Source organism: Lysobacter sp. Root604 (genome assembly GCF_001427505.1).
Taxonomy (GTDB): domain Bacteria; phylum Pseudomonadota; class Gammaproteobacteria; order Xanthomonadales; family Xanthomonadaceae; genus Lysobacter.
Window position 1 is genome coordinate 1421247 of sequence record NZ_LMGS01000001.1, and the last position, 56858, is coordinate 1478104.

Sequence of the window (56858 nt, forward strand, 5' to 3'; positions counted from 1 at the left end):
GCCGGCGTCGCCGCGCGGACCACGATCTGGCCGTTCTCGACCGTCACCGACACGCCCTGGGCGGAATACGCCGAGCTCAGCTGGGCGACCGCGTCCTGGACGCTGGTGGTGTGGATCTGGGCCACGGCCTGATGCAGGGTGAAATCGGACGGATGCAGGTAGGACAGCGGCATCTGCGAATCCTGCGACCAGCGCTCGAGCATCGTCTTCAGCGTGCCGTCCATCGGCGACGGGTAGTAGACGTAGGTCTTTTGCAGGGGGATTTCGTCAGGAACCGCGGCGAAATGGTTGACCGGCTTCCAGCGACCGCCGAAATCCGGAGCCGGGCGCGACGCGCAGCCGACCAAAGCGACGGCCAACAACGCCGCGACCCAAACACGATGACTGGTTGCAGTAGAGATACTCACGCTTTCCCCAATAGTCTTGAATTGACGCGCGCACCGATCGTTGAAGGTGGCGGACGCGGCCGGCATCGCCGGTGCGCTCGCGCCACCATCGTCTAGATCAGTGAAATTGAGATGACCGGACGCAGCTCGGTCGGTATGCGGTTCCGGGCGCCGTCTCCCCGACGGCGCGGGCCGCGCGTGCTCTCGTCGCACCGGACGGCGACGACGTCGCATCCGATGAACGACTAGAGAAAATCGTTCTGTCCATGAACTCCCCCCTTACACCACGGCCACATTGTTAACGAGCTATGCGACGCTCGTCACTGAAGGTTAGCCCGAACTTAAACCGATGAGCAATAGGTTGGCGCAACTTAAGTGTGCATTTGTGCCGCACGGCGTCTGTTACAAGCCAATTAGACGCTCGATCGCCGCATCCAAGGTCGTTTCGTTCTTGGCGAAACAGAGCCGAGCTAGGCGTTGATTGGCCGGTGCGGACTCGTAAAACGGCGACAATGGGATCGCGGTCACACCTTTTTCTATCGTCAGCCAATGACAGAACGCGACGTCGTCGAGATCGCTGATCGCCGAATAATCGACCAGTTGGAAGTAGCCGCCGGCCACCGGCAGCGCCTGCAGACGCGTCGCGGATAGTTGCGCGCGAAACCGATCGCGCTTGGCCTCGTAGAAGGCGCCGAGCTGCTCGTAGTGTTCCGGCTCGGCCTCGATCATCTCGGCGAACGCCCACTGGGCCGGGGCGAAACTGCAGAAGCTGTTGTACTGGTGGACCTTGCGGAATTCGGCCGACAGCGCCGGCGGGGCGATGCAGTAGCCGATCTTCCAACCCGTGCAGTGGTAGGTCTTGCCGAAGCTGGAGACCACGAACGCGCGCTCGCGCAGCTCCGGGTAGCGCAGCACCGACTCGTGGCGCACGCCGTCGAAGACGATGTGTTCGTAGACTTCGTCCGACAGCAGATAGATACCGGTCTGGCGCAGCAGCGCGCTCAAGTGGGCGATATCGTCGGGCGTGAACATGGCGCCGGACGGGTTGTGCGGCGAATTGATCATCAGCATGCGGGTCTTGGGCGTCACCGCCGCGCGCACCCGATCCCAATCCACCGCGAAGGTACGCGGGTCCAGCGGCACGTGCACGGCGCGGCCGCCGGCCAGATCGATGGAAGGCTCGTAGCTGTCGTAGCAAGGGTCGAGCACGATCACTTCCTCGCCCGGCCGAACCACGGCGTGGATGGCGTCGAAGATCGCCTCGCTGGCGCCGGAGACCACGGTGACCTCGCTGTCGGCGTCGGGGCGGTGGCCGTAGCAGCGCTCGGTCTTGGCCGCGATCGCCTGGCGCAGGGCCGGGATGCCGGTCATCGGCGCGTACTGGTTCTTGCCCTCGCGCATCGCCCGCGTCAGCGCGTCGACCAGGCGCGCGGGCACCTCGAAGTCGGGGAAGCCCTGGCCCAGGTTGACAGCGCCGTGCTCGGCGGCGAGCTGCGACATCACGGTGAAGATGGTGGTGCCGACCTTCGGCAGCTTGGTCTCGGGGCTCATGGATCCGGAACGTGGCGAGGGGGATGCCGAGTGTACGGAATCGTCGTTGCAACATATAAGGAAGGCGGCATGACGATGCGGAACCGGCTCATGCGGCCGCGCCATGCCCGCCTCGCATAGGGGTTTTCTCTCAGCGTCAGCGCGACGGCGCCGCCGTCCGTCGGCCTGCGTTTGCGCGCCGGTGCGAGCGGCACCAGACTGGACGCATGCGCGAAATCCAGATCGTCGACGCCGCCGAGCTGGCCGCCCTGTACGCCGCGGCGAGCTACGCCGTGGTCGTCGACGGCGATGCGATCGCGCTGCGGGTCGGCGAGCCCGCGCCGGACCTGGAGGCCTACCTGCCGGCCGAGGCCTACGTACTGGTCAGCGCCTGGAACCCGGCCTCGGAGCCGCGCTCGGACGCAGCCAACGAGGCCGCCGACGCGGCTCTGGTCGCGCGCCTGGACGCGGCCGGCATCGCCCGCCAGGCGGCCTGGGCCAGCGCGCCCGACGGCCAATGGCGCGAACCGGGCTGGCTGCTGAGCGGGATCGAACAGTCGGCCGCCGACCGCCTGGCCGCCGACTTCGGCCAAGCTGCGGTGCTGGCCTGGCGGCGCGGCCAGCCGGTGCGCCTGCGCATGCTGCTGGCGACGCCGGCCGCGGTCGCGACGCAGGCCCATACCGACTGGGTCGTGCCCTAAGCGCCGTCCCGGGCAAGGGTGCGGCGCGCGACTGGCGCTAAACTAGCCGGCTACGCGGCCCACCGCCGCCCGCGCCCGACCGATGACCCCACTCGACCGCCCCGCCCCTGCGTTGCTGGAAGCCCGCGGCCTGCGTTTCGCGCGCAACGACGAACCCGTGTTCGGGCCCTTGGATTTCTCCGTCGATGCCGGCGAAGCGCTGCTGGTCCAGGGCGGCAATGGCGCCGGCAAGACCACGCTGTTGCGGGTGCTGGCCGGCCTGCTGCGCGCCGACGGCGGCGAGATCGACATCGACGGCGAACGCGCGCGCGCCGCGCGGCGGGCGCGCGCGATCGCCTACCTGGGCCATCTGCCCGGGCTGAAGGCCGATCTGAGCGCGCTGGAGAACCTCAATTTCCTGTGCGGTCTGCAGGGCCGCCGCCGCGCCCAGCTGCCCGAGAACGCCTTGGCGATCGTCGGCTTGGCCGGCTACGAGGATGCGCTGGCGCGCCAGCTCTCGGCCGGACAGAAGAAGCGCCTGTCGCTGGCGCGGCTGTGGATGTCGCCAGCGCCGCTGTGGCTGCTGGACGAGCCCTACGCCAACCTCGATCTGGACGGTATCGAACTGGTCAACCGCATGGTCCAGGCGCACCTGCGCGACGGTGGCGCGGCCCTGGTCACCACCCACGGCGCCTACGCGGCGCCGCCGGTGCGCACGCGCATGCTGATGCTCGAGAAACCCGCATGACCCCGAACCCGACCGTCCGCGCGCAGCGCCCCGGCAGCGCCGCCCTGCCCGGCCTGATCGGCGCCGCGCGCGCCCTGCTCGCGCGCGATCTGCGCCTGCTTTGGCGCCGCCGCGGCGATGCCCTGCAGCCGGCCCTGTTCGCCTTGCTGGTGGTGGTGCTGTTCGCGCTCGCCCTGGGCGGCGAGGCCCAGTCCTTATCCAAGGTCGCCGGCGCGGTGCTGTGGTTGTCGGTGCTGCTGGCCGGCCTGCTCGCCCTGGACACCCTGTTCCGCGGCGACGCCGAGGACGGCTCGCTCGAACAGTGGATGCTGGCGCCGGTGCCGCTGGGCTGGCTGGTCGCGGTGCGCACCTTCATGCACTGGGCCACCACCGCCCTGCCGCTGCTGATCGCCACGCCGTTCCTGGCCGAGCTGCTGCACCTGCCGCGCGCGCAGCTGCCGGTGCTGCTAGCCTCGCTGGCGCTGGGCACGCCATTGCTGAGTCTGCTCGGCGCCGTGGTCGCCGCGCTGACGGTCGGCATGCGGCGCTCTGGTATCCTGGTGGCCTTATTGGCGCTGCCGCTGTACGTGCCCGTGCTGGTGTTCGGCGCCGGCAGCGTGGCCGCCTCGGCCCAGGGACTGGACGCCACCGGCGGGCTGCTGATGCTCGGCGCTGGCTTGGTGGTGGCGCTGGTGCTGGCACCGCTGGCCGCCGCCGCCGCGATCCGGATCGCCCTGAACTGACCGCTCGCCCGCGGCCGGTCCGGACCCCGAACCCGGCCGCGCCGAACCGATCACCGCCCGCGCGGTCCAACCGCCGCGCCCCCAACACGCCCGTCGCCGGGACGGACCGAAACGCTGCATGAATCCACTCGTCCGCTGGTTCCACCAACTCGGTTCGCCGCCCACCTTCGACCGCTTCGCCGCGCGTTGGGCGCCGTGGGCTTACCTGTCCGGCCTGCTGGTCATGGCCTGGGGCCTGTACGGCGCCTTGTTCGTGGTGCCGGCCGATTACCAACAGGGCGACAGCTTCCGCATCCTCTATATCCACGTGCCCAGCGCCTGGATGAGCATGGCGGTGTTCGCGCTGATGGCCATCTACGCCGCGATCGCGCTGATCTGGCGGATCAAGCTGTGCGAGATCCTGGCCATGGCCTGCGCGCCGATCGGCGCCGGCTTCACCCTGATCACCCTGGCCACCGGTTCGATCTGGGGCAAGCCGATGTGGGGCACCTGGTGGGACTGGGACCCGCGCCTGACCAGCGAGCTGATCCTGCTGTTCCTCTACCTGGGCGTGATCGGCCTGTACAACGCCATCGACGACCGCCGCGCCGCCGCGCGCGCGGCCGGCCTGCTGGCGATCGTGGGCGTGGTCCTGCTGCCGGTGATCCGCTATTCGGTGGAATGGTGGAACTCGCTGCACCAGGGCCAGACCATCCGCCTGCTGGGCGAGTCGAGCATGGACGCGAGCATGATCACGCCGCTGATCTGGATGATCGTGGGCACCAAGCTGTGGTTCGTCGGCGCCCTGCTGGCGCGCGCGCGCGCCGACAACCTGCGCCGCGAATCGGGCAAGGCCTGGGTCGCGCAACTGGCCGGCGTAGCGCGCGGCGAGGGCCCGCTGGCATGAATTACCTCAACTACGTCATCGCCGCCTACGCGGTGTTCGCCCTCGTGCTGATCTGGGACTTCGTCGCCACCCGCCTGCAGATCCGCCGCGAGCTGCGCAATGCGCGCGCACGCGCGGCGCGCCAGGCCAGCCAGACCGCACGCAGCCAAACGAGTGAATTGAGCCGATGAATCCGACCCGTCGCCGTCGTCTGTTGTGGGTACTGGCGCTGGTCGCCGCGTCCGCCATCGCCGTGACCCTGGTGGCGATGGCGCTGCAGCGCAACGTCGCCTATCTGTACACGCCCAGCGAAGTGCTGCGCGGCGAGGCCGGCGATCATGCCCGCTTCCGCCTCGGCGGCATGGTCGCGGCCAACTCCTTCAAGCGCGCGACCGGCTCGCTGGAGGCGCATTTCCGCGTCACCGACGGCGACGCCGAAATGCCCGTGGTCTATACCGGCATCCTGCCCGACCTGTTCCGCGAGAAGCAGGCCGTGGTCGCGACCGGACGCATGCAGGACGGCCGCTTCGTGGCCGAGGAAATCCTGGCCAAGCACGACGAAACCTATATGCCCAAGGAAGTCGCCGACAAGATGGGCATGGCGCACAAGAAGCACGACGTCGCCGCGCCGGGCGGCACGGAGCCGATGCGTTGATGCGGACCGGCATCGCTGCGCGCCGCGCTATCGCCAGCACGCCGTCCGCGCGCAAGTCCGTCGCAGGCGCTGCCGCGCACACACTCCAGCGCCTGGCTCGCTTGAACGCCAGCCCACGCTTTTCGGAACCCCGACATGCTGCCTGAACTCGGCCAGATCGCCCTGATCCTGGCGCTGCTGATCGCCATTCTGCAGGCGCTGCTGCCGTTGCTGGGCGCGCACCGCGGCATCGGCCCTTGGATGGCGCTCGCGCGCCCGGCCGCGTATGCGCAACTGGCGCTGGTCGCCGGCGCGTTCGCGATCCTCACCCACGCCTTCGTGGTCCAGGACTTCTCGCTACGCTACGTGGCCGAGAACAGCAATTCGCTGCTGCCGATGGGTTATCGCTACTCGGCGGTATGGGGCGCCCACGAGGGTTCGCTGCTGCTATGGGCGCTGGTGCTGGCGCTGTGGACCGGCGCGGTCGCGCGCTACTCGCGCGCGCTGCCGCAGCCGGTGATCGCGCGCGTGCTCGGAGTGATGGGCATCGTCAGCGTCGGCTTCCTGTCGTTCCTGATCTTCACCAGCAATCCGTTCGCGCGCCTGCTGCCGGCGGTGGTCGAAGGCCGCGATCTCAATCCGCTGCTGCAGGACCCGGGCCTGATCATCCATCCGCCGATGCTCTACATCGGTTATGTCGGCTTCGCAGTGCCGTTCGCGTTCGCGATCGCGGCATTGCTGGACGGCAAGATCGATGCGCGCTGGCTGCGTTGGACGCGCCCCTGGACCAACATCGCCTGGGCCTTCCTCACCCTCGGCATCGCCCTGGGCTCGTGGTGGGCGTATTACGAACTGGGCTGGGGCGGCTGGTGGTTCTGGGATCCGGTCGAGAACGCCAGCTTCATGCCCTGGCTGGCCGGCGCCGCGCTGCTGCATTCGCAGGCGGTGACCGAGAAGCGCGGCAGCTTCCGCGGCTGGACCCTGCTACTGGCGATCGCCACGTTCTCGCTGTCGCTGCTGGGCACCTTCCTGGTCCGCTCCGGCGTGCTCACCAGCGTGCACGCCTTCGCCGCCGATCCTTCGCGCGGCCTGTTCGTACTGATCTTTCTCGGCATCGTGATCGGCGGCTCGCTGCTGCTGTACGCGCTGCGCGCGCCCTCCGACGAGCCGGGCCAGCCCGATTCCGGAAAACCCTTCCAGGCCAGCTCGCGCGAGACCCTGCTGCTGGCCAACAACCTGCTGCTGACCACCGCCTGCGCGATGGTCCTGCTGGGCACCCTGTACCCGCTGCTGGCCGACGCGCTGGAGCTGGGCAAGCTGTCGGTGGGCCCGCCCTACTTCGCGCTGATGTTCGTGCTGCTGATGACGCCGCTGGTGTTGCTGCTGCCGTTCGGCCCGCTGTTCCGCTGGCAGCGCGAGCAGCTCTCGCGCCCGGCCGCGATGCTGCTGCCCTGGGCCGGTCTGGCCATCGGTGCGGCGATCGGCGCCTACTTCATGGCCCCGCAGGGCGCGTGGAAAGTCGCCGCCGGCATCGGCGGCGCGGTCTGGGTGGCGGCCGGTACGCTGCGTTTCGTGTGGACGCGCCTGCGCGGCGACGGCACCCGCTACACCGCCGAGATGCTGGGCATGACCCTGGCCCACGCCGGCGTCGCGGTGTTCCTGATCGGCGCCCTGCTGACCGAAGGTTTGAGCCAACAACGCGAGCTCGCGCTGTCGCCAGGCCAGACCGTCGAGGTCGGCCGCTACGCCTTCCGTTTCGACGGCGTCGCCCATCGCCAGGGCCCGAACTTCGAAGCCGACCGCGGCACCGTGACCGTGTTCGAGAACGACCGCCTGCTGCAGGTGATGCATCCGGAAAAGCGCGCCTACGCCAGCGGCGGCCAGGTTATGACCGAGGCCGCGATCGATCCCGGCCTGAGTCGCGATCTCTACGTCGCTCTCGGCGAACCGCTGGGCGACGGCGCCTGGGCCATGCGCGTGCATATCAAGCCCTTCGTGCGCTGGATCTGGGCCGGCGCGCTGCTGATGATGTTGGGCGGCTTCGTGGCCGCGGCCGACCGCCGCTTCCGCCCCAAGCTCGCCGTCGAGTCCGAACCCGCGCGCGACGCGACGCCGCCGCGAGACCCGATCCTCGCCCATAACCGCAGCGCGCTCGCCGACGGCGCGCGCGACGATGCCGCCCTGGGAGGCGACCGAGCATGAACAAGAGTCGCTGGTTGCCCCTGGCCGTGTTCGCCGCGCTCGCGGTGCTGCTCGCCGCCGGCGTGTGGCTGAGCCGCAATCCCAATCGCGAAGCCCTGCCATCGCCGCTGATCGGCAAGCCCGCGCCCGCGTTCTCGCTGCCGGTGCTGCACGAGGCCGGGCGATTGATGAGTTCCGAGCAGCTGCGCGGTTCGCCCTATCTGCTCAACGTCTGGGGCAGCTGGTGCCCGGCCTGCCGCGACGAGCATCCGGTGCTGACCCGCTTCGCCGAAACCAAGCGCGTGCGCGTGATCGGTTTCAACTGGAAGGACGAGCACGCCGACGCGATGCGTTGGCTGGAGCAGTACGGCAATCCCTATTGGATGGTGCTGGCCGACTACGACGGCAAGGTCGCGATCGACTGGGGCATCTACGGCGCGCCGGAGACCTTCCTGGTCGACGCCAAGGGCGTGGTGCGTTGGAAGCACGTCGGTCCGATGAGCGAAGCCACCATCCGCGACGAGCTGCTGCCGGCGCTGACGGAAGTCGAGAAGACGCGATGAGGAGCAAATCCCCCCTGCCCCCCTTTTTCAAAGGGGGGAACAGCCGACGCCCTGCTCCCCGGCTCGCAGCCGCCGCTGGTCTTCCCCTGTTGAAAAAGGGCGAAGGCGCGCGTTTACGAACCGCAGGTTCGTGCGCGACTGAACGCCAGCGGGCGGTGCCCGCTGGCCGGATGGGCCGAGGGGGATTTGCTGTTGCCTTGCGCAGCCTGTTGGTCGGCGCCGCGCTGACGCTGGCCATCGCCGCCCCGCTCGCCGCCCAGCCCGCCAACGATCCGGTCCCGCTGCAATTCAACGACGACGCCGAGGAAGCCCGCTTCCACGCCCTGGCCGCCGAGCTGCGTTGCGTGATGTGCCAGAACCAGTCGCTGGCCGAATCCAACGCCCAGATCGCCCACGACCTGCGCCGCGAAGTGCTGGCGCTGATGCGCCAGGGCAAGGACGACCGCGCGATCAAGCAGTTCCTGGTCGCGCGCTACGGCGAGTTCGTGCTGTACCGCCCGCAGGTCGAATCCAAGACCTGGCTGCTGTGGTTCGGCCCGGCCCTGGTGCTGCTGGCCGGCGGCGCCGCGCTGGCGGTCATCGTGCGCGGCCGCGCGCGCGCCGCGTCGGCCGAGCGCCCGCGCGCCGACGACCAAGACGACAACGAGGAATGGTGATGACCGCGTTCGTACTGGCCAGCGCCGCGCTGGTCCTGCTGGTGCTCGCCTATGTGCTGCGACCGCTGTGGCAGGCCAAACCGGTCGCCGCGGCCGGCGTGTTCGTCGGATTGGCCGCGATCACCGGCCTGACCTACGCCCTGATCGGCACGCCCGACGCGCTGAACCCGGCCCGCCGCGATCCGCCCGCGACCGCGCAGGATGCGATCGCCCAGCTCGAAGCGCAGCTGGAACGCGAACCCAATCGCATCGACGGCTGGCGCCTGCTCGCGCGCGCCTACGCCGATGCCGGGCGCCTGGACAAGGCGCGCGCCGCGATCGCGCGCGCGCTCAAGCTGGCGCCCGAGGATCCCGATCTGCTGGTGGAAAGCGCGGAGATCAGCGCGCTGGCCACCGACGGCCGCAAGTTCGATCCGGCCGCGGTCGCCTCGCTGCGGCGCGCGCTGGAGATCCAGCCCATGCACCAGCGCGCGCGCTGGTTCCTCGGCATCTCGCTGCGCCAATCCGACCAGCCGGCCGAGGCCGCACGCACCTGGGAGCCGTTGCTGGCCGTGGTCGACCCGCGCACCGCCGCCAGCCTGCGCGAGCAGATCGACGCCGCCCGCAAGGACGCCGGCCAGCCGCCGCTGCCTGCACCGCCCGCCGCGGCTTCCCCCGGCGGACTTAAAATCCGCGTCGCTTTGGCGCCCGCACTGGCCGCGAAGCTGCCCGCCGACGCCAGCTTGTTCGTGCTCGCGCGCCAACCCGACGGCCCGCCGATGCCCGTCGCGGTCGAGAAGCTGCGGGCCCAGGATTTCCCGGTCGAAGTGGTGCTGGACGACGGCGACAGCCCGATGCCGACGTTGAAGCTGTCGCAGCTGCAGCAAGTGGCCGTACTCGCGCGCGTATCCGCTTCCGGCCAGGCGATCGCCCAGAGCGGCGACCTCGCCTCCAAGCCGCAGACCGTGCGCACCGACAGCAAGAGCACGCTCGAGATCACCATCGACCAGGTCGTTCCATAAAGCCTGCCGCCAGCCCCCTCTCCCACGCAGGCGCGCGCGCCTGCGAACGCCCGGACGCAGGCCGTTTGGGCCGGGACAGGGGTTTGGGTGAGGAGCGGCGCAAGCGAAAAGCGCGAACATCGCGCCGCCATCCCAAGCGACTCGCGCCCTCGCAGCGCGCGGCACGCGCTACGGCATGCCCCCATTCCCACCCGCGCCTTACCCCCGCCGCCCCACCCAGGCAAAATGGTCCCCCTAGCGCCGGCGCCGCACGTAGCGCGCCGCGCCCGCAACCAGGAAGGCAGCAACCCGGCATGACCGAATTCATTCCGCCCGGCACCCGCTATTTCGCCCTGCCCGACGGCTTCCCGATGAAGCGCGGCGGCCGCCTCGACGGCGCCCGCGTCGCCTACGAAACCTGGGGCGAACTCAACGCCGCGCGCGACAACGCGGTGCTGATCGTCACCGGCCTCTCGCCCGACGCGCACGCCGCGGCCAACGCCGGCAACCCCGAACCGGGCTGGTGGGAGGCCATGCTAGGCCCCGGCAAGCCGATCGACAGCGATCGCTGGTTCGTGATCTGCGTGAACTCGCTGGGCAGTTGCAAGGGCTCGACCGGCCCGGCCTCGATCAACCCGGCCACCCGCGAACCCTACCGCCTGGACTTCCCCGAGCTGTCGGTCGAGGACGGCGCCGACGCCGCCGCCGTGGTGGTGCGCGGCTTGGGCATCGAGCGCCTGGCCTGCGTGATCGGCAACTCCATGGGCGGCATGACCGCGCTGGCGCTGCTGATCCGCCACCCCGGCATCGCCCGCAGCCACATCAACATCTCCGGCGCCGCGCGCGCGCTGCCGTTCTCGATCGCGATCCGCTCGCTGCAGCGCGAGGCGATCCGCCTGGATCCGCACTGGTACCAGGGCCGCTACGACGAACGCAGCTACCCCGAAGCCGGCATGCGCATGGCGCGCAAGCTGGGCGTGATCACCTACCGCTCGGCGCTGGAATGGGACGGCCGCTTCGGCCGCGTGCGCCTGGACTCCGACCGCGCCGACGACGAGCCCTTCGGCCTGGAGTTCGAGGTCGAAAGCTATCTCGAAGGCCACGCCCGCCGTTTCGTGCGTCGCTTCGACCCCAACTGCTATCTCTACCTCAGCCGCTCCATGGACTGGTTCGACCTGGGCGACTACGCGCGCGGCGCCGACGACGCCGGCCCGGCCGACACCCGCGCCGGCCTGGCCAAGATCCGCATCGAGCAGGCCCTGGCGATCGGCGTGCGCACCGACATCCTGTTCCCGCTGCAGCAGCAGGAGGAGATCGCCGACGGCCTGCGCGCCGGCGGCGCCGACGCGCGCTTCCTGCCGCTGGAATCGCCGCAGGGCCACGACGCCTTCCTGGTCGATATCGGCCGCTTCGGACCGGCGGTGGCGGGTTTTCTCGCCCAGTTGTGACGCCCACCGGTCCAGCGCCGCGCCGTCACGTGCCGGCGTGCCCGCGACCCGCTAGAATGGTTATATGGACATAACCCGATGTCATCAGGCCGAGGTCCTTCCGGATCTCGACTTCCCCGGCCACGACAAGCTGGTCGCGGCCATCGACGACGCCGTCAACGCCGGCGACGAACATGCGGTCACCTCGGCCTTGCGCAATACGCTGTGCCGGATGATCCGCGACCGCGACGTGCAACTGCCCGATTGCGTGTTCGACGCCATTGACGACCACTACGCCCGCCGCGAGATCTACCGCAGCCCGCGCCTGGGTTACAGCGTGGTCGCCATGACCTGGGGCCCGGGCCAGGGCACGCCGGTGCACGACCACTGCGGCCTGTGGTGCGTGGAAGGCGTCTGGGACGGCGAACTGGAAATCACCCAGTTCGAACTGCTGGAGCGCAACGGCGACAACTTCCGCTTCCGCGCCGCCGGCGGTATGCACGCCGGCCCCGGCAGCGCCGGCAGCCTGATCCCGCCGCACGAGTACCACACCATCCGCAACGCCAGCGGCGACAACGTCGCCGTCTCGCTGCACATCTACAAGGCGCCGATGGAAGCCTGCTCGATGTTCGTGCCGCACGAAGGCGAATGGTTTACACGCGTCGACAAGACCCTCAAGACCGACGAAGCGGCCTGATCGGCCGCACCGTAGCGCATGCCTCCTGTGGGAGCGACGTGAGTCGCGATTGAACCCCACACCACGCGCTGGCCCCATCGCAGCGACGTCGTTCCCACACGGACCACGTCGCTAGCTCATCGTACGCATTGATCGTTCCGAGGCCGACCTGCGGATTCGCGCGCGGCTACCCGTGCCGCAGGGCGGGCCCGCACCTACAATCCCCTCTCCCGCCACAACAGCCGAGCGCCCCATGCTGACCGACCTGTTGCTAGCCGCCCTGCACCACCTGCTGGTGTTCGCCCTGATCGCCATGCTGGTCGCCGAATCGACCCTGCTGCGCGGCCCGCTCGACGCCACCGCCCTCAATCGCGTGGCCCGCATCGACGCCGGCTACGGCGCCGCCGCCGGCCTGCTGCTGGTCGCGGGCCTGCTGCGCGTGTTCTACGGGGTCAAGGGCAGCGAGTTCTACCTGCACAACCCCTGGTTTCACGCCAAGCTCGGCGCCTACGTCCTGATCGGCCTGCTCTCGCTACTGCCGACCCTGCGCTTCCTACGCTGGCGCAAGGCCCTGAGCGCCAACCCGGCCTTCCTGCCCGACCCCGCCGACGTCGCCCGCCAGCGCGGCGTGATCCGCTTCGAGCTGATCCTGATCGCCGCGATCCTGGTCCTGGCCGCCGCGATGGCCCGCTACGGCGGCTTCTGAGCGCCACCGCCCCAGAACAGGCAGACCACGGGCGCCGACCTCGGCTATACTGCGCGCCCGCTGCCGGAGTGGCGGAATCGGTAGACGCAGCGGACTCAAAATCCGCCGCCCTTAAAAGCGTGTGGGTTCGAGTCCCACCTCCGGCACCAGAAAAAGCCCGCCGAAGCGGGCTTTTTCGCGTCTGTGGCCGCGCTAGGCGTCGCGACGCCCCCGCATCACAACCGCTCGGCGATCTCGCGCGCCATCCCTTCGAACAGGCCCAGGTTGCCCCAACGGTTGGCGACCACCGCGATGTGATTGCTCCCGATCACCGCTGCGCGGGGAGGCGACTCCGTCGCACGCCCTGGCGATCCGTCAGCCAGGCCGAAGATCGATACGGCTTCGATGAGCGAACCCGCAAAGAGCCGCACGTCAAGGTCGCATCATCGCTCGATTGAAATAAGTCGCCTGCTCGAACTCGGCGACGTTCACGGCGATGCGGGGGAGGAGCGGAAACAGCTGGGCCAGCTCGCTGACGATGGCCTTCGACAAGGCAGCGCGCTGCTCGACGCTGCGCCCCTGCATGATCCAGGCGAAGGTGTGGATGAAATCCTCACGTCCCCCGCCGACGGCGTAAATCGCGAAGGGATGGACGCGGATCTTGATGTCCGATTCCTCGAACAGGCCCGATTCAGTCGCCGCCCGGTGCAGGCGGGCGATGATCGACTCCTCATCGTGAATCCGAAGCAGCCCCTGAGAACAGTCGACTACGAAGTGCGGCATGCTGGCTCCATCGGTTGATGCGGGGATCGGGGATGCGAGCGCCCCGGAACGCAAGTGCGGGAGGCTTCAATCGAGCCTGCGCCACACGGAAATCGGGATGCTGCCGTCCGCGCGGGGCGGCACTTGGTAACGCAGCTCGGCGCCGTCGAACTGGTACTGGCGCTTCTGGATCGTGCCTTCCCAGTTGGGAAAGGACGAACCCTCGATCGAGAACACCAGCACCCCTGCCCCGGGCTCGATCGTCATCGTCCCGTAGTGGGTACTGCTGCCCATGACCGCGGACCGGAATTCATCGACGCTGCCATCGGCCTTGCTGTCGCTTGCGAAACGCAGGCGTTCGGACTTGAAGATCTGCAGTGAGTACCGCCCCTTGCCATCGACGACGAGTCGGCCCTTCGGGTTCTCGCCGTAGTCCCGTACGGTCTCGCCATCGGGCAGGACCTTGTCCGCGGCAACCAGGGTCCAGGTGCCCTGCAATGGGAACGCGCCGGTTGGCATTTGCGCGTCGCGCGCGGCCAGCCCCGTCAGCATTGCGACCAGTGCGCCGGTCAGTGTTTTCATCGCGGTGAGTCCTTAGGCGGGATCGAAGGCCCATCCTAGGCCGCTTGATAGATATGAAAAATACATCTAAAAATATATCTATCATTTCAAAAACGAATCTATCCCGATGAAGGCGATGGACGTGGACGCGGTTAGGGCTTTCCTGCTGGCGGCCGACCTGCAGAGTTTCACCCGCGCCGCCGAGGTGCTGGGCACCACCCAGTCCGCCGTCAGCATCAAGCTGCGGCGTCTGGAAGAGCAGCTCGGCCGCCGCTTGCTGGAACGCACGCCGCGGCAGGTACGCCTGTCGGCCGAGGGGCTGGCGTTTCTGGGCGTGGCGCGCGAACTGGTGTCGTCGCACGACCGCGCGGCCACCGCCTTCGAGACCGAGCCGCGGCGCTTGGCGATCGGCATCAACCAGCAACTGGTCGGCAGCCAACTCCCGTCTCTGCTGCGACAGATGCGCAATCACGATCCGCATCTGCTGGTGGAAATGCGCATCGCCGGCACAAACGAACTCATGCAGGGCCTGGACCAGGGGGAACTCGACGCCGTGCTGGTACTGCGCCCCGAAGATCGCGGCAAGCGGGGCAAGGCGGCGTTCGCGGAATCCTTCTCGTGGTTCGCGGCGGCCGGCTGGGAGCCGCATGCTGGACAGCCGTTGCCGCTGGCGACGCAAGGCGAATCCTGCCGGGTCCGCATCGAGGCGGTGCGCGCGCTCGACCGGGCCGGTATCGAATGGCGCGAAGTCTTCGTAGGCAGGGGCGCCGCGATCCTGGGAGCCGCAGCCGTCGCCGGCCTCGCGGTGGCGGTACTGGCACGGCGCGCGGCCCCGCCAGGCACGATCGACGTCGGCGCGCTGCTGTCGCTGCCGCCGATTCGCCCGCAAGACGTGATGCTCTACAGCAACCTCAGCGACCGCCGAACGCGAGACGCTTTGCGCATCCTCGCGCTGGCATTCCAGTGAAAGGCCTCGATCCATCGAGGAACCGCCCATAGCGCAAGCATTCGCCGCTCTCGATCGGAGGATGGCCCCTGCTGAATCGGCCTGATCGGCCCCACCCCTCGCCATCGCAGGCGGGCGGCCATGACCATGGCCCGAAAAAACTTCCGATTCCGTCAGCAAATATCAAGTAGCACAAATTGTGCACAAAAAAGATGTGTTGTTTCCACATAGGATGCCGTCCCGATCCGCGACTCGCAGGCAGCGTCCCATAGCATGGAAAAGAGCATCTACGACGCGTCCTCCTATCCGATCCAAGTGTCGAACGGCCGGGACATCGGCGCGGGGCACACCCGTGGCTGCTGGCTGGAGTTCTCCGATCTGGCGAACAAGGACCTGGGCAGCGATCCGATCTTCCAGCGCGCCTTGCGCGCCGCCAACGCGCGCGGGACCTTGGTGTCCACCAACAAGCTGGCCAATCTGTATCTGATCCTGCGCTACGCCATGCCCGATCCGCAGGCGCATGTCTTCGAGTTCGGCAGCTACATGGGCGGCTCGGCGGTGTTCATGGCCACCGCGCTGAAACTGCTGAAACGCGGCTCGCGGGTGTTCGCGTTCGATACCTTCGAAGGCATGCCGGAAACCGATCCGGTCCGCGACTTGCATCGCCAGGGCGATTTCGCCGACACCAAGTTCGACGGCCTGCTGAGCTACATCCGCGACAACGAGCTGCAAACGCATCTGTCGCTGGTCAAGGGCCGCTTCGACGAAACCCTGCCGGGCGTGCTCGCCGAGCAAAGCCAGGGGCCTGGCCTGTTGCATGTCGATTGCGACATCTACGAGCCGATCAAATACGTGATCCGCGCCTGCCTGCCACACTTGGGCCCGGGCAGTCACATCGTGTTCGACGATCCGCTGCACGGCTCCTGCCTGGGCGCGTTCGACGCCGTCCAGGAGCTGTTGATCCGCGAACTGAACCTGACCGCGGAACAGGCCTATCCGCATCTGGTGTTCCGCTACCCGAGCCTGCCGGACGCCTGAGCCGATCGCACGCGATTGGCATCATTTATGTGACCCCATTCGCGTTCCCCCGTCACTTCCAAACCGGATACTGCTGGACAAAGGGGACGTCCCAGGGAATCCGTCATGAATCGCAAAGCCAGGCGCGAACGGGCGTTGGCGCAGTCGCACCTGTTCCGTCGCTACGGAAAGGGGCGTTGGATCCGACCGCAGCGCTTCGAGAACTCGGCGCGCGCGCAGGAGCTGCAGGAGGCGGCGACCGCCGCGGCGCAACCGGTCGAGGCGAGCTGGAATACGGACACGCCGCAGATGGCCGGCGGGCCGACCACATCGCGCGATTCGCAGGCGCAGTTGCTCACCCTCGCCCGCCCCAGTCTGGCGATCCGCGCGCTCAACAACCTGAGCTATGGCGTCACGCCGAGTTCGCTGGCGGAATTCAATGGCCTGGGCTCCAACGACGCCCAGCGCCTGCAGAATTACATCGACTGGCAGTTGGACTGGACCGCGATCGACGACAGCGCGATCGATACGCGCCTGAACGCGGCCGGCTACACCACGCTGGGCAAGTCGCTGACCCAGCTGTGGGCCGACCACGTCGTGCCTGACCCCGCCTACGACGTGCGCATGCGCCCGGCCTGGGAAATCCAGCGCGCGGCCTTCGTGCGCGCCACCTATTCGAAGCGGCAGCTGCGCGAGGTGATGGTCAACTTCTGGCACGACCACTTCAACGTCACCGCCAACGATTTCGCGTCCGGTCCGGTGTACGTGCACTACGACCGCGACGTGCTGCGCAAGTCGGCGTTCGGCAATTTCCGGGTCATGCTCGAAGACGTGGCCTGCAGTCCGTCGATGTTGTTCTACCTCGACAACGTGTCCAACAGCCGTTCCGGCCCGAACGAGAACTGGGCGCGCGAATTGCTGGAGCTGCACACCCTGGGCGCCGGCCGCTACCTGGGCTTCACCGATCCCTTCATGGTGCCGCCGGATCCGGAGGACGCCGCCTATCCGTCGGGCTACACCGACATCGACGTCTACGAGACCGCCTCGGCGTTCACCGGCTGGAGCCTGAAGAACGCGCACTGGCAGTACCCGACCGAAAACGACGGCAGCTTCGTCTATCGCCAGGCCTGGCACGATGCGGGTCCGAAGTTCGTGCTCGGGCGCCTGCTCAACCCCGAACAACCAGCGATGAAGGACGGGCGCGACGTGCTGGATCGTCTGGCCAGCCATCCCGGCGTCGCACGCTTCGTCTGCGCCAAGCTGGTGCGCCGCTTCGTCAACGATACGCCGCCGGCGGCGCTGGTCGCATCGGCCGCGGCGGTGTTTCGTCAGCACTGGCAGAGCCCGAACCAGATCGAACACGTGCTGCGCCACATCCTCAACTCCAGCGCGTTCAGCAGTGCCTGGGGCCAGAAGAACCGGCGCCCGTTCGAGGCCATCGTCGCGGCGATGCGCGCGGCCGGCAGCGATTGGACCCTGCGGCCCGCGCATAGCAAGTCCGAAGACTTCCTGTACCGCTTCGGCTTCACCGGCCACGCGCCTTACGACTGGCCGGCGCCCAACGGTTATCCCGACACCGGCCTGGCCTGGTCGGGAGCGGGCAGCTACGCCACCACTTGGAAGATGCTCAACTGGCTGACCGAAACCAGCGAGGCCAGTGTGCCGTTGCTGCCGGTGCTGCAGCTCAGCCGCAGCGAGGTCGCCAGCTGGACCGCACCCAACCTGGTCGACTACTGGTGCCGGCGTCTGCTCGGCTATCTGCCCGACGCCGCGCGGCGCCAAACCCTGATCGCGTTCATGGCCCAGAACGGCGACCCCGCCAGCTACGTCATCACCGATACCGACACCTGGTCCGGCACCGACCTCAAGCGCCACTACAACCAGCAACGCCTGCGCAGCATGGTGTCGCTGGTGTTGATGACGCCCGAATTCCTGAGCCGCTGAGGAGCACGCCATGTCTTCGATCACCCTCAGCCGTCGCGGCTTCCTCAAGGCCTGCGCCGCCACCGCCGCGGTCGGTGCGGTCGGGCCCACCCTGCTGTTCTCCAGCCCTGCCGAAGCGGCCGCGAACGCGCACGACACCGTGGTGTTCCTGTTCCTGCGCGGCGGCATGGACGGTCTCAACCTGGTCGTGCCGGTGGACGGCAGCGATCGCGGTTTCTACGAGCAGGCGCGCCCAGCGCTGCAGATCGCCACCAGCGGCACCTACGGCGCCCTGCCCCTGACCCTGGCCGGCGGCGCGGGCACCGGCTTCGGCCTGCATCCGTCGGCGACCGGGCTGCGCGATATCTGGAACAGCGGTCAGCTCGCGATCGTGCACGCCTGCGGCTTGCTGACCTCGGTCACGCGCAGCCATTTCGACGCCCAGTTGTCGATCGACCTGGGCACGCCCGGCCAAGGCGGCGGCGTGGGCTGGCTGGCGCGCGCGATGAACAGCCAACCCGGCGTCAGCGGCGCCGAGGCCATGCCCGCGCTGGCGGTGAACAACCGCCAGCCGGCCAATCTCAACGGCACCACGCGCGCGCTGACCATGGGGCGGCCGTCGGATTTCGCGCTCGATGCCGGGGCCTGGCAGTGGCAGAAGACGCGCTCGGATTCGCCCGTGGGCCTGCGCGGCGTCAACGAAACCCTGGCTTCGTTGTGGAACGGCAACACCGGCTTGGAATACGGCGGCCAGCGCGCCGACGGTTCGCTGCGCGTGATCGCCCAGCAAAGCTACGCCGCGTTGCCGGCGAATTGGCCGACCGGCAATTTCGCCGAGCAGCTGTGGACGATCGCGCAGTCGATCCGCTTCAACCTCGGCCTGCGCTACGCCACCCTCGACCTCGGCGGCTGGGATACGCACGACGGCCAAGGCAGCGCCGGCACCGGCTATCACTACTACCAGAACAAGATCGCCGAACTGTCGGCGGCGCTGGCCGCGTTCCACAACGAACTGGCCGCCAGCGGCCACCTGTCGCGCGTGACCACGGTGGTGCAATCCGAGTTCGGCCGACGCGTGCGCGAGAACGCTAACCGCGGCACCGATCACGGCTACGGCAACCCGGTGATGGTGTTGGGCGGCGCGGTCAACGGCCGTCGCTTCTACGGCCAATGGCCGAGCCTGAACCCGGAAACCCTGTCGGCCTATTACGGCGACGTGCCGGTGACCACCGATCACCGACGCGTGCTGTCGGAAATCCTGGTCCGGCGCATGGGCAACAATCAGCTCAGCACGGTGTTCCCGGGTTACAGCGGCTACACGCCCCTGGGCATCGTCCAGGGCAGCGACCTGGCCGTGCAGGGCGCCGGCATGAGCATGGCCGCGCAACCCGCACTGGCGCGGCAGGAGGCGCCCGACGCGCTGCCGCAATCGAACCGCCGTCGCGATTATCTCGCGCGTCTGTTGAACGATCCGCGCATCGTGCGCCATCGCTGAGCGCGACCCGGGCGCGGCCCTGCCGCGTCCGGGGTAGCATGTCGCATGTGCCTGATCGCCCTGTCCTGGCGTAGCCATCCGCGCTACCCGCTCGCCCTGATCGCCAACCGCGACGAATCGCACGCGCGCGCCGCCGCCGCGGCCGGCCCCGATCCCGAAGCGCCCGACGTTTACGGCGGCCGCGACCTGGTCCAGGGCGGCGGTTGGCTGATGGTGTCCACGCGCGGCCGCTTGGCCGCGGTCACCAACGTGCGCGCCGGTCTCGCCGCCGATGCCGCGCCGCGTTCGCGCGGCGCCCTGGTGCGCGGCTTCGTGCGCGGCAGCGTATCGGCGCAAGCCACGCTGGCGACGGTGCGCGAACAGGCGCCCGACTACGGCCGTTTCAATCTGGTTTTGTGGGATGGCGAATCGCTGGCCTTCGCCAGCAATTATCCGCAGTACGCCGAGCACCCGATCGCGCCCGGCATGCACGCCATGTCGAACGGCGCCTTCGACGCGCAATGGCCCAAGAGCGGCCACGCCACGCGCGCCTTGTCGAACTGGTTGGCCTCGCCCGCCTCCGAACGCGACAGCCCCGACGCGGAGGCTTTGCGGCCCTTGTTCGCCGCCCTCGCCGACACCACGCCCGCACCGGACGCCGAACTGCCGGACACCGGCGTCGGCCTGGAACTGGAACGCGTGCTGTCGCCACCATTCGTACGCGGCGAACGCTACGGCACGCGCTGCAGCACCATCGTCCTGGTGGGCGCGGATTCGATCGTATTCGTCGAACGCCGCTACGGCCCCGACGCCGCGCCCGGTGGCGAGACCGCGACGGTATTGCCGCTGCGGCGTCCTTGAACCTATTGCCGGCCCCTACTCCACTACGACGATCTGGCTGGCATCGCCCACCAGTACTTGAGTTTGGTAGTAGAACTGCCCCGTACGAATGCCGTCTTTCAACATCGATATCTTCACTCGCATGACGCCTGCGGCCACCTGGATGCGTTTGCCGCGCAGATCCAGATCGGGATCGAAGCGGTACTTGGCTCGAAACCCATCCGCCGCGCGCCGGCCCATGCGCACCGTGAGTGTTGCGGGATCGCGATAATCGGCCTGGGAATTGAGAAAGGTATCCCCCTGATCACGCCCGGTCCCTATGACCTCGAACTCGAATACTCCTTCCACGAGCTCGCCCTCCGGCGCTCCGGCGGCCAAACGGATCGCCTCGGCTGGCGACAAGGCTTTCAGCGAGGCGACCTTGTAACCGGCGCGGATCCGAGGGCCGACCGTCGGGCCAACCTTGCAGACATCGGCCAAGACGGCGGTGGATCGGTCGCCACTCGCGGCTCCCATTTCGGAACGCGTGACAAGAGCTTCCTGGTCGCTCCCTTCGAGTACCTGCGCCACCCATTTACGTTGCAGCGAGGCCTGCAGGCCCTCGCGCGCGGCGCCATAGCTCATTAGCGCTAGCGCCTGTCTGTACTGAGCGATGGCAGCCTCGTAGTCGTCCTTGCTGCAAAGTAGGAAAGCCGCGTAATTGCCATGCTCCCAGGCAGATTTCGGCATCAGTGCGAGCGATGCCTGGTAGGCGCGATCCACTTCATCGTAGCGACCGGCTCGATAGTGGACGCCGATCAAACCGCCATACGCGGCGCCGCGCTCCTTGGGGCTCGCGGTCTTCTTGTCCGCTATCGATTGATACAAAGCCGTTGCCTCGTCGTATCGGCCCTCGGACTGCATCAGATCAGCACGGTTGAGATAGAGCCAGGGGCTGCGCGAGCCCAAGGCCTCCGCCTTGTCCAAAGCCTGACGCGCAGCGGCCGGACGCTTCATCAAATAATAGAGATTACCCCTCAGCACATAGGCGTCGGCGTACTCCGGCGCAAGTTCGATCGCCTTGTCGAGCGAGCGCTCGGCCATGTCCAGAGCAGCGGGCTCATAGCGTTCACCGCTTAGGTATCCGCGCATGATGTGGTACCGCGCGATTGCACGATGGCCTCCGGCGGATTCAGGATCGCGCCTCAGCACGTCCTCCAGCGCGCGCCGAGCACGGCTTAGATCTTGCGAGTCACCTTCCCAGGCGTCCAGCGACCCAAGCGCGCGCGTCAACGCCTCGGCGGTTTGAGGGCTGGTATACAACTTGCCGGTGGACGAATCGCCAGCCGACGACTGCGGTTCCGCCGAGATCGGGGCGCCCAAGTCGCTGGCCAGCGCCAAACCCGCGCATAGCGTCGCTAGCGCGCCTATGCCCACTACAAACTGTCTCAGCATCAATTTAGTCCCCTGCGCCTTGGATCCGATGATCTCTCGTCACCGTCTTATCGCGATTATGCCAGCGGCGGTCGCTTCTCTACTGGTCGAGTCATCTCACCACCAGGCCGAGCGCACGCCCCGCAAACCAAGGCACGTTCCGCGCACCGTTTGTTGCTTCGATACGCATGGATTAGATGTACAGGGGATCGAACCACAAATGAGAAGGCCCAGGCTTCGAGGTTTCCCTCGGGTGGCTGGGCCTTCCGTGTCGGAGCGGTTGCATCGGACTCGCGTCCGTAGATTTTTCTCCGACGCTGCGATCCTAAACGCGGCGCCGTTAGGCCACAGTCAAATTTCCGTGATGCGCGCGTGTTACGCGCCCCAGGGCCACCAGCCGCGCCCGGTCTGGGCGTAGCGGTCGGCCGCGCGCTCGAAGGGATTGCGCACGCTGACTCCGCCGCATAGCAGGTACAGCGGCAGAAACAGCGCGCCCAGCACCATGTACTGGTAGACATGCGCGCGCTCGTGGTCGGCGAGCTGGATCTCGGCCTCGTCGCCGTGGCCGGCGCGATGGGCGTAGGTCGCGCAGGGCGAATCCAGGCTGTCGCCGGTATGCAGGATCACATTGCCCAGGGTGATCGCGCCGCCCGGCCCCCAGGGCCAGCGGTGGAACACCAGCGCCAAATCGCGCCGGCGCAGATGCACGTGCGCGCCGCGCGCCATGCCGACCGCGCCGGCGATCAGGCCGAGCAGGCTCACCGGCGACGCCCAGACGATGCCGAGCGCGCGCCCGGCGCTGCGCAGCAACGGGCTCAGGCGCTGCCCTCTTCCGGCATCAGCAGCCATAGGATCAGGTAGACCAGGATGCCGGGGAATGCGACCGACGCGATCGACACGATCACGTAGATCGCGCGCAGCAGGGTCGCGTTCCAGCCGAAGCGCCGGGCGATGCCGCCGACCACGCCGGCGATCATGCGGTCGTGACGCGAACGGACGAAGGGTCGCGATGCTTGGCTCATGCGGCTGCTCCTGGCGGCGACGCCCGCAGTTTAGCGCCTCAGCGCGAAGGCGGCGTGGCGGCCGGTTTGGCGCGAATTTCGTTCAGGCGCGCGCGCAGCCAGGTGGCCGACGGCGTCGCCGCGGCGGCGCCGCAGCGGATCTGGTAGGCGCGGCCGCTCATGCTGCTTTCGCTGGCGGCGCGCTCGATGAACTGCTCGGCGCTGGCGACCATGTCGCGTTTGCGCAGGTAGGCGTACTTCTTGCGCAGGTGGGCCTGGGCCTGGGCGGCGTCGTACCAGCTGCCGTTGCGCTGGAACTGGCAGCCCGAACGCGCCAGGGTCGCGATCAGCTGTTCGATCTCGCGTTCGGCCTGGGGCGGCGGCGCGGCGTGAGCGGTCGAGGCGACGGCCAGCAACGGCAACAATAAGGCGGCGAGGCGTGAGTTCATGCGGGTATTACAACCCACGCACCCAGGGACCGATCACGTTCGCCCAGATCGCATAGCCCTTTTCGTTCATGTGCAGGCGGTCGGCCACGAATAAGTCCTCGCGCGGCTGGGCCTTGGCATCGAGCATGGGGGTGTAGACGTCCAGATAGGCGACTTGGTCGCGGGCGGCGTAGTCGCGGATCAGCAGGTTGGCGGTGCGCACCTGCGGCAGCAGATGCGCGCGCACCGGACTGGGTTTGATCGAGACGAAGGCGATCGGCAGGCCAGGCTGCGCCGCGCGCACGCGCTGGACGAAGGCCGCGAAATCCTGGGCGACCTCTTGCGGCGTGCGCCCTTCCTGCAGGTCGTTGTCGCCGGCGTAGAACACCACCGCGCGAGGCTGGTACGGGGTCACGATGCGGTCGGCGTAGTGGACCGAGTCGTACACGCGCGAACCGCCGTAACCGCGGTTGATCGCGACGATGCCGGGCAGGTCCTCGTGCAGCGTGGTCCACAGGCGGAACGAGGAACTGCCGACGAACACCACCGCGCCCGGAATGCGGCGCACGCGGCTGTCCTCGGCTTCGAAAGCGGCGATGTCGGGTTCGAAACGGGCCCAGTCGTTGGGCGCGACAGGTGTCGCGGGTGCGGGCGTTGCTGGCGCGGGTGCGCTCGCGGCCGCGGCGGCCGGAGCGGTAGCGCGGCAGGCGGCGAGCAGGATCAGCAGCAGCGGGACTAGCAGACGGCGCATACGCGGGCGGCTCTCGACGGACCAGGGCCTAGCCTAGCGTGCTGCGGCGATGATGTGGCGCGTGTAGGCGGGGCGCGGCTGCGGCGGGGGTTAAAAGCAAATCCCCCTCAATCCCCCTTTTTCAAAGGGGGAGGAACAGCGGCTGTTGGGATGGTGCGGCGCTCCTAAGCGGTGCGCCGCTTCCTCAACGTTGCTGGTGGGGTTGGCAAGCTATCGGTGGCGCGGCTGCGGCGGGGCTAAAGCAAACCCCCTCAATCCCCCTTTTTCAAAGGGGGAGGCAAGGTGGGTCAGCGCGAGCGCTGCTCCAGCCAATCGTGGATCGCGCTGGGCACTTCGCGCTGCGCGCGGCTGGAGACGTAGATGCCGATGTGGCCGCCCTTGAACGAGAGCTCGGTGTAGTCGGTGGTGCCGACCAGCCCGCGCAGCGCGCGCGAGGCGTCCGGCGGGACCAGGTGGTCCTGCTCGGCGTAGATGTTCAGCACCGGCATGTCCAGATAGCCCAGGTCGACCGCGCGTCCGCCGATGTCGATGCCGCCCTTGACGAAGCCGTTGCCCTGGTAGAACTGCTTGATGAATTGGCGGAAGGCTTCGCCGGCCTGGTCCGGCGAGTCGAAGATCCACTTCTCCATGCGCAGGAAATCCTCCAGCGCCCTCTTGTCGTCGAGGATATCGACCAGCCCCACGTACTTCTGCACGAACAGCCGCCAGGGCTTGAGCGTGAGGTAGCACCAGTTCATCAAGTCGGCCGGCACATTGCCCAGGGTGTCGACGAACTGATCGACGTCGAGATTGCGGGTCCAGTTCGACAGCATGTTGTCGCTGGTGTGGAAATCCACCGGCGTGACCATGGCGATGAAGTTGCGGACCTTGCTCGGATTCAAGGCCGAGTAGCACAGCGAGAACGCGCCGCCCTGGCAGATGCCGAGCAGGTTGATCGACTCCATGCGGTAGGCGCCGCGCAGGTAGTCCACCGCGCCGCCGAGGAAGCGCTGGATGTAGTCCTCGAGCTCGAGGTAGCGGTCGGAACGGTCCGGATAGCCCCAGTCGAGGATGTACACGTCCTCGCCGCGTTCCAGCAGGCCGCGCACGATCGATTTGTCCGACTGCAGATCGACCATGTAAGGCCGATTGACCAGAGCGTAGGCAATCAGCAGCGGCACCTTGGCGGTGGGCGCGGTCTCGCCGCGGTAGCGGTACAGCGCGACCTTGCCGTCGCGCCAGACTTCTTCCTTGCGGGTCGCGCCGTATTCGACGTCGTCGAGTTCGCGCAGCGTGTCCAGGCCCGCACGCAGCTTGGCCTGGGTGCGCATCGCTTCCTGCGCCAGCGATTCGGGAGTGAACTGGATGGGGCCGGTCATGTCAGCGCGCTCCCTTGCCTGGCTTGCTTAATTTGGTCGGCTTGCTGGCCTGCTTGGCGGCGGCCTTGGTCGCGACCGGGCGCGTCGGCGGTTGCGGGCGCGCGATCGCGGATTTCTTGGCGGCCGCCTTCTTGGCACTGGCCGGTTTCGCGGCGGCCGGCTTCCGCGCAGGCGCAGGCGCGGGCTTAGCCGGCGTGGCGTCGTTGGCCGCCGGCTCGCTCGTGCGCGGCACCGCGCGCGCGGGCGCGGCCTGGATGGCGTCGCGCAGTCGGCGCACTTCGCGTTCCAACTGCACGATCTTGCGGTGCGCGGCGTCGATCTCGGTGCGGGTGGGAATACCGAAGCTGCCGGTCGCGTGCTCGACTTCGGTCTGGATCGCGCCGCGCAGCTTCATCTGCGAATTGACCAAGGCCGCGTAGGCATCGCGGAAACGCGGCGACAGCGCGATCTCGGCGTAGGCGTCTTCGGCCGCGTCGATCCACAGATCGAACAAGGCACGCGCCGACTGCAACTGCCGGCCCGGCTCGCTGCGCTCGGCCAGCTTGTCCTCGAAGCGCGCGAACGCGTTCTGCCCGGCTTCGGCCATCAGCGCGTTGTAAGCCTGGCTTTGCTGCTGGTAATTCGAATGCGCCAGCGCCAGCGCCTGCAAGCGCTCCTGATGCTCGCGCGCGAAACCGAACGCCGGCATCCCCAGCCAGGACTGGCCGTCGCGCTGCCACTGCTGCAGATAGGGCGCGGCCTGTTCCAGCCACTGCGAGAGATCGTTCTGGCCGGGGCCGCGCATGCTGCCGAACACGTCGGCGAAGGGATTGGCGCCGCTGCCGCCCAGCGCCTGCTTCCAGGCCTGGGCGACGTCGCCGGCCGAGGCGTCGCGGCCGGCGAACTGCGCGGCCAGTTGCTGCATCTGTCCGAACCAGCCGCGCGCCTGCGAATTGAAGCGCTCCAGCGCCTCGTTGGCCTCGCTGCGGCCGCCCTGGGCCAACTGCGACCACCACTGCACGGCCTCGTTCCAGCCCGGGGCGGTGGTCGCCGCCGGCGCCTGCACGCCGCGCATCATTTCGCCCCAGGCGTTCCAGTACTGGCGCGCGACGGCGTCGAAGTCGCCCTGTCCGAAACCGTCCTGTCCAAAGCCGCCCGGCTTGAAACCGCCGCCGGAGCCGAATCCGTGATTGGCCATCGCATCCTCCAAGTTTGGTCCGATCATAACAACGCGATGTTGCGTCGCGTCAGCCTGTGCCGGGCGGCACAGGATCGGGCCGTTCCGTACCCGTGCGTGTGGGAGCTCGGGCGACGGAATCGCGCGCTCAGGGCTTGGGGATGCGCAGGGTCTTGCTGATCATCAGCGAACCCGACAGCGCGAACATCAGCACCAGCGGATGGAACTGCCACGGCCCCAGCTGGACCACGCCGAACCACAAGTCGTGGCCGATCGCGCCCTGCCAGGCCGCAACCGCCAGCACCACCACCAGCAGCAGGCTGGTCGGGATCGGCGTGCCTTCGAAATACTTGACCTTATCGTCGTCGCCCGCGAGCGCCTCGGCGGTGACGTTGTAGCGCGCCAGGCGGCTCACGCCGCAGCCGACGAAGTAGCTCAGCACCGCCCAGTCCCAGCCGCCTTGCAGGCCGCAGGCGTAGGCCAGCGCGGCCGGCGCGACGCCGAAGGAAATCACGTCGGCCAGCGAATCCAGTTCGCGGCCCAGCGTGGACGAGGATTTGCGCCAACGCGCGACCCGGCCGTCCAGGGCGTCGAAGATGAAGGCCAGCGGGATCAAGGCCATGCCGATCATCAGGTCGCGCACGCCGCCCTCCTGCAGGAAGCGCATCGCGGCGAAGATCGCGCCGGTGCCGCAGAAGGCGTTGGCGAGGGTGAACCAGTCCGCGAGATGAAAATCGCGGAGCATCGAAAAATGGCGCTTCATGCGGCGCTCCTGAGCCGGGCGCCGCGTGCGGCGATCGGTGATGGAAAGTCACAGCCTGCCAAGCCGGAGCTGCGCAGGCAAGCGCTTGACGGATGGCCGCCATCGGTTCGAGGCGCACCGCTACCGCGCGCGCGTCCCCGCCGGCGCGTGTCGCGGACGCCGATCGTCGCGACCATCCAACGCCCTAGCTTGCAGCGGCGCTTGCAGCGACGAGGTGATGGCGCGCGCGGGCGATCGCGCCCCGGATCGCCCTTGCCCGCGCGGCCTCGCCCCGACCTCGGCCGTCAGCGCGGTATCGCCAGATGGGCTGCCGATACCGGCTTGCCGGCGCCACGCGGCGTGGTGTCGATGATCGCGTCGGCCGGCAGCGGCGTGCCCGCGTCCAGACGCGCGGACACGCGGTCCAGCGCCTCGTACACGTAAGGCAGCAGCGGCAGATAACGCGCGCCGTAGTCGGGCAAGCCAAGGAAGGCGTCGAAGTGCTGCGCGTTGCGCACCTGCCAGTAACGCACCTCGCGCCCGGCCGCCTGGGCCTGGCGCACATAGGGCGCGCTGGTGAACGCCGGCGGGATCAGGCCGTCGTCGCGGCCGTGGATCACCAGCACCGGCAGGCCGGCGCGCGGCAACCCGGCACGGGTTTCGGCCACGCCCTTGCGCACGCGCTCGGCGTCGGCGCCCTGCCCCTGCCACAGGCCGCGCAGGCACTGCAGGCCGGCGAAACTCGGATCGGGCAACTGCATGCGGCTGTCGACGATGGCCACGCCCGCGCCCGGCGGAATGCCGCTGGCGTCGGACCACCAGGCCGCGCGTTCGACCACGGTGGCGGCACGCGCGCTGAAATCCGGATTCAGCGCAGCGTAGGAATAACCGCAGGGATGCTCGCCGACCCGATAGCGCCCGTAGGCCGAAGCGTAGGCGACCGCGACCGCGCGCCACAGGTCGAAGCCCACCGACAGCGCGCCCGCGCGCAAGGCCTCGTCGGTCCAACCCTGGGCCTTGAGTTGCGCGTGCGCCGAGCGCGCCTGCGCGGCGGTATCGTTGCCCTCGACCAGACCGGCGGCCTTGAGCGAAGCGCAGCGCTGGGTCCACAGCGGTGCGACCTGCGCGGCCAGCGGCGGCTGCGGCAGCGGGCCCAGCGCGGGATCCAGCAGCGCGCAAGGCATCAGCAGCGCGGCCTCGGTGGTGTAGTCGTAAAGCGCGCGGCCGCCTTCGGCGAGCACGCTGGGTTCGCCGGCGACCACCGCATCCAACCAGTCGCCTTCCAGCTCGGCCGCGCGCAGCACCGCACCGCCGCCGTTGGAGACGCCGACCGCGATCACCCGCGTATTGGCGAAAGTGAACGGCGCCGATTGCGGCAGGGCCTCGTCCAGCGCCTGCAGCGCGAACTGCGCGGCCTGTTTGACGTGACGGCCCCAGTCGGCCTCGGGATTGTCGGTGGAATGCGCATGCTTGAAGGCAATGCCGGTGGCGCCGACCGGCGCATCGGCCGGGAACGCCAGACCTGCGTCGCGCGCGCCGACCGTGCCGTCGGCGCGCACGCCCTCGCCCGCATCCAGATCGAAGTAGTCGGTGCCGGTGCCCTTGTCGGTGTAGGCGATCGCGCAGCCCTTGGGCAGGCCCCAGGCCGCGGCGACCGAGATCGCGCCGTAGATGCCGCGCGAGCCCGAGGACGCCGCCACCACCACGCAGCGCTTGCCGGCGTCGAACGCATCCGGCACCTGCACCAGCACGCGATGCGGCTTGCTCGCGCCGGGCACGGTCGCCAACGCGCTGAACTCGCGGCCGGGCACGGTCGCGGTGCTGCCGTAGAGCTCGCCGTAGCCGCCGCCGGGCGCGAGATCGGCGATGCCGCGCCAGTTGGCCCAGATCGCGCGACGGCGCAGTTCGGCGACGCTGGGCGCTTCGGGCCGAGCGAACGCCGGCGGCGCCAGCGCGCGCAGACCGGCCAGGCCGAGGCCGGCGGTGAGCAGGTCGTCGTCGCCGCGATGCTCGCTGACGCGTTGCGCGGTGAACATCGGCGCGGACTCCTTGGACAGGCGCGCGCCGCCGGCACAGGCGGCGAGCACGAAGGGAACGACGAGCGCGGCGCAGGCCGCGGCGATACGCAGGGTGGGCGGATTCATCCCGCGAGCGTAGCAAGCCGCCGCCTCGCCCTCATCGTACTTTCGTACAGGCCCGCCCGTGTCCGCGCCTGGGTGCGCTAGGCTAGCGACGATGCCCACTTTGCTGATCGCCGACGACCACCCGCTGTTCCGCGCCGCCCTGCGCCAGGCCGCCGCCGATGCGGTGGCCGACACCCAGGTGCGCGAAACCGACACCCTGGACGGCGTGCTGGCCGCGCTGGACGCCGAGCCCGGCATCGACCTGGTCCTGCTGGACCTGCACATGCCCGGCAATCATGGCCTGGCCGGGCTGGCCGCGATCCGCGCCCAATACCCCGGCGTGGCGGTGGTGGTGGTGTCGGCCAACGACGATCCGCGCGTGGTGCGGCGCGCGCTCGACCATGGCGCGGCCGGCTATCTGCCCAAGAGCGCGGGCCTGGACGAATTGCGCGATGCGATCCGCGCCGTGCTTGCCTGCGAGCAATGGCTGCCGGCCTCGCTACGCGCGGCGGTCGCGCGCACCGACAGCGCCAGCGCCGACGCCGACCTGGCCGCGCGCCTGGCCAGCCTGTCGCCGCAGCAGTTCCGCGTGCTGACTCTCGTCGCCGATGGCCTGCTCAACAAACAGATCGCCGATCGCCTGGATGTGCAGGAACGCACGGTCAAGGCCCACCTGTCGGCGATCTTCGACCGCCTGGGCGTGCGCAACCGCACCCAGGCCGGCGTGGTGCTGCGCGAGCTAGAACTCAGCGACCCGGCGCGACAGATCGCGGATTGAGCGTCAATCGTCTACGTTTTCCGCCGCTGCCTGTGGGATCGGCGTAAGCCGCGATAGCGCTACCCCCTGACGCCGCGACCACGCACGCTCGACGTCGCATCTGCGCGCTCCACGCCAATGCGGGCGAATGCGATCTTCCGTCGTCGTCGAGGCTTCGCGATCGCGGCTTACGCCGCTCCCACAGAAAGGGGAGCGGTGCCCGCGATGGGAGCGACGCCGATGGACGTCGCCCCCGGTGCACAGCCTGTGCTCGCGCCTGGATCAGCTAGCGCTCAGCCGCAAGCGCTGCGGCGCGCGGTACTCGCACTGAGTCCGTTTCGCCGTCTCGCAGCTGTGCTTATGCGTCTGCAAGCTCAGCGCCTTGGCGCCGCCGCCGGATCCGCAGTCGGCGAAACACGCCGCGCGTTCGGCTTCGCACGCGGCCGGCGATTCGCCGCTGGCCAGGCAGATGTTGTACAGGCGCACACAGATGCTCTGGCACGACGCCTGCGCGGGCAAGGCCGAAAACAAGCCGACACCCAACGCCAGCGCAAGCGAACACACGGAAGCCGTGGTCTTCATCGTTCCTCTCCTTTGAAACGCGAACCCCCTGCCCCTCGCACCCTACCCCGTGGCGCGCCGCAGGCAAAGCCGCTGCGCGCGCCGCACGCGATTCCTCGACGCAGCGCAAGGAAACCCGCGCATTCACGCTGGCGCCGTTGCGCAGCGCATCATCGCGCCTGGCGTGGCTAGCCGATCTCCAACTCCCGCGCGGCCAGCATGCGGTCCAGCACCGACTTCAGCGCCAAGGGCTTGAGCGGCTTGGTCAGCAGCGACAAGCCTGCCTCGTGCACCGCGCGACGCACCGACTCGCCGCTGTCGGCGCTGAGGATCAGGGTCGGCCGCGGCCCGAACGCGGCGCCCAGGCGCTCGGCCAGGGCGACGCCGGTGTCGCCCTCGTCGAGGTGGTAGTCGAACAGCCACAGCGAGGCCGGATCGTCGTTCATCGCGCGCTGCGCCTGCGCGCCATCGGATGCGGTCGCGACCTCGAAGCCCCAGCGCCGCAGCAGATCGGCCAGGGCCGCCAGCGCCTGCGCGTCGTTGTCGACCGCGAGCACGCGCAAGCCGGCGCGGCCGCCGCGTGCGCGGTGCGCGCCCGCATGCGCGCCACGCGCGGGCACGCGCGCCACCCGTACCGCGAACGCCGTGCCGCGGCCGAGGTGGCTGCGCAAGCTCAGCGGCGCGTCCAGCAGCTGGGCGATGCGGTCGGCGATCGACAAGCCCAGTCCCAGGCCCTGGCCGGGCGCGTCTTCGCCGCGGCGGAACTCCTCGAAGATCGCGGTCTGGTGTTCCAGGGCGATGCCCGGGCCGGTGTCGTGGACTTCGATGCGCAGATGCGCGCCGTCGCGGCGCACGCCCAGCAGCACGCTGCCCTGGATGGCGTAGCGCACCGCGTTGGCTAGGAAGTTCTGCAGCACGCGTCGCAGCAGCTGCGGGTCGCTGTGGATCCAGGCGTCGCTGGCGACGAAACGGAAGCGCAGCCCGCGCGCGGCCGCGATCGCGCCGAACTCGGAGGCCAGCGGTTCCAGCACCTCGGCCAGCGGAAATTCGCGCGGCTGCGGCACCAGGCCACCGGCTTGCAGGCGCGACATGTCGAGCAGGCCGGTGAGCAGATCGCCGGTGGAATCCAGCGCGCCGCTGATCTGGGCCACGGTCTCGCGCTGTTGCGCACCCTGCACCTGCTGCGACAGGGCGTCGGCGAACAGTTGCGCGGCATGCAGCGGCTGCATCAGGTCGTGGCCGATCGCGGCGAGGAAGCGGCTCTTGGCCTCGTTGGCGCGCTCGGCCTCGCCCTTGGCGATCTCCAGGTCGGCGGTGCGTTCGATCACGCGCTGCTCCAGGGTTTCGTTGGCCTGGATCAGCCCGGCCTCGGCGCGGCGGAACGCGGTGACGTCGGTGAAGGTGGCGACGAAGCCGCCGCCCGGCATGGGATTGCCGCGGATCTCGACGATGCTGCCGTCGGGCAGCACGCGCTCGGACAGATGCGGCGTGCCCGCGCGCATGAACGCCAGCCGCCGCTCCAGGGCGCGCTCCAACTGGCCCTGCAAGGGCCGTCCCGATGGTGGCATGCGCTGCAGGGCCCAGCGCGACAGCTCGGCGATCGGGCGCCCGACTTGCAGCAGTTCGGGCGGGAAATCGAACAGCTCGGCGTAGCGCCGGTTCCAGGCCACCAGGCACAGTTGCGCATCGACCACGCTGATGCCCTGGCTCATGTTCTGCAACGCCGCTTCCAGCACGCGCTGATTGAAACGCAGGTCGGCCGAGGCCTCGCCGACGATGGCCGCGACCGTATCCAGGTCACGGCCGGTGTCGCGGCGCGCGGCGTCCAGCAAGACCCGCGCCGAGGCCGAGCCCAGCACCGCGGCCAGTTCGCGCTCGACCCGGTCCTCGATCTGCGCGGCCACCGCCTCGCCCGTGGGCACGCCCTGCAGCAATTGCGCGACGCGCTCGCGCGGCAGGAAACGCAGGCCGGTGTCGCGCAGGGTCTGCACGTCCAGGCCGCGCTGCGCGCGTCGCGGGGTCTCGCGCCGCCACACCGCCGCGATCACTGTCGCCAGCGTGCCCACGAACAGGCTGGCGCCGACCGCGCGCCCCAGCCGGCTCCAGCCGGTTAGCCCGAACAAGCCGTCCGGCGACAACCAGGCGATTCCGAACGGCCCGGTGTCCAGCCAACCGGGGTTCGCGCCGCGTGCCGCCAGCATCATCGGCAGCAACAACACCCAGGCCCAGGCGGCGAAACCCAGCAGCACACCGATCACCGCCGCGCGCGGCGGCGTCTGCGGGCGCCAGACCGCGAAGCCCAAGGCCGGCGCCAGCGTCGCCAACGCCGAGAACGAGACCGCGCCGACGTCGGCCAGCGCCTCGCTGCCGGCGATCAGGCGGCTATACGCCCAGGCCAGCAGCATGATCGCCACGATGCCGCTGCGGCGCAGGGCCAGCACATGGCCGCGCAGATCGCTGCCGTCGTTGCGCGACCACAGGCCGCGCAGCAGGCCCGGCGCGAACCAGTGGTTGCCGATCATCAGGCTCAGGGTCAGCGTGCTGACCACGACCATGCCGGTGGCCGCGCTGAGTCCGCCGAGGAAGGCGAACAAGGCCAGGCCCTCGTGCCCTTGCGACAAGGGCAGCGCCAGCACGTACAGATCCGAGGGCACGCCGCTGCCGCCCAGCAGCGCCTGGCCCGCCTTGGCCAGCGGCAGCACCGGCAGCGCGATCAGCACCAGGTACAGCGGGAACTGCCAGCGCGCGGTGCGCACGTCGCGCTCGTCGCGGCATTCGACCACGCCGACGTGGAACTGGTGCGGCAGGATGAACATCGCCAACGCGCCCAGCAGCACCAGCGGCGCGAACCCGCCGGCCGGATCCGCCGGCGGCGGCGGCGCGGCCGCGGCGGTGGGCGCGTCCAGGCCGAACCAGACGAACAGGCCCAGCGACAGCATCGCCGCGAGCTTGAACACCGATTCGAACGCCATCGCCAGCACCAGGCCGCGGTTGTGTTCGGCGGCGCTGGCGCGGCGGGTGCCGAACAGCATCGCGAACAAGGCCATCGCCAATGCGACGTAGAGCGCGCTGTCCTGCCAGGCCGGCGACGCCGCCGCGTCGGGCGAGCGCGTGGTCAGCATAGCGAAGCTCATCGCCACGGCCTTGAGCTGCAGCGCGATGTAGGGAATCAGGCCCAGCGCGGCGATCAATGTCACCGTCGCGGCCAGCCACGCGTCCTTCCCCAGGCGCGTGGCGATCAGGTCGGCCAGCGAGGTCGCGTTGGTTTCGCGCGCCAGCCGCACCAGCTTCATCATGAAGCCGACCGCGAGCGCGTACAGCAGGATCGATCCCAGGAAGGTCGGCGGCAGCGGCCAGCCGTAGCGCGCGGCCTGGGTCACGGTGCCGTAGAAGGTCCAGGAGGTGCAGTGCACCGCCAGCGACAGCGAATAGATATGCCGCCAGTGTCGCGCCAGCACCGTCGGCCGGCGCTCAGCGTAGAGCGCGGTGCCGAACATCAGCGCCAGCCAGGCCACGCTGGCCAGGGCGACGGCGGTGAGGCTCAGCATGGGCGGGCGCGCGACGGCATCGGGCGAGGATAACGTAGGCCGCGACCGGGACCGGAACGCGGCACGACGGCGATGCCACTTCGCTGGGGATGAGGATCGCGGCTTACGCCGCTCCCACAGAAAGCGGCATGAACGCGGCTTGCGTTGTTCCCACGGAAAGCTGTGCGAACGCGGTTTCCGGTTTTCCCACCGAAAGCTGCGCCGATCGCGACTGCTGGACGAAGCCGGAGGCTCGCCTCCTGTGGGAGCGGCGTGAGCCGCGATCGGGCGCCCGGTCTCCCCAGACGGGCGCCCGACCGCGAACCACAGCCCTCCCCTTGGCCTGCGACGGCGGCGCGGACGCATCCGCTCCGCCGTCGCCGCCGATCAGAAGTCGTAGCGCACCGACAGCGTGTACTGACGCGGCGCGCCGTAGAAGCCGGTGAACACGCCCAGCGCCGAGTTCAGGCTGTAACCGGTGGTGCGGTATTCCTTGTCGGCCAGGTTGGTGCCCTGCAGCGACACCGTCCACGGACCGCCGCTCTTCCAGGTCACGCCGGCGTTGATCAGGCCGTAACCGTCCTGGGTGATCGGCACCGCACCGGTGCGCACGATCTCGGTGGTCGCGACCACGTCGCTCTGGTAGCTGTAGCCCACGCGCGCGGCGAGGTTGCCGCCGCTGGACAGATCGGTGCGGTACTCGACGTTGAGCGCACCGGAGAACTCCGGCGCATTGGTGAATTCCTGTTCCTTGGCGATATTGACGCCGGCATACAGGAACTCGTCGTACTTGGCGTCCAGCCAGGCCAGGTTGCCGGAGATCAGCCAGTTCTGGTTCGGCAGCCACTGGTACTCGACTTCCAGGCCGTCGACCGTGCCCGAGCCGGCGTTGGTGAAGTCGCCGAAGAAGGCATCGTTGCTGCCGTCGCCGTTGCTGTCGTAGGCGGTGAACACCGACAGCTGGATGTCCTTGTACTTGTTATGGAAGTAGGCCAGGTTCAGGAACATGGTCTGGTCCAGGAACGACATCTTGCTGCCGATCTCGTAGCTGTCGACGACCTCGTCGTCGAACGGCTCGGCCGAGCGCGGCACCGCGGTGGCCTGGGCGCGGATGTTGTAGCCGCCGGACTTGAAGCCGCGCGTGGCCAGGCCGTACAGCAGGATGTCGGGCGTGAGCTGGTAGTCCAGCGAGACCTTGGGCGAGGTGTTCTTGAAACCGATGCGCTTGTCGAAACTGGCCGCGACCAGGCCGTTGGGCGTGGTGAAGGTCGCATCGCGGTAGCCGCGGTTGAGCACCTTGGCGCGCTTGTCCTCGTCGGTGTAGCGCACGCCCACGTCCAGCTTGAGGCGGTCGGTCAGATCGAAGGTCCAGTCGGCGTAGGCGGCGATGCTCTTGGTGTAGACCACGCCCTGGGTGTCGCCGAAGGAGAGATTGAAGAAGTTGTTGAGGACCTGGCCACCGGCCTCGCCGTCGAAGGCGTAGATACCCATCACGCCGCGCGCGCGGCCGCCGCCGTCGTAGTTGGCCTGCAGCTCGTGGCTGACCTGCTGATCGCTGTAGAACGCCTTCACGTCGGCGATCTTGTTCTGCAGGGTGTCGAAGTCGATGTTGGTCTCGGTGTCGGACTCGCGCTTGGCCAGCACGTACTTGAACGCCCAGTTCTCGTTGGCGTTCCAATTGACCGTCGCCGAGGCGCCCTTGATGGTGGTGTCGTTGACGTTGGGCATGCCGTTGCGCACGTCGTAGCGGCTGTCCAGCGGCTGTGTGCCCGGGGCGAAGCGGTTCGCGGCCAGCATCTTGGCGCCGCGCACGCCGGACTGGTCGTCCATCCAGTCGAACGCGAACTGGATGTTGAGGTCGTCGTTGACGTAGGCGCCGAGCTGGCCGCGCAGGGCCAGGATTTCCTTGTCGCTGACTTCGGCGCCGGTCACCACGTTCTTGCCGAAGCCGTCGCGGTTGAGGCTGGCCACCGCGATGCGGCCGCGAAGGGCGTCGTCGCCGCCGATCGGGCCGCCGATCGCGGCCTTGACGTCGAGCTGGTTGTAGTTGCCCACCGTCACCGAGGCGAAGCCGTCGAACGAGGTCGGCAGGCCGCGCGAGATGTACTTGATCGCGCCGCCGATGGTGTTCTTGCCGTACAGCGTGCCCTGCGGACCGCGCAGCACTTCGATGCGGTCGACATCGAGCACATCCAGCAGAGCGCCCTGCGGCCGGGCGATGTAGACGTCGTCCATGTAGATGCCCACGCCCGGATCCACGCCCCACAGCGGATCGGACTGGCCGACGCCGCGGATGTAGGCGGTGATGGTGCTGCTGGAGCCGCGCGCGGCGTAGATGGTCAGGTTCGGCACCTGCGCGTCGAGATCGCTGAGGTCCTCGACGTTGAGGCGGTCCAGCGAATCGGCGGTGAATGCGGTGACCGCGACCGGCACCTCCTGCAGCGTCTCCTCGCGCTTGCGCGCGGTGACGGTGACCGAGCCCAGGGTCTTGGCCTGGTCGCCTTCGGCGGCGGGCGCGGCGTCCTGGGCCCAGGCCGTCGGCGCCAACAGGGCGCAGGCGATGGCCAGACTCAGACTGCGACGGCTCATGGTGGTGCGTGCGATCACGATGTTCTCCTCCCCAAGGTGACGCCGGCGGCGGTACGACCCGACAGGCGGCGGACGGGCATTCCCGTCATGCGGCACAGACTAGGAGGCGGCCGCCGCGGGCGGCAGCTGTACCTTCGGACAATGCCCCTGCGCCGCCGCGATGCGGACACTGCGCCCTTACGCGTGGGCCTCCGCCCGCGGACGGGATTGGGGCTGTTCAATGGATTTTCTGATCGTGCTGGCCGCGTTGTGCTTCCTGATGTTCGTGGCCTACCGCGGCTACAGCGTGATCCTGTTCGCGCCGGTGGCGGCGCTGGGCGCGGTGCTGCTGACCGATCCGGCCCTGGTCGCGCCGATGTTCACCGGCCTGTTCATGGACAAGATGGTCGGCTTCCTCAAACTGTACTTCCCGGTGTTCCTGCTAGGCGCGATCTTCGGCAAATTGATCGAGCTGTCCGGCTTCTCCAAGGCCATCGTGGCCGCGACCATCCGCCTGCTCGGGCGCGAGCGCGCGATGCTGTCGATCGTGGTGGTGTGCGCGCTGCTGACCTACGGCGGCGTGTCGCTGTTCGTGGTGGTGTTCGCGGTGTATCCGTTCGCGGCGGAGCTGTTCCGCCAGAGCGACATCCCCAAGCGTCTGATCCCCGGCACCATCGCCCTGGGCGCATTCACCTTCACCATGGACGCGCTGCCGGGCACGCCGCAGATCCAGAACATCATTCCGGCTTCGTTCTTCGGCACCAACGCCTGGGCCGCGCCCTGGCTGGGCACCTTGGGCGGCGTGTTCATCCTGATCCTGGGCCTGAGCTATTTGAACTGGCGCCGGCGCAGCGCGCTCAAGGCCGGCGAAGGCTACGGCGAGCAATTGCTCAACGAGCCCGCGCCCTTCGTCGGCGGCAAGCTCGCCAATCCCGCGCTGGCGATCCTGCCGCTGCTGCTGGTGGGCGTGTCCAACAAGCTGCTGACCGCATGGATCCCGGCCTACTACGGCGCCAGCCACAGCTTCGACCCGGCAGTGATCGGCAACACCGCACCGGTGGTGCAGGACGTGGCCAAGGTCGCGGCGATCTGGGCCGTCGAAGGCGCCCTGCTGATCGGCATTCTCAGCGTGCTGGCCTTCGCCTGGAAGCCGGTGATGGCCAGCTTCGCCGAGGGCACCAAGTCGGCGATCGGCGGCGCCCTGCTCGCGGCCATGAACACCGCGTCGGAGTACGGCTTCGGCGCGGTGATCGCGGCGCTGCCCGGCTTCCTGATCGTCGCCAATGCGCTGGGTTCGATCCCGAACCCGCTGGTCAACGAAGCCGTAACCGTGACCGCGCTGGCCGGCATCACCGGCTCGGCCTCGGGCGGCATGAGCATCGCCCTGGCCGCGATGTCGGAGACCTTCATCGCCAACGCCAACGCGGCCGGCATCCCGATGGAAGTGCTGCACCGGGTCGCGGCCATGGCCTCCGGCGGCATGGATACCCTGCCCCACAACGGCGCGGTGATCACCCTGCTGGCGGTGACCGGACTCAGCCATCGCCAAGCCTACAAGGACATCTTCGCGATCACCCTGGTCAAGACACTGGCGGTGTTCGTGGTGATCGCCCTGTACTACTCGACCGGGCTGGTCTGAGGCGCTCGCGTCTGTTGTAGGCTGGCCGCATCCGTCCCGACCGCAGGCCGCTATGCCGCCCACCACCTCCGCACCCGATCGCCGGCGCGCGCGTAACGGCCACGATATGCGCGGCATGCAGCGCCTGACCATCGACGCGATCACCGGCGTTACCGACCTGGTCGAGGCCATGCACGCCAACATCAGCGCCTTGCCGGGCGTGCTCGGCAAGCCCGCGGCGGGCCCGGCGCCCGGCATCGCAGGCCTGGTCTACCGCAGCGTGCGCGGGGTGACCCGCTTCGTCGGCGACGGACTCGATCTGGCCTTCGCCAAACTCGCGCCGTTGCTGGACGTGGTGCGCCCGCCGCCGCAGCGCGAGGCCGTGGTCGCCGCGCTCAACGGTGTGCTCGGCGATCATCTCGACGCCACCGGCAACCCGCTCGCGATCGAGATGCGCCTGCGCCACGACGGCCATGCGCTGACGCTGCGTCGCGACGCCCTCGCCGACGCCGTGCCGGAGGCCGGCGGCAAGCTGCTGGTGCTGGTCCACGGCCTGTGCATGAACGATCTGCAGTGGCGCTACAACGGCCACGATCATGGCGCCGCACTCGCGCATGACCTGGGCTATACGCCGCTGTACCTGCACTACAACAGCGGCCGCCGCATCTCCAGCAACGGGCGCGAGTTCGCCGCGCTGATGGAGCAGTTGCTGATGCAGTGGCCGGTGCCGGTCGAACGCCTGAGCATCCTCTGCCACAGCATGGGCGGGCTGGTCGCGCGCAGCGCCTGCGTCGCCGCGCAGGAGCAGCGGCAAACCTGGCTGGCGCGCCTGGACCGGCTGGTCTTCCTGGGCACGCCGCACCAGGGCGCGCCATTGGAGCGCGCGGGAAGTTGGGTCGACGCGCTGATCGCGCTGAGCCCCTACACCGCGCCGTTCGCGCGCTTGGGCAAGGTGCGCAGCGCCGGCATCCAGGACCTGCGCCACGGCAACGTGCGCGACGAGGATTGGCGCGACCGCGATGGCGACGGGCGCGAGGACGGCCGGCTACCGTCGCCGCTGCCCAAGGGCCCGCTTTGTTATGCGATCGCTGCTAGCACCACCGCCCGGCCCAGCGACGGGGACGAACTGCCCAAGGGCGACGGTCTGGTGCCGGTCGCAAGCGCGCTGGGCTGGCACGAGGATCGCGCCTTCGATCTGCGTATTCCGAAGACGCGCCAGCGCATCGCCTACGGCGTGCATCACCTGGAGCTGCTCGGCGACGCCGGCGTCTACCCTCAGCTGCTGCGCTGGCTGGCCTGAGCGGCGCGCTCAGTCGGCGCGCGGCACCGCGTCCCAGGCCAGGCCCAGGGTGAATCCGCGGCCCGCACCGGGCTCGAAGTAGCGCGCGTTGCCCTCGTTGACGATCACCGAGCCCACGTAGTCGCGATCGAACAAATTGTCCACGCGCGCGAAGCCGCGCCAACCGCGCGCGTTGCGCGGACGCCAGTCCAGGCGCAGCCCGTAGCGCGCGTTGCCGGCGACGCTGTCGGTATTGCGGTCGTCGACCGCGATGCGGTCGCTGAAACGGCCTTCCAGGGCTGCATCGAAGACGCCGTCGCGCGAACGCCAGACGATCTCTGCGTACCCATCCGCGCGCGGCACGCCCGGCACCCGATTGCCGGCGGCGACCGTGCGCGTGGCGCCCTGCACGCGATAGCTGTAACTCTGCTCGAAGCGCGCATCGATCCAGTTCACGGCCAGCGCGTAACGCCACTGCGCGCCCCACGCGCCCTCCAGCCCCAGCTCCAGGCCGTCGCGACGGGTGCGCCCGGCGTTGGCGAAACTAGCGCGGCCGCCACGGCTGTCGGCGGGCACGATCTCGTGCTCGCCCTCGACCCGATACGCGGCCACGCTGACGCGGCCGCCGGCGTAGCGCCAGCGCAGACCGAGCTCGGCGCTGTCGTAGCGCGCCGGGCGCAATTCGCGATTGAAGCCGGCACTGCCGTCGGCACGATAGGCCAGTTCGGTCGCGGTCGGCGTCTCGAAGCCGCGACCGACGCTGGCGAAGGCCTCGCCGCGGCCGAACGCGCGCGCCACGCCCAGCGCGGCCGAGGTTTCCCGATAGTCGGCGCCACCGCTGTCGTCGCCGTTGCCCGGCGCGAAGTAGCGGTCTCGGGAACGGAACGCCAGACGCGCATGACGCAGCGCCGCCAACACGGTCCAGTCCTGGGCCGGTGCGTAGTCGCCGATCGCGTACAGCTCGCGGTCGGAGATGCGGTTGCGCTCGTCGCGGCGCAGGCGGCCGCGCACGCCCAGACGGTCGCCGACGAAGTTCTCGTAGCCGCGCCGGTCTTCGTCCAGGCGCGCCCACTCGACCCCAAGCGCGAACGCGCCGCGTGCGCCGCGCCAGCGGTGCCCGGCATCCACGCCCAGCGACCCGCGGCCCAGATCGATCACGCCACCGGCGCTGCCCGGCGCTGCCTGCGCCGCCACCGGCAGTGCAAGGTACTGCAGCACGTCGCGCTCGATGCGGTAGCCGCCGATCCAGACCTCGCGCCCCGGCGCGTAATCGCGCTGCCAACGCAGGCCGGCCTGACGGTTCTCGATGCGCTTGCGGGTATCGAACAACGACGCGACCGCATCGGTGCCATGCGCGTCGGCGCGCAGGCCGGCGCGGTCCAGGCCCAGCGGGTCCTGGGTGTCGGGCTGCGACAGCGAGTTCAGCACCAGGCGGACGCGTTCGCCCTCGCGCGGCGCCCACTCGGCCACGGCATCGAACTGCGAGCGTTGCGCGGCTGCGTGCGCGCGTTCGCCGTCGGTCTGAAAATAACTGGCGCCGACCCGGCCGCGCCAGCGTCCGTCGTCGCTGACCGCGTCGGCGACCGCGCTGGCACGCGCGCTGCCGTGATCGCCGCCCCAGGCCTGCAGGCTGGCGCCGCGCAGGCGCTCCAAATCGGTCGCGGCCACGATCGCGCCGCCGGCAGCGTTGCCGTACTGCAGGGCCAGGGGGCCGCGCAGCACTTCGATCCGGTCCAAGGCATCCAACGGAAAGTTCGCCGCCTGCCCCTGCCCGTCCGCGGCCGAGGCCGGAATGCCGTCGACGACCAGGCGGATGCCGCGGATGCCGAAGGTCGAACGCGCGCCGAAGCCGCGGCTTTGTATCTGCAGGTCCTGGGCGTAGTTCTGGCGATCCAGCACGCTGATGCCGGGCACGCGCGCCAAGGCCTCGGACAGGTTCACCTGACGCTGGCCCGCACGCAGGGTGTCGCCGTCGATCGCGGTGACCGCGCCTGGGAACGTGGATAAAGGGCGCCGCGGCGCGACCACCTCGACCGTGTCCAGGGTGCGCGCCTCGCTGTCGGCTTGCTGCGCCCAAGCCGGCGCGGTCGTCGCACCCAAGGCCAGGGCGCAGGCTATCGCCAAGCGCTGCGGTGGCGCGTATGGAGGTGCCCAAACCGAGGCCGATACGGGGAGTGACATGCGATTGCGATCCGAACGGGTGCGGGCATGATGCCATCCCGTCCGGACCGCGCCTGCCGACGACGTCACGTCATTGTCGGCGCTCCCATCGACCGCGCTGGGCGACGACGGCCTACTCCTTGTCGCCCTTCAAATCGAAGCAGTGCTTGCCGGCTGGATGCGGCCACTCGCGCCCGTACCAATTTTCGTTGCCCTCGACAGCCGTGTCGGTATCGAAATTGGCGCACAAGCGATAGGCCAGACCCGTGCCCGGCTCGTAGACATAGGGCGCGCCATTGACCGGATCGGCGTAGTCCAGACTGATGCCGGGCTGCCCGGCCAGGGTCTTCAGATCCGCCGGCAGACGTTCGTGCTTGGTCACGTAGTCGGCCACCGCGATAGTGATGACGTTGAAATCCTGCACGCGGCGTTGATCCAGACGGATCAGCCGCTGCGTGCCCGGCCCGCCTGTGATCCACAGCGCCGTCGCCACCGCCGCGACCATCACCGTAGCGGTCAGGAACAGCAGCCCGCGTCCCACCGCGCGCCCGCCAGGGCCCTCGGTCTCCTCACGCCGCAGATCGCGCAGGTAATAGCCGAACACCGTGCCCGCGATCGCCGCGACCACCAGCACCTTGAGCACGAAGCGCAGGCTGAGTTCGCCGTCGAGCAGGTTGTAGACCAGCGCGGTCATATCGCCGATCAGCACGGAAGCGGCGACGAACAGGGTCAGGTACGTCAGCCAACGTCGCACCGGCGACAGCCGCTTGATCGGATAGCGCACGACTTCGCGCGCCAGATAAGCGCTCACGAAGGCGAACACCGGGAAGGCGATGATGACCGCCGCCACCGACCAGTGAAGCTCCGGCCCCACCCGCATCTGCATCAGTTGGCGGGCCGGATCCACGGGGTCCGCCAGCCAATGATCGATCAGATCGAACAGCAAGCTGCCCAGATTGAAGGCGACGAAATACAAGGTCGCGAACAGCACCAGGTAGAGGAAAGCCTCGCGCGCGGACAGCGAGGCGCGCGGCTTCGGCACCGGCACCACGAAGCCCACGTCGGCATAGGCGTCGAGCACGCCGCGCGTCTGCTCGGCGGTCCAACCGGCCTGGCCCAAGGCCTGCGCGATCGCCTCCTTGGACTGGCCGCGCAACAGCGCCTCGCGTACGAACAGCTCCAGTTCCTGGGTTCCCGCCGCCATGCCCCGCTCTCCCGATATGGACGAGGCGAATCTAGCAGCTTCGCCGCGGCACCCGGCGACCATCGTCGGGGTCGAGCATTACGCTACCGGCGGGCACCGACGGCGCTACGCTGCGTCGCTGGCCCCGGCCTCCACCCGATTCTGCGCGCAGGCCATCCACCGCCCTTGCCCAGAGACGAAGACAGCGCGAAATCGCGCCAACCCGGTCCGCGTTGAGTCCGTACGAATCGCAGGCCCATAATCGGGAGCGACTCGACGGTTTAAGGTTTCGCTAGCGCGCAATTCCCTGGTAGAGGAGGAAGACCGGCATGAGTCTCTCGCATATCGCCCCCCTGGCCGTCTTGCTGGCGCTGGCGAGCGGCGCCACGGCGGCGCCCGATGCCGGCGCGCGCGAGGCTCGCAAGCCGGCTTGCGAGCTCGATGCGTATGCCAAGGACACCGATCCCAAGGGTCTCAATGTCCGCGCCGGCCCCTCGATCGACGCCCCCATTCTCGCGACCTTGCCGGGCTGGAAGCCGCCCGGGCCCGATGACGAGTTGGAAGGACATCTCCCGGTAGGATTCACCATCGTCGAGGCGCGCGACGGCTGGGTGCGCATCGCGAACGTGTCGATACCGGACCCCGACAGCGGTGCCCATCGGGCCTCCCCGATCAGCGGCTGGGTCAGCGGCAAGAAGGTCGGTTACGCCCTGCAGACCGAGGTCGGCTTCGAACGGCCCGATCCGACCAGCCCGGTGGCGATCCGCAGCGACGACTGGATCCGCCTCGACGACGCGATCGGCATCAGCGACTGCTCGGGAGAGTGGGCGCAGATCGCTTACGGCGATCGCAAGTCGCCGCAGCGCGCCTGGTTCCGCGGCCTGTGCGGCTTGATCGAGACCACCTGCGATGGCCGCCTCGGCGACGACAGCGAGGATCATGCGGCGGCCGATGCGAACGCAGCGGACGACGCTCCCAGGCCTTGAGCGAACACGACACAGCGAACGCGCAAAAGAAAAGCGGGCCGTAGCCCGCTTTTCTCTAGTCCAGCATGGTGCGCGGCGATTACTCGGCCACGACGCCCTCGCCTTCCTCGACGGCCTTCATCGACAGGCGGATGCGGCCCTGCTTGTCGACTTCCAGCACCTTGACCTTGACCACGTCGCCTTCCTTGAGCTTGTCGCTGACCTTCTCGACGCGCTCGTTGGAGATCTGCGACACGTGGACCAGACCGTCCTTGCCCGGCAGGATCGTCACGAAGGCGCCGAAGTCCATGATCTTGGCGACCTTGCCTTCGTAGATGCGGCCCGGCTCGACGTCGGACACGATCTGGTCGATGCGCGCCTTGGCGGCTTGCGCGGCGGCGGCGTTGACCGAAGCGATGACGATGGTGCCGTCGTCCTGGATGTCGATCTGGGTGCCGGTTTCCTTGGTGATCGCCTGGATGGTCGAGCCGCCCTTGCCGATCACTTCGCGGATCTTGTCCGGGTGGATCTTCATGGTCAGCAGACGCGGCGCGTACTCGGACAGCTCCGAACGCGAGGTCGTGATGGCGTTGGCCATCTCGCCCAGGATGTGCAGACGACCGGCCTTGGCCTGGCCCAGCGCGACCTGCATGATCTCTTCGGTGATGCCCTGGATCTTGATGTCCATCTGCAGGGCCGAGATGCCTTCGCTGGTACCGGCCACCTTGAAGTCCATGTCGCCGAGGTGATCCTCGTCGCCCAGGATGTCGGACAGGACGACGAAGTTGTCGCCTTCCTTGACCAGGCCCATCGCGATGCCCGCGACCGGCGCCTTGATCGGCACGCCGGCATCCATCAGCGCCAGCGAGCTGCCGCAGACCGAGGCCATCGAGGACGAGCCGTTCGACTCGGTGATTTCCGACACGATGCGAATCGTGTACGGGAACTCTTCCATGGTCGGCATCACGGCGAGCACGCCGCGCTTGGCCAGGCGGCCGTGGCCGATTTCGCGGCGCTTCGGGCCCATCATGCGGCCGGCTTCACCGACCGAGTAAGGCGGGAAGTTGTAATGGAACAGGAAGTGTTCCTTGTACTCACCGGAAACGGCGTCGATGATCTGACCGTCGCGCGCGGTGCCCAGGGTGGCGACCACGATGGCCTGGGTTTCGCCGCGGGTGAACAGCGAGGAGCCGTGGGTACGCGGCAGCACGCCGACGCGCGAGGCGATCGGACGCACGGTGTCGAGGGCGCGGCCGTCGATGCGGACCTTGGTGCTGAGCACCGAGTTGCGCATGGTCTGGTACTCGAGCTCGCCGAATTCCTTCGACAGTTCCGAGCTGCTCCAGCCGTCGGCTTCGGCGCGGCCGGCCAGACGCTGCATCACGTCCTTCTTGATCGCGCCGATGGCGTCGCGGCGCTGCAGCTTGTCGCGGACCTGGAACGCGGAAGCGAGCTGGTCGCCCACGGCTTCCTTGAGCGCGCCGATCAGGGCGTCGTTCTTCACCGGAGCTTCCCACGAGGACGGCTTGGTGCCGGCTTCGACGACGAGCTCGTTGATGACGTTGATGACCTTCTGCATCTCGCGATGACCGAACATCACCGCGCCCAGCATGACGTCCTCGGACAACATCTTGGCTTCGGATTCGACCATCAGCACCGCGTTGGAGGTGCCGGCGACGACGAGCTCGAGCTCGGACTCGGCCAGCTCGGAAGCGGTCGGGTTGAGCAGGTACTGACCGTTCTTGTAACCGACCTTGGCGGCGCCGATCGGACCCTGGAACGGGGTGCCGGCCAGCGCGAGCGCGGCCGAGGCACCGATCAGGGCCGGGATGTCGCCGTCGATTTCCGGATTCATCGACATGACCGTGGCGATGATCTGGACTTCGTTACGGTAGTCCTCCGGGAACAGCGGACGGATCGGACGGTCGATCAGACGCGAGATCAGCGTCTCCTTCTCGGTCGCACGGCCTTCGCGCTTGAAGAAGCCGCCCGGGATGCGACCGCCGGCGTAGAACTTCTCCTGGTAATCCACGGTGAGCGGGAAGAAGTCCTGGCCCTCGCGCGCGCTCTTGGCGGCGACGGCGGTCACCAGCAGCACGGTGTCCTCCATCTTGACGATGACGGCGCCGCCGGCCTGACGGGCGATTTCGCCGGTCTCCAGGGTCACCTGATGGTTGCCGTACTGGAAGGTCTTGGTAATTTTTGCCACGTTGGGTTCCTTCGGTTCGATACGTTCCGGTCGAGGCCCTTGCCTCACCCGGTCGGCCGCCGTAACGGCCTGCGGTTTGGTGTGCACCCTGGCCGGAGCGTCCGCCCTGGCCGGTCACGCGGTCCGGACTGCCGGACCTGGGCCGAAGCGGACTGGACCGGAGCGGTCCTGGGCCGATCGGCTGGCGCTGCATCCTGCATCGCCGCGGGGCGCGGTTCCGAAGATTCCGGTCCCGCAAAAGAAACCGCGGCGCATCGCTGCGCCGCGGTCGGTATCGGTTAGCGGCGCAGACCGAGCTTTTCGATCAGGGCCTTGTAACGCTCGTTGTCTTTGCGCTTCAGGTAGTCGAGCAGGCTGCGGCGGCGGTTGACCATCTGCAGCAGGCCGCGCCGGCTGTGGTGGTCTTGCTTGTGCAGCTTGAAGTGACCGGTGAGCTGCTCGATGCGAGCGGTGAGCAGGGCGACCTGGACTTCCGGCGAACCGGTGTCGTTGGCGCCGCGCTTGTTATCTTCGATGACTTTGCTGGTGTCGATGGACATGATGTTCTCTTCGATGCGTGGCCTGCAGAAGCGAATCGGTCGCGGCCTTGCCGCTCCGACGCACCGCCTGGCTCGCCGTTTGCTATTGGATAGGGATGCCGTTCAAGCGCGAGTACTAGCGAAGTGCTTGAAAAGCGGCGGAATTGTACCAGCCCGCGGCGGCGAATGCGAATGAGTTGGGACCGAGTCCGCGATGAGCGCGGGCCCCATGTGCGCGCCGATCGGGGCCAGCAGCGGCCGCCTGGCGGCAATCCAGCTCGCGCCGCGCTGCCGCATTCAGCTTCAGCGAGGCGCTCTGGCGCCTGAGTGCCGGGCCCAGCGACCTGCTCCGTCCAGGCATTGCGGGCCCGTCACGCGTCGCCCTGCCCGGTCCAACGAAACGAATCGCCGGTTCAGCCGCCGGTATCGGCCGGCGGCTCCGTGGCGGCGGCCGCGCCCGGGCTGCCGCTCAAGACCGCCCAGCGGAACAAACGCTGCGGCTGCAGACGCTGCCGATCGTCACGCTGGCCCAGGCCCAGGCAGCGGCCGTCCTCGCCGAACACCGCGACCAAGGCCGGCTCGCCTTCGGCGCAGTCCACCGACTGGCCATAGCCGATCCGGCGCTGGGCCTGTGCGTCCAGCTGCACGCGCTCGAACCCGGCCAGGCCGGCCTCGATCGGCAGCAGGCAGGCGTCCAGCGCGGCCTCGCCCTGTTCGGCCAGGGCGCGCAACTCGTCCAGGGTGATCATGCGCGGCTGGGCGAAGGGTTCGACCCAGAGCCGGCGCAGCGCGGCCACGTGCGCGCCGCAGCCCAGGGTTTCGCCGAGGTCGCGGACCAGGCTGCGCACGTAGGTGCCGGAACCGCATTCGACGTGCAGGCGCAGGCGCGCGCCGTCGCGCTCGATCACGCGCAGCGCATGCACGCTGACGTCGCGTTCGGGGGCCTCGATGGCTTCGCCACGGCGGGCCTTGGCGTACAGCGGTTCGCCGCCCTGTTTGAGCGCGGAATAGATCGGCGCGCGCTGGCGGATCTCGCCGCGCAGAGGCGACAGCGCCGCTTCGATCGTGGCCTCGTCCAGTTCCGGCACCGGCCGCTCGAGCAGAATCGCGCCGTCGGCGTCGTCGGTGTCGGTGACCGCGCCCAACACGGCTTCGGTTTCGTAGGCCTTGCGCGCGCCCAGCAGCAGGCCGGCGATCTTGGTGGCTTCGCCGAAGCACAACGGCAGCAAGCCGGTCGCGAGCGGATCCAGGCTGCCGGTGTGGCCGCCCTTGTCGGCGCGGAACAGATGGCGCACCTGCTGCAGGGCCTGGTTCGAGCTCAGGCCCGGCGGCTTGTCGAGCAGCAGCAGCCCGTCTAGGGCCCGGAACACGGTGCGAGGCTTCTTGCTCATGCGGGCATTGTAGGAGCGATGGCGGCCGGCACCAGCCCGGCTGGCGGGTACTGGGGCGCGACGGAATGGGGAGGGATCGCCTACCGCCCCGCTGTGGGAGCGGCGTGAGCCGCGATCGCGAATCCGCGACCGCATAGCCAGTGGGTAACCGATTGAGCACCGATCGCGGCTCACGCCGCTCCCGCGGGAAGCGGGCGCGGCGCGAGGTCGTTCGAGAGGAACTCAGTCCTGTCCGGACTCCGGCTCCTGCGGCGGCAGATCGCGCAGCAGGTTGTCGATGCGTTCGCCGCGATCGACCGAGTCGTCGTAGTGGAAATGCAGCTCCGGCACATGCCGCAGCTTCATCGCCTTGCCGAGCTGGAAACGCAGCTGCGGCGAAAGCAGCTTCAGCGCCTTGACCGCTTCCTTGGAGCGCTCGGCCTGCAGAGCGGTCACGAACACCTTGGCGTGAGCCAGGTCGCGCGTGACCTCGACATCGGACACGCTGACCGACGGCAGGGCGTGCTCGCGCACGGCCTCGTGGACGATCCGGCCCAGCTCGCGACGGAGCTGGGCGGAAACGCGATCGCTGCGATAGAACGTCTTCTGCGCCATTTCGATTACAGCGTGCGCTGCACTTCGATACGCTCGAAGCACTCGATCTGGTCGCCCGGCTTGACGTCGTTGTACGCCTTCACGCCGATGCCGCACTCGGTGCCGTTACGCACTTCGTCGACGTTCTCCTTGAAGCGGCGCAGGGATTCCAGCTCGCCCTCGAAGACCACGGCGTTATCGCGCAGCACACGGATCGGCTTGGAGCGCTTGACCACGCCCTCGACCACCATGCAGCCGGCGACCGCGCCGAACTTGGAGCTGCGGAACACGTCGCGCACTTCGGCGATGCCGATGATCTCTTCGCGGATCTCGACGCCGAGGATGCCCGAAGCCACCTGCTTCACCTGGTCGATCACGTCGTAGATGATCGAGAAGTAACGCAGGTCGACGCCGTTGCCCTCGATGATGCGGCGCGCGGAGGCGTCGGCACGGACGTTGAAGCCGATCACGGTGGCCTTGGCGGTGGCCGCGGCGTTGGCGTCGGACTCGGTGATGCCGCCCACGCCGGAGCTGATCACGTTGATGCGGATCTGATCGTTGGACAGCGCCATCAGCGACTGGCGCAGCGCCTCGACCGAACCCTGCACGTCGGCCTTGATGACCAGGTTGAGGCTCAGCTGGCCCTCGCCCTTGCCCATCTGGGCCATGATGTCTTCCATGCGGTTGCCGGCGGCGGCGACCAGGCGCGATTCGCGGCGCTTGGTGTCGCGCTGCTGGGCGACGTCCTTGGCCAGGCGCTCGTCCTCGACCACCACGAAATCGTCGCCGGCGTCGGGCACGCCCGACAAGCCCAGCACCTGCACCGGAATCGACGGACCGGCGAACTCGACCTGCTTGCCGTTCTCGTCGAACAGCGCGCGCACGCGGCCGTACTGCACGCCGCAGACCAGGTAGTCGCCCTTCTTGAGCTGACCCTGTTGGACCAGCACGGTGGCGACCGGGCCACGGCCCTTGTCGAGCGAGGATTCGATAACCGTACCGGTGGCGCGACCGACCGGCACCGCGAGCAGTTCCAGCACTTCGGCCTGCAGCGAGATCGCGTCGAGCAGATCGTCGACGCCGTCGCCGGTCTTGGCCGACAGCTCGACCATCTGGGTGTCGCCGCCGAACTCTTCGGCGACCACCTGCTCGGTCAGCAGTTCGTTCTTGACCCGCAGCGGATCCGCGCCGGACTTGTCGATCTTGTTGATCGCCACGATCAGCGGCACGCCGGCCGCCCGCGCATGCTGCACGGCTTCCTTGGTCTGCGGCATGACGCCGTCGTCGGCGGCCACCACCAACACGACGATGTCGGTCAGCTTGGCGCCGCGCGCGCGCATCGAGGTGAAGGCCGAGTGGCCGGGCGTGTCGAGGAAGCTGATCACGCCGCGAGCGGTTTCGACGTGGTACGCGCCGATGTGCTGGGTGATGCCGCCGGCTTCGCCCGAGGCGACCTTGGTGCGGCGGATGTAGTCCAGCAGCGAGGTCTTGCCATGGTCGACGTGACCCATGATCGTGACCACCGGCGGACGCGCGACGCGGTCGCCCTGTACTTCCTCGGCGTGCGCGATCAGCGCGTCCTCGGCGGCATTGACGTTGGTGCGGACGACGGTGTGGCCGAGTTCTTCGGTCACCAGTGCGGCGGTGTCGTAATCGATGCCCTGATTGATGGTCGCCATGACGCCCATCTTGAACAGCGCCTTGACCACGTCGCCGCCCTTGAGGGCGAGCTTCTGGGCCAGGTCGGCGACCGTGATGGTCTCGCCGATCGCGACTTCGCGCACGATCGGCGCGGTCGGACGGGAGAAGCCGTGGGCGCCGCCGCCGGAGCGGCTCTGCTCGGCCTGACGACGCGGCTTGGACTTGCCGCGCGTGCTGCTGGTGCGGCGGGCGCGGTCGGAGGCGCTCAGGTGCAGCTGACCGGCGAAGCGGTTGGCGGCATCGTCGTCCTCGACGCCGGCGACCATCGCGTGCGAGCCGCGGGTCTTGTGGCGCGGGTTGTTGCGGTCGTCCACGCGGGCCGGTTCCGGACGCGCGGGCGCCGGCTTCGGATGGCCGTGGCCGTGGGTGGTCGGCGGCTTGCGCACCGGCGCTTCGTCGTCCTCGGCCGGCACGACCGCGCTGACGTCGGCGAGCTTGGCCTTCTGCTCTTCCTCGGCCTTGGCGCGCGCAGCCTCTTCGGCTTCGCGGCGGGCGGCATCGGCGGCTTCGGCGCGACGCTTGTCGACCTCGGCCAGCTTCTGCTGCTCGGCGAGGTTGCGCTGCTTGGACTCTTCGAGCTTGCGCAGGATCTCGGCGCGCTCGTCGGTCGGGTCGCCCTGGGCCTCGTTCGGCTTGACCAGGGTGACCTTCTTGCGCACGACCACGTCGACGGTGGTGCGGTTCTTGCCGCCACCGACGGTGAGTTCCTGCTTGCGGCTGCGGTTGAGCGTGATCTTCTTCGCCGCTTCGCTCTCTTCGGCGGGCTTGTCGACCTTGCCGTGCGAGCGCTTCAGGAAGCCGAGCAGCTTTACTTTCTCGATGCTGGTCACGACCTGGTCGGGGCCGCTGAAGCTCATGCCGGCCTCGGCCAGCTGCTCCAGCAACTTCTCGACCGGCGTGTTCACCAGTTCGGCCAGCTTGCGGATGGTGGTTTGCTGCGACATTCGGTGTCCGTTTCCTTCGTGGCGCGGGACGCATCCCGCGCGTGATGGCGCCATTCTAGCCCCGCCCAGCGCCCAACACCTCGGCGCCGCGCAGACCCGGATGGCCTGCCCGCGGACCGGGCCCATGCCCGGTCCAGCGAAGCCGGATCGGGGCGCTAGCCGCGATCCGGGGTGCCGGAAGACGCCCGCCAGGGACCTCTTCCGACCTGAAGCTAAATCCTCACTCGAACCAGTGCTTGCGCGCTTCCATGATCAGGGCCGCAGCGCGGGCTTCGTCCATACCTTCGATATCGGTCAGCTCGTCGGTCGCCAGGTCCGCCAGATCGTCGCGCGTGACCACGCCGCGGCCGGCCAGGACATAGGCGAGCTCGTCGTCCATGCCTTCCAGCGACAGCAGATCCTCGGCCGGCTGGTGCTCGTCGAGCTCTTCCTCGGCGGCCAGGGCCTCGTTCAGCAGGGCGTCGCGGGCGCGGGCGCGCAGTTCCTCGACGATGTCCTCGTCGAAGCCTTCGACCGCCAGCAGCTCGCCGACCGGCACGTAGGCGATTTCCTCGACCGTGCTGAAGCCTTCCGAGACCAGGATGCCGGCGATTTCCTCGTCGACCTCCAGCTTGTCCTGGAACAGCTGGCGGGCCGAATTCTGCTCGGCCTCCGACTTGGCGGTGACCTGGTCCTGGGTCATGACGTTGAGCTGCCAGCCCGACAGGCGGCTGGCCAGACGCACGTTCTGGCCGCCCTTGCCGATCGCCTGGGCCAGACGGTCCTCGGCCACGGCCAGGTCCATCGAATGCTTTTCCTCGTCGACGATGATCGACTGCACTTCCGCCGGCGCCATCGCGTTGATGACGAACTGGGCCGGGTTGTCCGACCACAGCACGATGTCGACGCGCTCGCCGTTGAGCTCGTTGGACACCGCCTGCACGCGCGAACCGCGCATGCCGATGCAGGCGCCGATCGGATCGGTGCGGTTGTCGTGCGCGAGCACGGCGATCTTGGCGCGGTCGCCCGGATCGCGCGCGCAGGCCTTGATCGAAACCAGGCCCTGGCCGACTTCCGGCACTTCCAGCTTGAACAGCTCCATCATGAATTCCGGAGCGGCGCGGCTGATGAACAGCTGCGGGCCGCGCGGCTCGGTGCGCACGTCGAACAGGTAGCCGCGCACGCGGTCGCCGGCGCGCAGCACGTCGCGCGGGATGCCCTTGTCCTTCGGAATGATCGCCTCGGCGTTGCCGCCCAGGTCGACGTAGATGTTGCCGCGCTCAACGCGCTTGACGATGCCGGTGACCAGCTCGCCGACGCGATCCTTCCACGCGTCCACGACCTGGGCGCGCTCGGCCTCGCGCACGCGCTGCACGATGACCTGCTTGGCGGCCTGGGCGGCGATGCGGCCGAAGTCCGGGTTCTCGATCTGCTCTTCGATGTAGTCGCCGACCTCGACGCCCTCGACCTCGTCGACCGCATCCATCAGGCGCACCTGGCGGTCGGGCGACTCCATCACCACGTCGTCGGCCACGACCTCCATGCGGCGGAACGTTTCGTAGCTGCCGTCCTTCTGATCGATGGAGACGCGCACCAGCACGTCCTCGTCGTGATAGCGCTTCTTGGCGGCGGACGCCAGCGCGGCCTCGATGGCTTCGAAGATGACCTCGCGCGGCACGCCCTTTTCGTTGGCGACTGCGTCAACTACCAGCAACAGTTCCTTGCTCATCTCGTCACTCCGCACGGGTCGGCTCGCGGGCCGCCGGCTCTAGGGTTGGTTAATGCTCGTTGGATAGCGATCGTTACGAAGCTTTGGGCTTCGTCGGTTTGTTCTTGCCGTCTTTCGGCTTGGGCTTGCCCGGCTTGGTCGGCGCCAGGCCCAGCGCGGCCCAGTCCGGCACCAGCCGCGCCTTGTCGATATTCGAGAACGGCACGCTGAAACGCACGCCATCGATCGCGAACACCACCTGCGTGCCCTCCACGCCGACGATCTCGCCCTGCAGCCTGCGCCGGCCTTCGTGCGGCAGCTTCAGGCCGACCTTGGCGGTCTGACCGGCGAAGCGCGCGTAATGGTCCAGCGCGAACAGCGGGCGGTCGATGCCCGGCGACGACACTTCGAGGGTGTAGTTGCCGCTGATCGGGTCTTCGACATCGAGCTGCGCCGACACTTCGCGGCTGACCGCTTCGCAGTCTTCGATGGTGACCAGACGCGGCTCGCCGTCGGCGCCGCTGGCGTCGTCGGCGGGCACGTCGATGTACAGGCGCAGCACCGCGCTGCCGGGCGACGGCAGGTATTCGGCGCCGAGCAGCTCCACGCCCAGCGAACGAATCGTCGGGGCGAGCATCGCGGCGATTTGGACTGCTTTATCCGACACGCGCATGACTCCTGCGGCTTCGGTCGATCGACGGCGCTTGCGGGATCGACCGCTGGTTGAACGTTGTTTGCGAAATCCGAACGCGAAAAACAACAAGGGGCCCGGTGGGCCCCTTGTCCGTACAACTGGATTTCGGTGTGTTGGCGCGAGCAGAGCGCCATCACAAAGCCCGACCTGGTTCGAAAAGAAAGCCCCGGTGAAGAGGCTTCTTGCGACCGCCGTTGAACCGGCGGCTTCGAACCAAAGCTGGTAGCGGGGGCAGGATTTGAACCTGCGACCTTCGGGTTATGAGCCCGACGAGCTGCCAGACTGCTCCACCCCGCATCAGGCCGACCATCATAACGGCCGGCTAACCTTCCTGCAAGCCCGCATTCACTTTTATTTTCAACATCCAGTGATTGGGGTTTGCCGCGACACACAACATATAGGCATTCGGCCGGGTTTCAAGCGCCGAACACGAATTAATTTTTCAGCCCGCGAAAGCCTTCTGACACCAGGCCATGATCGGGTTCCAGGCCAGGCCCAACGCCAACAGCGCCAGGGCATTGACGCCGAAGACCACGTTCAAGGGACGGTCCTCGCGCAGCGGCGGCAGCTCGCCGTCGGGCTCGTCGAAGTACATCGCCTTGATCACGCGCAGGTAGTAGAAAGCGCCGACCACCGCGAACACGATGCCGACGATCGCCAGCCACATCATCCCGCCCTGCAGCGCGGCGCGCAGCACCGCCAGCTTGGCCCAGAAGCCCAGGAACGGCGGCAGGCCGGCCAGCGAGGCCATCACGCACAGGACCAGACCGGCCATCCACGGGCTGCGCGCGTTGAGACCCTTGTAGTCGTCGATCCGGTCGGCTTCGAAGCCGCGGCTGGAGAGCACCACGATCGCGCCGAAGGCCGCGGCCGACATCAGCGAGTAGCTGATCGCGTAGAACATCGCCGCCGCCATGCCCTGCTCGCCGCCACCGGCGATGCCCAGGAACAGGAAGCCCACGTGCGACACCGTCGAATAAGCCAGCAGGCGCTTGAGGTTGGTCTGGACCAGCGCGCTTAGGTTGCCGATCGCCAGCGACATCACCGCCAGCCAGGCCAGGGCCAGGCGCCAGTGGTCGTCGAGCGGGCCGGCGCCCACCTCGAGCAGACGGTAGGTCATGCCGAACGCGGCCAGCTTGGGCGCCGAGCCGATGAACAGCGTGATCGGGGTCGGCGCGCCCTGATAGACGTCCGGCAGCCACATGTGGAACGGCGCGGCGCCGAACTTGAAGGCGATACCGGCGACCACGAACACCACGCCGGTGATCAGCATCAGCGACGAGGGGTTGCCGTAGGCGCTGGCGCCGATCTGGCCCAGGTCCAGCGAGCCGGTGGCGCCGTAGATCAGCGACAGGCCGTACAGCAGCAGGCCCGAGGCCAGCGCGCCCAGCACGAAGTACTTGATCGCCGCTTCCGAGGCCAACGGGCTGTCGCGGTCGATCGCGACCAGCGCGTACGAGCACAGCGCCAGCATTTCCAGGCCCAGGTAGACCATCACCAGGCTGCCGGCCGAGACCAGCAGCATCATGCCGGCGGTGGCGAACAGCATCAGCACCGCGACCTCGCCCTTGTAGAGCTCGCGCTCGCGCAGGTAGGACCAGGTGTAGAGCATCGACAGCACGCTGACCACGCCGATCGCGAGCTTGAGCACGTCGGCGGTGGTGTCGCGCACGAACATGCCACTGAGCACCGTGCCCTGCCCGCCCACGCCGAAGGCGACCAGCGCGGTCGCGACGATCAACACCGCGATCGCGAAGGCGTGGCTGACGATGCGATGCCGCTCGGACACGAACAGGTCGATCATCAGCAGCGCGAACGCGCCGACGATCACCACCAGCTCGGGCAGCAAGGGCATCAGGTCGGCGAGTCCTCGTACAGGCATGTTCATGTGTTACGGCCCCATCTGCAGCTTGGAGGTGGCGATCTGCGTCGCCAGGTTGGCGATCGCCGGTTCCATCAGGTCGGTGAGCGGCTTGGGCCAGATGCCCAGCAGCAGCACGCCAGCGGCGAACACGCCCAGCACCAGGGCCTCGCGCGGGTTGATGTCTTCGAGCTCGGCGACGTGGGCGTTGCCGACCTCGCCCCAGATCGTGCGCTTGACCAGCCACAGGGTGTAGGCGGCGCCGATGATGAGGGTGGTGGCGGCGGCGAAGCCGATCAGCGGGTGCTTCTGGAACGCGGCCAGGATCACCATGAACTCGCCGACGAAACCGGAGGTACCCGGCAGGCCGGAATTGGCCATCGCGAACAGCACCACGAACGCCGCGAACCAGGGCATCACGTTGGCGACGCCACCGTAGTCCTTGATCATGCGGCTGTGCATGCGGTCGTAGAGCACGCCGACGCAGGTGAACATCGCGCCCGACACGAAGCCGTGGCTGATCATCTGCACCATCGCGCCCTGCAGACCCAGGCGGGCGGCGTCGACGTTGCCGTAGTCGCGCACCAGGGCGAAGGAGATGAAGGTGCCCAGGGTGACGAAGCCCATGTGCGAAACCGACGAGTACGCGATCAGCTTCTTCATGTCCTCCTGGACCAGAGCGACCAGGCCGACGTAGATCACCGCGATCAGACTCAGCGCGATCACCAGCCAGGCCCACTCCTGCCCCGCGTCCGGCACCACCGGCAGGGTGAAGCGCAGGAAGCCGTAGCCGCCGATCTTCAGCATGATCGCGGCCAGGATCACCGAACCGGCGGTCGGCGCCTCGACGTGCGCGTCCGGCAACCAGGTGTGGACCGGGAACATCGGCACCTTCACCGCGAACGCGATCAGGAACCCGAAGAACAACCACATCTGCTCGGTCGCGGTCAGCGACAGCGGGTACCAGTCGGCCAGCTGCCAGCTACCGCTCTTGAGGTACAGGTAGATCAGCCCGATCAGCATGAAGACCGAGCCGAGGAACGTGTACAGGAAGAACTTCACCGCGGCGTAGACGCGGCGCGGGCCGCCCCAGACGCCGATGATGATGAACATCGGGATCAGCATGCCCTCGAAGAACACGTAGAACAGCATCGCGTCCATGGCCGAGAACACGCCCACCATCAGGCCTTCCAGGACCAGGAACGCGGCGTAGTACTGGCTTACGCGCTTGTCGACCGAGCCCCAGGCGCTGATCAGCACCAGCACGGTGACCAGGGTGGTCAGGCCGATCAGGGCCACCGAGATGCCGTCCGCGCCGAGGTGGTAGCGGATGTCGTAGGCCGGGATCCAGGCCCGGTCCTCGATGAACTGCATGCCGGCGTTGGTCGGATCGAAGCCGGTGAACAACAGCACGCTCAGAACCAGAGTCACCAG

49 protein-coding genes and 2 tRNA genes (2 of these 51 cut by a window edge) are annotated in these 56858 nt (G+C 68.6%); 23 read left to right on the forward strand and 28 right to left on the reverse strand.

Features of this window, described 5'->3' with window-relative positions; translation table 11 throughout:
• Both ASD69_RS06495 and ASD69_RS06500 read right to left on the reverse strand, forming a co-directional pair.
• Positions 1-401: the 5' portion of a hypothetical protein gene (locus tag ASD69_RS06495; protein WP_056176666.1), read on the reverse strand. 91 nt of this gene lie to the left of the window's left edge; 401 of the gene's 492 nt are visible here — the first part of the coding sequence; it begins with the start codon at positions 399-401; the stop codon falls past the left edge of the window.
• Positions 402-788: 387 nt separating this feature from the next.
• Positions 789-1937 carry a pyridoxal phosphate-dependent aminotransferase gene (locus ASD69_RS06500; protein ID WP_056175269.1) on the reverse strand — a complete coding sequence of 383 codons (1149 nt, stop codon included), beginning with the start codon at positions 1935-1937 and terminating at the stop codon, positions 789-791.
• A gap of 206 nt (positions 1938-2143) precedes the next feature.
• Between ASD69_RS06500 and ASD69_RS06505 the strand changes: the two genes are divergently transcribed.
• From ASD69_RS06505 to ASD69_RS06570, 14 genes are all read left to right on the forward strand, one after another.
• Positions 2144-2617, forward strand: coding sequence for a DUF3293 domain-containing protein (locus ASD69_RS06505; RefSeq protein WP_056175273.1), 474 nt, complete (start codon positions 2144-2146; stop codon positions 2615-2617).
• A gap of 82 nt (positions 2618-2699) precedes the next feature.
• Positions 2700-3344 (forward strand): heme ABC exporter ATP-binding protein CcmA, encoded by a 645-nt coding sequence (gene ccmA / locus ASD69_RS06510; protein WP_056175277.1) that lies wholly within the window; start codon positions 2700-2702, stop codon positions 3342-3344.
• Positions 3341-4066 (forward strand): heme exporter protein CcmB, encoded by a 726-nt coding sequence (ccmB, locus tag ASD69_RS06515; protein WP_056175280.1) that lies wholly within the window; start codon positions 3341-3343, stop codon positions 4064-4066. The genes ccmA and ccmB overlap by 4 nt, the downstream gene beginning before the upstream one ends.
• Before the next feature lie 118 nt (positions 4067-4184).
• The gene (gene ccmC / locus ASD69_RS06520) at positions 4185-4952 is read left to right on the forward strand and encodes a heme ABC transporter permease CcmC (RefSeq protein ID WP_056175283.1); all 768 of its coding nucleotides are present in this window, start codon (positions 4185-4187) and stop codon (positions 4950-4952) included.
• Complete coding sequence (gene ccmD, locus ASD69_RS06525) at positions 4949-5122, forward strand: heme exporter protein CcmD (RefSeq protein WP_056175286.1); 174 nt, start codon at positions 4949-4951, stop codon at positions 5120-5122. Before ccmC ends, ccmD begins: the two co-directional genes overlap by 4 nt.
• A complete protein-coding gene (gene ccmE / locus ASD69_RS06530; protein ID WP_056175289.1) occupies positions 5119-5586 on the forward strand; it encodes a cytochrome c maturation protein CcmE in 468 nt (155 codons plus the stop codon). Before ccmD ends, ccmE begins: the two co-directional genes overlap by 4 nt.
• Before the next feature lie 135 nt (positions 5587-5721).
• Complete coding sequence (locus ASD69_RS06535) at positions 5722-7767, forward strand: heme lyase CcmF/NrfE family subunit (RefSeq protein ID WP_082576303.1); 2046 nt, start codon at positions 5722-5724, stop codon at positions 7765-7767.
• A complete protein-coding gene (locus tag ASD69_RS06540) occupies positions 7764-8309 on the forward strand; it encodes a DsbE family thiol:disulfide interchange protein (RefSeq protein WP_056175291.1) in 546 nt (181 codons plus the stop codon). The genes ASD69_RS06535 and ASD69_RS06540 overlap by 4 nt, the downstream gene beginning before the upstream one ends.
• Positions 8310-8479: 170 nt before the next feature.
• Positions 8480-8965, forward strand: coding sequence for a cytochrome c-type biogenesis protein (locus ASD69_RS06545; RefSeq protein WP_056175295.1), 486 nt, complete (start codon positions 8480-8482; stop codon positions 8963-8965).
• Entirely contained in the window at positions 8965-9966 is a 1002-nt protein-coding gene (locus ASD69_RS06550; protein WP_235567153.1) for a tetratricopeptide repeat protein, read from the forward strand. The genes ASD69_RS06545 and ASD69_RS06550 overlap by 1 nt, the downstream gene beginning before the upstream one ends.
• 293 nt (positions 9967-10259) lie before the next feature.
• Positions 10260-11393, forward strand: coding sequence for a homoserine O-acetyltransferase (locus tag ASD69_RS06555; RefSeq protein WP_056175302.1), 1134 nt, complete (start codon positions 10260-10262; stop codon positions 11391-11393).
• 64 nt (positions 11394-11457) lie between these two features.
• Positions 11458-12069 (forward strand): cysteine dioxygenase family protein, encoded by a 612-nt coding sequence (locus tag ASD69_RS06560; protein ID WP_056175306.1) that lies wholly within the window; start codon positions 11458-11460, stop codon positions 12067-12069.
• Between the two features lie 232 nt (positions 12070-12301).
• Complete coding sequence (locus ASD69_RS06565) at positions 12302-12754, forward strand: DUF2214 family protein (protein WP_056175310.1); 453 nt, start codon at positions 12302-12304, stop codon at positions 12752-12754.
• A gap of 62 nt (positions 12755-12816) precedes the next feature.
• A tRNA-Leu gene (locus tag ASD69_RS06570) sits at positions 12817-12903 on the forward strand.
• Between the two features lie 262 nt (positions 12904-13165).
• On the opposite strand, the gene ASD69_RS06580 is transcribed toward ASD69_RS06570, so the two are convergent.
• Both ASD69_RS06580 and ASD69_RS06585 read right to left on the reverse strand, forming a co-directional pair.
• On the reverse strand, positions 13166-13516 hold the full coding sequence (locus ASD69_RS06580) for a 5-carboxymethyl-2-hydroxymuconate Delta-isomerase (protein ID WP_056175317.1): 351 nt from the start codon (positions 13514-13516) through the stop codon (positions 13166-13168).
• 66 nt (positions 13517-13582) lie between these two features.
• Positions 13583-14077 carry a lipocalin-like domain-containing protein gene (locus ASD69_RS06585; protein WP_056175320.1) on the reverse strand — a complete coding sequence of 165 codons (495 nt, stop codon included), beginning with the start codon at positions 14075-14077 and terminating at the stop codon, positions 13583-13585.
• Positions 14078-14183: 106 nt separating this feature from the next.
• Here ASD69_RS06585 and ASD69_RS06590 point away from each other — a divergent pair, with 106 nt between their 5' ends.
• The 5 genes from ASD69_RS06590 to ASD69_RS06610 all read left to right on the forward strand — a co-directional run bounded on the left by ASD69_RS06590 (position 14184) and on the right by ASD69_RS06610 (position 20277).
• Positions 14184-15023, forward strand: a complete 840-nt coding sequence (locus ASD69_RS06590; RefSeq protein ID WP_056175323.1) for a LysR family transcriptional regulator — start codon at positions 14184-14186, stop codon at positions 15021-15023.
• 252 nt (positions 15024-15275) lie between these two features.
• A complete protein-coding gene (locus ASD69_RS06595) occupies positions 15276-16040 on the forward strand; it encodes a class I SAM-dependent methyltransferase (RefSeq protein WP_056175327.1) in 765 nt (254 codons plus the stop codon).
• A gap of 105 nt (positions 16041-16145) precedes the next feature.
• Entirely contained in the window at positions 16146-17963 is a 1818-nt protein-coding gene (locus ASD69_RS06600; RefSeq protein ID WP_056175329.1) for a DUF1800 domain-containing protein, read from the forward strand.
• 10 nt (positions 17964-17973) lie between these two features.
• Positions 17974-19437, forward strand: a complete 1464-nt coding sequence (locus ASD69_RS06605; RefSeq protein ID WP_056175333.1) for a DUF1501 domain-containing protein — start codon at positions 17974-17976, stop codon at positions 19435-19437.
• Between the two features lie 45 nt (positions 19438-19482).
• On the forward strand, positions 19483-20277 hold the full coding sequence (locus ASD69_RS06610; RefSeq protein ID WP_056175336.1) for an NRDE family protein: 795 nt from the start codon (positions 19483-19485) through the stop codon (positions 20275-20277).
• Positions 20278-20292: 15 nt separating this feature from the next.
• Here ASD69_RS06610 and ASD69_RS06615 read toward each other — a convergent pair whose 3' ends face one another.
• The 9 genes from ASD69_RS06615 to ASD69_RS06655 form a co-directional block, all read right to left on the reverse strand.
• Positions 20293-21636, reverse strand: coding sequence for a tetratricopeptide repeat protein (locus ASD69_RS06615; RefSeq protein WP_162250618.1), 1344 nt, complete (start codon positions 21634-21636; stop codon positions 20293-20295).
• Between the two features lie 408 nt (positions 21637-22044).
• The gene (locus tag ASD69_RS06620) at positions 22045-22518 is read right to left on the reverse strand and encodes a hypothetical protein (protein WP_056175342.1); all 474 of its coding nucleotides are present in this window, start codon (positions 22516-22518) and stop codon (positions 22045-22047) included.
• Positions 22485-22691, reverse strand: a complete 207-nt coding sequence (locus ASD69_RS06625) for a PspC domain-containing protein (protein ID WP_056175347.1) — start codon at positions 22689-22691, stop codon at positions 22485-22487. Before ASD69_RS06625 ends, ASD69_RS06620 begins: the two co-directional genes overlap by 34 nt.
• Before the next feature lie 38 nt (positions 22692-22729).
• A complete protein-coding gene (locus ASD69_RS06630) occupies positions 22730-23119 on the reverse strand; it encodes a DUF5329 domain-containing protein (protein WP_056175350.1) in 390 nt (129 codons plus the stop codon).
• Positions 23120-23126: 7 nt separating this feature from the next.
• Entirely contained in the window at positions 23127-23849 is a 723-nt protein-coding gene (locus tag ASD69_RS06635) for an SGNH/GDSL hydrolase family protein (protein ID WP_056175353.1), read from the reverse strand.
• Positions 23850-24136: 287 nt separating this feature from the next.
• A complete protein-coding gene (locus tag ASD69_RS06640; protein ID WP_056175356.1) occupies positions 24137-25207 on the reverse strand; it encodes a class III poly(R)-hydroxyalkanoic acid synthase subunit PhaC in 1071 nt (356 codons plus the stop codon).
• 1 nt (position 25208) lies between these two features.
• Complete coding sequence (gene phaE / locus ASD69_RS06645) at positions 25209-26384, reverse strand: class III poly(R)-hydroxyalkanoic acid synthase subunit PhaE (RefSeq protein WP_082576304.1); 1176 nt, start codon at positions 26382-26384, stop codon at positions 25209-25211.
• Between the two features lie 127 nt (positions 26385-26511).
• Positions 26512-27126: a CDP-alcohol phosphatidyltransferase family protein gene (locus tag ASD69_RS06650; RefSeq protein ID WP_056175358.1), complete on the reverse strand. Its 615-nt coding sequence runs from the start codon at positions 27124-27126 to the stop codon at positions 26512-26514.
• A 284-nt stretch (positions 27127-27410) separates the two neighbouring features.
• Positions 27411-29249: a 3-hydroxybutyrate oligomer hydrolase family protein gene (locus ASD69_RS06655; RefSeq protein ID WP_082576305.1), complete on the reverse strand. Its 1839-nt coding sequence runs from the start codon at positions 29247-29249 to the stop codon at positions 27411-27413.
• A gap of 91 nt (positions 29250-29340) precedes the next feature.
• Here ASD69_RS06655 and ASD69_RS06660 point away from each other — a divergent pair, with 91 nt between their 5' ends.
• Positions 29341-30006, forward strand: a complete 666-nt coding sequence (locus tag ASD69_RS06660) for a response regulator transcription factor (protein ID WP_056175361.1) — start codon at positions 29341-29343, stop codon at positions 30004-30006.
• A gap of 261 nt (positions 30007-30267) precedes the next feature.
• On the opposite strand, the gene ASD69_RS06665 is transcribed toward ASD69_RS06660, so the two are convergent.
• The 3 genes from ASD69_RS06665 to ASD69_RS06675 form a co-directional block, all read right to left on the reverse strand.
• Positions 30268-30567, reverse strand: coding sequence for a hypothetical protein (locus tag ASD69_RS06665; RefSeq protein ID WP_056175364.1), 300 nt, complete (start codon positions 30565-30567; stop codon positions 30268-30270).
• Positions 30568-30734: 167 nt separating this feature from the next.
• Complete coding sequence (locus ASD69_RS06670; protein WP_056175366.1) at positions 30735-34094, reverse strand: PAS-domain containing protein; 3360 nt, start codon at positions 34092-34094, stop codon at positions 30735-30737.
• Between the two features lie 366 nt (positions 34095-34460).
• Positions 34461-36662 (reverse strand): TonB-dependent receptor, encoded by a 2202-nt coding sequence (locus ASD69_RS06675; RefSeq protein WP_056175369.1) that lies wholly within the window; start codon positions 36660-36662, stop codon positions 34461-34463.
• Between the two features lie 220 nt (positions 36663-36882).
• Between ASD69_RS06675 and ASD69_RS06680 the strand changes: the two genes are divergently transcribed.
• A complete protein-coding gene (locus ASD69_RS06680; protein WP_056175372.1) occupies positions 36883-38280 on the forward strand; it encodes a GntP family permease in 1398 nt (465 codons plus the stop codon).
• A gap of 52 nt (positions 38281-38332) precedes the next feature.
• Positions 38333-39559, forward strand: a complete 1227-nt coding sequence (locus tag ASD69_RS06685) for a hypothetical protein (protein WP_056175375.1) — start codon at positions 38333-38335, stop codon at positions 39557-39559.
• A 9-nt stretch (positions 39560-39568) separates the two neighbouring features.
• Here ASD69_RS06685 and ASD69_RS06690 read toward each other — a convergent pair whose 3' ends face one another.
• Both ASD69_RS06690 and ASD69_RS22345 read right to left on the reverse strand, forming a co-directional pair.
• Entirely contained in the window at positions 39569-41719 is a 2151-nt protein-coding gene (locus ASD69_RS06690) for a TonB-dependent receptor (RefSeq protein ID WP_082576306.1), read from the reverse strand.
• 112 nt (positions 41720-41831) lie between these two features.
• Entirely contained in the window at positions 41832-42902 is a 1071-nt protein-coding gene (locus ASD69_RS22345; protein ID WP_200943945.1) for a DUF5671 domain-containing protein, read from the reverse strand.
• A 308-nt stretch (positions 42903-43210) separates the two neighbouring features.
• On the opposite strand from ASD69_RS22345, the gene ASD69_RS06700 reads away from it, so the two are divergent.
• The gene (locus tag ASD69_RS06700) at positions 43211-43867 is read left to right on the forward strand and encodes an SH3 domain-containing protein (protein WP_056175380.1); all 657 of its coding nucleotides are present in this window, start codon (positions 43211-43213) and stop codon (positions 43865-43867) included.
• A 79-nt stretch (positions 43868-43946) separates the two neighbouring features.
• On the opposite strand, the gene pnp is transcribed toward ASD69_RS06700, so the two are convergent.
• The 10 genes from pnp to ASD69_RS06750 all read right to left on the reverse strand — a co-directional run.
• Entirely contained in the window at positions 43947-46055 is a 2109-nt protein-coding gene (gene pnp, locus ASD69_RS06705; protein ID WP_056175384.1) for a polyribonucleotide nucleotidyltransferase, read from the reverse strand.
• A 278-nt stretch (positions 46056-46333) separates the two neighbouring features.
• Positions 46334-46594, reverse strand: a complete 261-nt coding sequence (gene rpsO, locus ASD69_RS06710; protein ID WP_055899718.1) for a 30S ribosomal protein S15 — start codon at positions 46592-46594, stop codon at positions 46334-46336.
• A 392-nt stretch (positions 46595-46986) separates the two neighbouring features.
• The gene (gene truB / locus ASD69_RS06715) at positions 46987-47964 is read right to left on the reverse strand and encodes a tRNA pseudouridine(55) synthase TruB (RefSeq protein ID WP_082576307.1); all 978 of its coding nucleotides are present in this window, start codon (positions 47962-47964) and stop codon (positions 46987-46989) included.
• A 222-nt stretch (positions 47965-48186) separates the two neighbouring features.
• A complete protein-coding gene (gene rbfA, locus ASD69_RS06720) occupies positions 48187-48558 on the reverse strand; it encodes a 30S ribosome-binding factor RbfA (protein WP_056175386.1) in 372 nt (123 codons plus the stop codon).
• A gap of 5 nt (positions 48559-48563) precedes the next feature.
• On the reverse strand, positions 48564-51182 hold the full coding sequence (gene infB, locus ASD69_RS06725) for a translation initiation factor IF-2 (protein WP_056175389.1): 2619 nt from the start codon (positions 51180-51182) through the stop codon (positions 48564-48566).
• Positions 51183-51402: 220 nt separating this feature from the next.
• Complete coding sequence (gene nusA, locus ASD69_RS06730) at positions 51403-52890, reverse strand: transcription termination factor NusA (RefSeq protein ID WP_056175393.1); 1488 nt, start codon at positions 52888-52890, stop codon at positions 51403-51405.
• Positions 52891-52963: 73 nt separating this feature from the next.
• Positions 52964-53536: a ribosome maturation factor RimP gene (locus ASD69_RS06735; protein ID WP_056176671.1), complete on the reverse strand. Its 573-nt coding sequence runs from the start codon at positions 53534-53536 to the stop codon at positions 52964-52966.
• A gap of 247 nt (positions 53537-53783) precedes the next feature.
• Positions 53784-53860: transfer RNA gene (locus ASD69_RS06740), tRNA-Met, on the reverse strand.
• 145 nt (positions 53861-54005) lie between these two features.
• On the reverse strand, positions 54006-55451 hold the full coding sequence (nuoN, locus tag ASD69_RS06745; RefSeq protein WP_056175397.1) for an NADH-quinone oxidoreductase subunit NuoN: 1446 nt from the start codon (positions 55449-55451) through the stop codon (positions 54006-54008).
• A 3-nt stretch (positions 55452-55454) separates the two neighbouring features.
• Positions 55455-56858, reverse strand: the 3' portion of a protein-coding gene (locus ASD69_RS06750; RefSeq protein ID WP_056175399.1) for an NADH-quinone oxidoreductase subunit M. It continues 120 nt past the right edge of the window; 1404 of the gene's 1524 nt are visible here — the last part of the coding sequence; its start codon lies beyond the right edge, outside the window — the gene reads right to left on this strand; the stop codon is at positions 55455-55457.

Bases quoted from the DNA above. Each gene is read 5' to 3' on its own strand.
- ASD69_RS06500 (WP_056175269.1), bottom strand. From the start codon at position 1,937: ATGAGCCCCGAGACCAAGCTGCCGAAGGTCGGCACCACCATCTTCACC.
- ASD69_RS06505 (WP_056175273.1), top strand. From the start codon at position 2,144: ATGCGCGAAATCCAGATCGTCGACGCCGCCGAGCTGGCCGCCCTGTAC.
- ccmA (WP_056175277.1), top strand. From the start codon at position 2,700: ATGACCCCACTCGACCGCCCCGCCCCTGCGTTGCTGGAAGCCCGCGGC.
- ccmB (WP_056175280.1), top strand. From the start codon at position 3,341: ATGACCCCGAACCCGACCGTCCGCGCGCAGCGCCCCGGCAGCGCCGCC.
- ccmC (WP_056175283.1), top strand. From the start codon at position 4,185: ATGAATCCACTCGTCCGCTGGTTCCACCAACTCGGTTCGCCGCCCACC.
- ccmD (WP_056175286.1), top strand. From the start codon at position 4,949: ATGAATTACCTCAACTACGTCATCGCCGCCTACGCGGTGTTCGCCCTC.
- ccmE (WP_056175289.1), top strand. From the start codon at position 5,119: ATGAATCCGACCCGTCGCCGTCGTCTGTTGTGGGTACTGGCGCTGGTC.
- ASD69_RS06535 (WP_082576303.1), top strand. From the start codon at position 5,722: ATGCTGCCTGAACTCGGCCAGATCGCCCTGATCCTGGCGCTGCTGATC.
- ASD69_RS06540 (WP_056175291.1), top strand. From the start codon at position 7,764: ATGAACAAGAGTCGCTGGTTGCCCCTGGCCGTGTTCGCCGCGCTCGCG.
- ASD69_RS06545 (WP_056175295.1), top strand. From the start codon at position 8,480: ATGGGCCGAGGGGGATTTGCTGTTGCCTTGCGCAGCCTGTTGGTCGGC.
- ASD69_RS06550 (WP_235567153.1), top strand. From the start codon at position 8,965: ATGACCGCGTTCGTACTGGCCAGCGCCGCGCTGGTCCTGCTGGTGCTC.
- ASD69_RS06555 (WP_056175302.1), top strand. From the start codon at position 10,260: ATGACCGAATTCATTCCGCCCGGCACCCGCTATTTCGCCCTGCCCGAC.
- ASD69_RS06560 (WP_056175306.1), top strand. From the start codon at position 11,458: ATGGACATAACCCGATGTCATCAGGCCGAGGTCCTTCCGGATCTCGAC.
- ASD69_RS06565 (WP_056175310.1), top strand. From the start codon at position 12,302: ATGCTGACCGACCTGTTGCTAGCCGCCCTGCACCACCTGCTGGTGTTC.
- ASD69_RS06580 (WP_056175317.1), bottom strand. From the start codon at position 13,516: ATGCCGCACTTCGTAGTCGACTGTTCTCAGGGGCTGCTTCGGATTCAC.
- ASD69_RS06585 (WP_056175320.1), bottom strand. From the start codon at position 14,077: ATGAAAACACTGACCGGCGCACTGGTCGCAATGCTGACGGGGCTGGCC.
- ASD69_RS06590 (WP_056175323.1), top strand. From the start codon at position 14,184: ATGAAGGCGATGGACGTGGACGCGGTTAGGGCTTTCCTGCTGGCGGCC.
- ASD69_RS06595 (WP_056175327.1), top strand. From the start codon at position 15,276: ATGGAAAAGAGCATCTACGACGCGTCCTCCTATCCGATCCAAGTGTCG.
- ASD69_RS06600 (WP_056175329.1), top strand. From the start codon at position 16,146: ATGAATCGCAAAGCCAGGCGCGAACGGGCGTTGGCGCAGTCGCACCTG.
- ASD69_RS06605 (WP_056175333.1), top strand. From the start codon at position 17,974: ATGTCTTCGATCACCCTCAGCCGTCGCGGCTTCCTCAAGGCCTGCGCC.
- ASD69_RS06610 (WP_056175336.1), top strand. From the start codon at position 19,483: ATGTGCCTGATCGCCCTGTCCTGGCGTAGCCATCCGCGCTACCCGCTC.
- ASD69_RS06620 (WP_056175342.1), bottom strand. From the start codon at position 22,518: ATGGCTGCTGATGCCGGAAGAGGGCAGCGCCTGAGCCCGTTGCTGCGC.
- ASD69_RS06625 (WP_056175347.1), bottom strand. From the start codon at position 22,691: ATGAGCCAAGCATCGCGACCCTTCGTCCGTTCGCGTCACGACCGCATG.
- ASD69_RS06630 (WP_056175350.1), bottom strand. From the start codon at position 23,119: ATGAACTCACGCCTCGCCGCCTTATTGTTGCCGTTGCTGGCCGTCGCC.
- ASD69_RS06635 (WP_056175353.1), bottom strand. From the start codon at position 23,849: ATGCGCCGTCTGCTAGTCCCGCTGCTGCTGATCCTGCTCGCCGCCTGC.
- ASD69_RS06640 (WP_056175356.1), bottom strand. From the start codon at position 25,207: ATGACCGGCCCCATCCAGTTCACTCCCGAATCGCTGGCGCAGGAAGCG.
- phaE (WP_082576304.1), bottom strand. From the start codon at position 26,384: ATGGCCAATCACGGATTCGGCTCCGGCGGCGGTTTCAAGCCGGGCGGC.
- ASD69_RS06650 (WP_056175358.1), bottom strand. From the start codon at position 27,126: ATGAAGCGCCATTTTTCGATGCTCCGCGATTTTCATCTCGCGGACTGG.
- ASD69_RS06655 (WP_082576305.1), bottom strand. From the start codon at position 29,249: ATGAATCCGCCCACCCTGCGTATCGCCGCGGCCTGCGCCGCGCTCGTC.
- ASD69_RS06660 (WP_056175361.1), top strand. From the start codon at position 29,341: ATGCCCACTTTGCTGATCGCCGACGACCACCCGCTGTTCCGCGCCGCC.
- ASD69_RS06665 (WP_056175364.1), bottom strand. From the start codon at position 30,567: ATGAAGACCACGGCTTCCGTGTGTTCGCTTGCGCTGGCGTTGGGTGTC.
- ASD69_RS06670 (WP_056175366.1), bottom strand. From the start codon at position 34,094: ATGCTGAGCCTCACCGCCGTCGCCCTGGCCAGCGTGGCCTGGCTGGCG.
- ASD69_RS06675 (WP_056175369.1), bottom strand. From the start codon at position 36,662: ATGAGCCGTCGCAGTCTGAGTCTGGCCATCGCCTGCGCCCTGTTGGCG.
- ASD69_RS06680 (WP_056175372.1), top strand. From the start codon at position 36,883: ATGGATTTTCTGATCGTGCTGGCCGCGTTGTGCTTCCTGATGTTCGTG.
- ASD69_RS06685 (WP_056175375.1), top strand. From the start codon at position 38,333: ATGCCGCCCACCACCTCCGCACCCGATCGCCGGCGCGCGCGTAACGGC.
- ASD69_RS06690 (WP_082576306.1), bottom strand. From the start codon at position 41,719: ATGTCACTCCCCGTATCGGCCTCGGTTTGGGCACCTCCATACGCGCCA.
- ASD69_RS22345 (WP_200943945.1), bottom strand. From the start codon at position 42,902: ATGGCGGCGGGAACCCAGGAACTGGAGCTGTTCGTACGCGAGGCGCTG.
- ASD69_RS06700 (WP_056175380.1), top strand. From the start codon at position 43,211: ATGAGTCTCTCGCATATCGCCCCCCTGGCCGTCTTGCTGGCGCTGGCG.
- rpsO (WP_055899718.1), bottom strand. From the start codon at position 46,594: ATGTCCATCGACACCAGCAAAGTCATCGAAGATAACAAGCGCGGCGCC.
- truB (WP_082576307.1), bottom strand. From the start codon at position 47,964: ATGAGCAAGAAGCCTCGCACCGTGTTCCGGGCCCTAGACGGGCTGCTG.
- rbfA (WP_056175386.1), bottom strand. From the start codon at position 48,558: ATGGCGCAGAAGACGTTCTATCGCAGCGATCGCGTTTCCGCCCAGCTC.
- infB (WP_056175389.1), bottom strand. From the start codon at position 51,182: ATGTCGCAGCAAACCACCATCCGCAAGCTGGCCGAACTGGTGAACACG.
- nusA (WP_056175393.1), bottom strand. From the start codon at position 52,890: ATGAGCAAGGAACTGTTGCTGGTAGTTGACGCAGTCGCCAACGAAAAG.
- nuoN (WP_056175397.1), bottom strand. From the start codon at position 55,451: ATGAACATGCCTGTACGAGGACTCGCCGACCTGATGCCCTTGCTGCCC.